The organism is Arthrobacter endolithicus (assembly GCF_026627425.1).
Taxonomy (GTDB): Bacteria; Actinomycetota; Actinomycetes; order Actinomycetales; family Micrococcaceae; genus Arthrobacter_M.
This window is the reverse complement of the sequence record NZ_JAPNLH010000005.1, coordinates 57,672-114,851: the sequence shown is the minus strand read 5'-3', so window position 1 is coordinate 114,851 and position 57,180 is coordinate 57,672. Positions and strand designations below refer to the sequence as shown.

General features: G+C 62.0%; 60 protein-coding genes and 1 pseudogene (2 of these 61 running past the window's edge). 53 read left to right on the top strand and 8 right to left on the bottom strand.

Translation table 11 applies throughout. The features are described from left to right. The 29 genes and pseudogenes from rpoB to map all read left to right on the top strand — a co-directional run. On the top strand, positions 1-1,302 hold the 3' portion of the coding sequence (gene rpoB / locus OS914_RS06140; protein ID WP_267545173.1) for a DNA-directed RNA polymerase subunit beta. 2,232 nt of this gene lie to the left of the window's left edge; only the last 1,302 of its 3,534 coding nucleotides appear in the window; its start codon lies off the left edge, out of view; the stop codon is at positions 1,300-1,302. Positions 1,303-1,402: 100 nt separating this feature from the next. Next, complete coding sequence (locus OS914_RS06135) at positions 1,403-5,305, top strand: DNA-directed RNA polymerase subunit beta' (RefSeq protein WP_267545172.1); 3,903 nt, start codon at positions 1,403-1,405, stop codon at positions 5,303-5,305. 347 nt (positions 5,306-5,652) lie between these two features. Next, on the top strand, positions 5,653-6,027 hold the full coding sequence (rpsL, locus tag OS914_RS06130; RefSeq protein ID WP_196396939.1) for a 30S ribosomal protein S12: 375 nt from the start codon (positions 5,653-5,655) through the stop codon (positions 6,025-6,027). A 1-nt stretch (position 6,028) separates the two neighbouring features. Further along, positions 6,029-6,499 carry a 30S ribosomal protein S7 gene (gene rpsG, locus OS914_RS06125; RefSeq protein ID WP_196396940.1) on the top strand — a complete coding sequence of 157 codons (471 nt, stop codon included), beginning with the start codon at positions 6,029-6,031 and terminating at the stop codon, positions 6,497-6,499. Positions 6,500-6,575: 76 nt separating this feature from the next. Further along, positions 6,576-8,678: an elongation factor G gene (fusA, locus tag OS914_RS06120; protein WP_267545171.1), complete on the top strand. Its 2,103-nt coding sequence runs from the start codon at positions 6,576-6,578 to the stop codon at positions 8,676-8,678. Between the two features lie 158 nt (positions 8,679-8,836). Further along, positions 8,837-10,027, top strand: a complete 1,191-nt coding sequence (tuf, locus tag OS914_RS06115) for an elongation factor Tu (protein WP_267545170.1) — start codon at positions 8,837-8,839, stop codon at positions 10,025-10,027. A gap of 482 nt (positions 10,028-10,509) precedes the next feature. Beyond that, on the top strand, positions 10,510-10,818 hold the full coding sequence (gene rpsJ, locus OS914_RS06110; protein ID WP_003803825.1) for a 30S ribosomal protein S10: 309 nt from the start codon (positions 10,510-10,512) through the stop codon (positions 10,816-10,818). Positions 10,819-10,834: 16 nt separating this feature from the next. Next, complete coding sequence (gene rplC, locus OS914_RS06105; RefSeq protein WP_196396942.1) at positions 10,835-11,485, top strand: 50S ribosomal protein L3; 651 nt, start codon at positions 10,835-10,837, stop codon at positions 11,483-11,485. Between the two features lie 5 nt (positions 11,486-11,490). After that, positions 11,491-12,087, top strand: a pseudogene (gene rplD, locus OS914_RS06100) (50S ribosomal protein L4); the annotation flags it as partial. 236 nt (positions 12,088-12,323) lie between these two features. Next, complete coding sequence (gene rplW, locus OS914_RS06095; protein WP_196396943.1) at positions 12,324-12,629, top strand: 50S ribosomal protein L23; 306 nt, start codon at positions 12,324-12,326, stop codon at positions 12,627-12,629. Between the two features lie 30 nt (positions 12,630-12,659). After that, on the top strand, positions 12,660-13,499 hold the full coding sequence (gene rplB, locus OS914_RS06090) for a 50S ribosomal protein L2 (RefSeq protein WP_196396944.1): 840 nt from the start codon (positions 12,660-12,662) through the stop codon (positions 13,497-13,499). Between the two features lie 12 nt (positions 13,500-13,511). Next, positions 13,512-13,793, top strand: coding sequence for a 30S ribosomal protein S19 (rpsS, locus tag OS914_RS06085; RefSeq protein ID WP_196396945.1), 282 nt, complete (start codon positions 13,512-13,514; stop codon positions 13,791-13,793). A 38-nt stretch (positions 13,794-13,831) separates the two neighbouring features. Further along, positions 13,832-14,197, top strand: a complete 366-nt coding sequence (gene rplV, locus OS914_RS06080) for a 50S ribosomal protein L22 (protein ID WP_196396946.1) — start codon at positions 13,832-13,834, stop codon at positions 14,195-14,197. Continuing rightward, positions 14,198-15,052: a 30S ribosomal protein S3 gene (gene rpsC / locus OS914_RS06075; protein ID WP_267545168.1), complete on the top strand. Its 855-nt coding sequence runs from the start codon at positions 14,198-14,200 to the stop codon at positions 15,050-15,052. It abuts the gene before it with no gap. Continuing rightward, positions 15,053-15,469 (top strand): 50S ribosomal protein L16, encoded by a 417-nt coding sequence (gene rplP, locus OS914_RS06070; protein ID WP_196396948.1) that lies wholly within the window; start codon positions 15,053-15,055, stop codon positions 15,467-15,469. 2 nt (positions 15,470-15,471) lie between these two features. Then, complete coding sequence (gene rpmC / locus OS914_RS06065; protein WP_267545167.1) at positions 15,472-15,819, top strand: 50S ribosomal protein L29; 348 nt, start codon at positions 15,472-15,474, stop codon at positions 15,817-15,819. Beyond that, a complete protein-coding gene (gene rpsQ / locus OS914_RS06060; protein ID WP_267545166.1) occupies positions 15,816-16,136 on the top strand; it encodes a 30S ribosomal protein S17 in 321 nt (106 codons plus the stop codon). The genes rpmC and rpsQ overlap by 4 nt, the downstream gene beginning before the upstream one ends. Before the next feature lie 245 nt (positions 16,137-16,381). Further along, positions 16,382-16,750, top strand: coding sequence for a 50S ribosomal protein L14 (gene rplN / locus OS914_RS06055; protein WP_196396951.1), 369 nt, complete (start codon positions 16,382-16,384; stop codon positions 16,748-16,750). Between the two features lie 3 nt (positions 16,751-16,753). Beyond that, positions 16,754-17,134: a 50S ribosomal protein L24 gene (gene rplX / locus OS914_RS06050; protein WP_267545165.1), complete on the top strand. Its 381-nt coding sequence runs from the start codon at positions 16,754-16,756 to the stop codon at positions 17,132-17,134. Then, positions 17,131-17,730 (top strand): 50S ribosomal protein L5, encoded by a 600-nt coding sequence (rplE, locus tag OS914_RS06045; RefSeq protein ID WP_267545164.1) that lies wholly within the window; start codon positions 17,131-17,133, stop codon positions 17,728-17,730. Before rplX ends, rplE begins: the two co-directional genes overlap by 4 nt. Before the next feature lie 108 nt (positions 17,731-17,838). After that, entirely contained in the window at positions 17,839-18,237 is a 399-nt protein-coding gene (rpsH, locus tag OS914_RS06040; RefSeq protein WP_196396953.1) for a 30S ribosomal protein S8, read from the top strand. An 18-nt stretch (positions 18,238-18,255) separates the two neighbouring features. Further along, the gene (rplF, locus tag OS914_RS06035) at positions 18,256-18,792 is read left to right on the top strand and encodes a 50S ribosomal protein L6 (protein ID WP_267545163.1); all 537 of its coding nucleotides are present in this window, start codon (positions 18,256-18,258) and stop codon (positions 18,790-18,792) included. A gap of 2 nt (positions 18,793-18,794) precedes the next feature. Continuing rightward, positions 18,795-19,166 (top strand): 50S ribosomal protein L18, encoded by a 372-nt coding sequence (gene rplR, locus OS914_RS06030; protein WP_267545162.1) that lies wholly within the window; start codon positions 18,795-18,797, stop codon positions 19,164-19,166. Beyond that, positions 19,163-19,918 (top strand): 30S ribosomal protein S5, encoded by a 756-nt coding sequence (gene rpsE, locus OS914_RS06025; RefSeq protein WP_420713875.1) that lies wholly within the window; start codon positions 19,163-19,165, stop codon positions 19,916-19,918. The genes rplR and rpsE overlap by 4 nt, the downstream gene beginning before the upstream one ends. Further along, positions 19,918-20,130: a 50S ribosomal protein L30 gene (gene rpmD, locus OS914_RS06020; RefSeq protein ID WP_267545160.1), complete on the top strand. Its 213-nt coding sequence runs from the start codon at positions 19,918-19,920 to the stop codon at positions 20,128-20,130. Before rpsE ends, rpmD begins: the two co-directional genes overlap by 1 nt. A gap of 2 nt (positions 20,131-20,132) precedes the next feature. Then, on the top strand, positions 20,133-20,615 hold the full coding sequence (gene rplO, locus OS914_RS06015; RefSeq protein WP_267545159.1) for a 50S ribosomal protein L15: 483 nt from the start codon (positions 20,133-20,135) through the stop codon (positions 20,613-20,615). A 196-nt stretch (positions 20,616-20,811) separates the two neighbouring features. Then, positions 20,812-22,137: a preprotein translocase subunit SecY gene (gene secY, locus OS914_RS06010; RefSeq protein WP_267545158.1), complete on the top strand. Its 1,326-nt coding sequence runs from the start codon at positions 20,812-20,814 to the stop codon at positions 22,135-22,137. Further along, the gene (locus OS914_RS06005; RefSeq protein ID WP_267545157.1) at positions 22,134-22,712 is read left to right on the top strand and encodes an adenylate kinase; all 579 of its coding nucleotides are present in this window, start codon (positions 22,134-22,136) and stop codon (positions 22,710-22,712) included. The genes secY and OS914_RS06005 overlap by 4 nt, the downstream gene beginning before the upstream one ends. An 84-nt stretch (positions 22,713-22,796) precedes the next feature. Further along, positions 22,797-23,639 carry a type I methionyl aminopeptidase gene (gene map, locus OS914_RS06000; protein WP_267545156.1) on the top strand — a complete coding sequence of 281 codons (843 nt, stop codon included), beginning with the start codon at positions 22,797-22,799 and terminating at the stop codon, positions 23,637-23,639. 67 nt (positions 23,640-23,706) lie between these two features. Here the strand turns inward: map and OS914_RS05995 are convergent, their stop codons facing one another. The 3 genes from OS914_RS05995 to OS914_RS05985 form a co-directional block, all read right to left on the bottom strand. Further along, positions 23,707-25,071 (bottom strand): ABC transporter substrate-binding protein, encoded by a 1,365-nt coding sequence (locus OS914_RS05995; protein ID WP_267545155.1) that lies wholly within the window; start codon positions 25,069-25,071, stop codon positions 23,707-23,709. 64 nt (positions 25,072-25,135) lie between these two features. Continuing rightward, positions 25,136-26,020, bottom strand: a complete 885-nt coding sequence (locus OS914_RS05990; RefSeq protein ID WP_267545154.1) for a carbohydrate ABC transporter permease — start codon at positions 26,018-26,020, stop codon at positions 25,136-25,138. Further along, entirely contained in the window at positions 26,017-27,135 is a 1,119-nt protein-coding gene (locus OS914_RS05985) for a carbohydrate ABC transporter permease (RefSeq protein ID WP_267545153.1), read from the bottom strand. The genes OS914_RS05990 and OS914_RS05985 overlap by 4 nt, the downstream gene beginning before the upstream one ends. 346 nt (positions 27,136-27,481) lie before the next feature. Here OS914_RS05985 and infA point away from each other — a divergent pair, with 346 nt between their 5' ends. The 10 genes from infA (at position 27,482) to glmM (ending at position 34,440) form a co-directional block, all read left to right on the top strand. Further along, positions 27,482-27,703, top strand: a complete 222-nt coding sequence (gene infA, locus OS914_RS05980; protein WP_009358723.1) for a translation initiation factor IF-1 — start codon at positions 27,482-27,484, stop codon at positions 27,701-27,703. 30 nt (positions 27,704-27,733) lie between these two features. Next, complete coding sequence (gene rpmJ / locus OS914_RS05975) at positions 27,734-27,847, top strand: 50S ribosomal protein L36 (protein WP_009358722.1); 114 nt, start codon at positions 27,734-27,736, stop codon at positions 27,845-27,847. A 176-nt stretch (positions 27,848-28,023) separates the two neighbouring features. Then, positions 28,024-28,401: a 30S ribosomal protein S13 gene (gene rpsM, locus OS914_RS05970; RefSeq protein ID WP_196396962.1), complete on the top strand. Its 378-nt coding sequence runs from the start codon at positions 28,024-28,026 to the stop codon at positions 28,399-28,401. A 51-nt stretch (positions 28,402-28,452) separates the two neighbouring features. Then, positions 28,453-28,854: a 30S ribosomal protein S11 gene (rpsK, locus tag OS914_RS05965; protein ID WP_018773682.1), complete on the top strand. Its 402-nt coding sequence runs from the start codon at positions 28,453-28,455 to the stop codon at positions 28,852-28,854. A gap of 152 nt (positions 28,855-29,006) precedes the next feature. Continuing rightward, positions 29,007-30,017, top strand: a complete 1,011-nt coding sequence (locus tag OS914_RS05960; protein ID WP_267545152.1) for a DNA-directed RNA polymerase subunit alpha — start codon at positions 29,007-29,009, stop codon at positions 30,015-30,017. Between the two features lie 98 nt (positions 30,018-30,115). Next, on the top strand, positions 30,116-30,700 hold the full coding sequence (rplQ, locus tag OS914_RS05955) for a 50S ribosomal protein L17 (RefSeq protein WP_267545151.1): 585 nt from the start codon (positions 30,116-30,118) through the stop codon (positions 30,698-30,700). 51 nt (positions 30,701-30,751) lie between these two features. Beyond that, a complete protein-coding gene (truA, locus tag OS914_RS05950) occupies positions 30,752-31,642 on the top strand; it encodes a tRNA pseudouridine(38-40) synthase TruA (protein ID WP_267545150.1) in 891 nt (296 codons plus the stop codon). A gap of 332 nt (positions 31,643-31,974) precedes the next feature. Next, entirely contained in the window at positions 31,975-32,418 is a 444-nt protein-coding gene (gene rplM / locus OS914_RS05945; protein WP_196396966.1) for a 50S ribosomal protein L13, read from the top strand. Positions 32,419-32,456: 38 nt separating this feature from the next. Continuing rightward, a complete protein-coding gene (rpsI, locus tag OS914_RS05940) occupies positions 32,457-32,972 on the top strand; it encodes a 30S ribosomal protein S9 (RefSeq protein ID WP_267545149.1) in 516 nt (171 codons plus the stop codon). 115 nt (positions 32,973-33,087) lie between these two features. After that, the gene (glmM, locus tag OS914_RS05935; RefSeq protein ID WP_267545148.1) at positions 33,088-34,440 is read left to right on the top strand and encodes a phosphoglucosamine mutase; all 1,353 of its coding nucleotides are present in this window, start codon (positions 33,088-33,090) and stop codon (positions 34,438-34,440) included. Positions 34,441-34,511: 71 nt separating this feature from the next. Here glmM and mscL read toward each other — a convergent pair whose 3' ends face one another. The 3 genes from mscL to coaA are packed head-to-tail and all read right to left on the bottom strand — an operon-like array spanning position 34,512 to position 36,831. Further along, positions 34,512-34,895, bottom strand: coding sequence for a large conductance mechanosensitive channel protein MscL (mscL, locus tag OS914_RS05930; RefSeq protein WP_267545147.1), 384 nt, complete (start codon positions 34,893-34,895; stop codon positions 34,512-34,514). A 25-nt stretch (positions 34,896-34,920) separates the two neighbouring features. After that, entirely contained in the window at positions 34,921-35,859 is a 939-nt protein-coding gene (locus OS914_RS05925) for a M15 family metallopeptidase (RefSeq protein ID WP_267545146.1), read from the bottom strand. A gap of 3 nt (positions 35,860-35,862) precedes the next feature. Then, a complete protein-coding gene (coaA, locus tag OS914_RS05920) occupies positions 35,863-36,831 on the bottom strand; it encodes a type I pantothenate kinase (RefSeq protein WP_267545145.1) in 969 nt (322 codons plus the stop codon). Positions 36,832-36,930: 99 nt separating this feature from the next. On the opposite strand from coaA, the gene glmS reads away from it, so the two are divergent. The 8 genes from glmS (at position 36,931) to OS914_RS05880 (ending at position 49,948) form a co-directional block, all read left to right on the top strand. Beyond that, entirely contained in the window at positions 36,931-38,835 is a 1,905-nt protein-coding gene (glmS, locus tag OS914_RS05915) for a glutamine--fructose-6-phosphate transaminase (isomerizing) (protein WP_267545144.1), read from the top strand. 67 nt (positions 38,836-38,902) lie between these two features. Then, positions 38,903-39,250: a holo-ACP synthase gene (locus OS914_RS05910; protein WP_267545143.1), complete on the top strand. Its 348-nt coding sequence runs from the start codon at positions 38,903-38,905 to the stop codon at positions 39,248-39,250. A gap of 1 nt (position 39,251) precedes the next feature. Beyond that, on the top strand, positions 39,252-40,907 hold the full coding sequence (locus OS914_RS05905; RefSeq protein WP_267545142.1) for a bifunctional ADP-dependent NAD(P)H-hydrate dehydratase/NAD(P)H-hydrate epimerase: 1,656 nt from the start codon (positions 39,252-39,254) through the stop codon (positions 40,905-40,907). A gap of 76 nt (positions 40,908-40,983) precedes the next feature. Then, complete coding sequence (gene glgX, locus OS914_RS05900; RefSeq protein ID WP_267545141.1) at positions 40,984-43,176, top strand: glycogen debranching protein GlgX; 2,193 nt, start codon at positions 40,984-40,986, stop codon at positions 43,174-43,176. A 168-nt stretch (positions 43,177-43,344) separates the two neighbouring features. Continuing rightward, the gene (gene treY, locus OS914_RS05895; protein ID WP_267545140.1) at positions 43,345-45,789 is read left to right on the top strand and encodes a malto-oligosyltrehalose synthase; all 2,445 of its coding nucleotides are present in this window, start codon (positions 43,345-43,347) and stop codon (positions 45,787-45,789) included. 20 nt (positions 45,790-45,809) lie between these two features. Beyond that, a complete protein-coding gene (gene treZ / locus OS914_RS05890; protein ID WP_267545139.1) occupies positions 45,810-47,606 on the top strand; it encodes a malto-oligosyltrehalose trehalohydrolase in 1,797 nt (598 codons plus the stop codon). Between the two features lie 7 nt (positions 47,607-47,613). Next, the gene (mgrA, locus tag OS914_RS05885; protein WP_267545138.1) at positions 47,614-48,651 is read left to right on the top strand and encodes an L-glyceraldehyde 3-phosphate reductase; all 1,038 of its coding nucleotides are present in this window, start codon (positions 47,614-47,616) and stop codon (positions 48,649-48,651) included. 211 nt (positions 48,652-48,862) lie between these two features. Further along, the gene (locus OS914_RS05880; protein WP_267545137.1) at positions 48,863-49,948 is read left to right on the top strand and encodes an inositol-3-phosphate synthase; all 1,086 of its coding nucleotides are present in this window, start codon (positions 48,863-48,865) and stop codon (positions 49,946-49,948) included. A 60-nt stretch (positions 49,949-50,008) separates the two neighbouring features. Here the strand turns inward: OS914_RS05880 and mshA are convergent, their stop codons facing one another. Next, the gene (gene mshA / locus OS914_RS05875; protein WP_420713880.1) at positions 50,009-51,238 is read right to left on the bottom strand and encodes a D-inositol-3-phosphate glycosyltransferase; all 1,230 of its coding nucleotides are present in this window, start codon (positions 51,236-51,238) and stop codon (positions 50,009-50,011) included. 158 nt (positions 51,239-51,396) lie between these two features. On the opposite strand from mshA, the gene alr reads away from it, so the two are divergent. The 5 genes from alr (at position 51,397) to OS914_RS05850 (ending at position 55,589) form a co-directional block, all read left to right on the top strand. Further along, positions 51,397-52,566 carry an alanine racemase gene (alr, locus tag OS914_RS05870; RefSeq protein ID WP_267545135.1) on the top strand — a complete coding sequence of 390 codons (1,170 nt, stop codon included), beginning with the start codon at positions 51,397-51,399 and terminating at the stop codon, positions 52,564-52,566. A 142-nt stretch (positions 52,567-52,708) separates the two neighbouring features. Next, the gene (gene tsaE, locus OS914_RS05865) at positions 52,709-53,266 is read left to right on the top strand and encodes a tRNA (adenosine(37)-N6)-threonylcarbamoyltransferase complex ATPase subunit type 1 TsaE (RefSeq protein ID WP_267545134.1); all 558 of its coding nucleotides are present in this window, start codon (positions 52,709-52,711) and stop codon (positions 53,264-53,266) included. Between the two features lie 9 nt (positions 53,267-53,275). Further along, positions 53,276-53,986 (top strand): tRNA (adenosine(37)-N6)-threonylcarbamoyltransferase complex dimerization subunit type 1 TsaB, encoded by a 711-nt coding sequence (tsaB, locus tag OS914_RS05860; protein ID WP_267545133.1) that lies wholly within the window; start codon positions 53,276-53,278, stop codon positions 53,984-53,986. A 20-nt stretch (positions 53,987-54,006) separates the two neighbouring features. Continuing rightward, positions 54,007-54,453, top strand: coding sequence for a ribosomal protein S18-alanine N-acetyltransferase (rimI, locus tag OS914_RS05855; RefSeq protein WP_267545270.1), 447 nt, complete (start codon positions 54,007-54,009; stop codon positions 54,451-54,453). Next, positions 54,450-55,589 (top strand): tRNA (adenosine(37)-N6)-threonylcarbamoyltransferase complex transferase subunit TsaD, encoded by a 1,140-nt coding sequence (locus tag OS914_RS05850; RefSeq protein WP_267545132.1) that lies wholly within the window; start codon positions 54,450-54,452, stop codon positions 55,587-55,589. Before rimI ends, OS914_RS05850 begins: the two co-directional genes overlap by 4 nt. 92 nt (positions 55,590-55,681) lie before the next feature. Here the strand turns inward: OS914_RS05850 and OS914_RS05845 are convergent, their stop codons facing one another. Then, positions 55,682-56,836, bottom strand: a complete 1,155-nt coding sequence (locus OS914_RS05845; protein WP_267545269.1) for a glutamate--cysteine ligase — start codon at positions 56,834-56,836, stop codon at positions 55,682-55,684. A gap of 159 nt (positions 56,837-56,995) precedes the next feature. Between OS914_RS05845 and OS914_RS05840 the strand changes: the two genes are divergently transcribed. Next, positions 56,996-57,180 carry the 5' end (the start) of a shikimate 5-dehydrogenase gene (locus OS914_RS05840; RefSeq protein ID WP_267545131.1) on the top strand. 640 nt of this gene lie beyond the right edge of the window, so 185 of the gene's 825 nt are visible here — the first part of the coding sequence; its start codon is at positions 56,996-56,998; its stop codon lies off the right edge, out of view.

The window sequence follows — 57,180 nt, the reverse complement described above, 5'->3', positions numbered from 1 at the left end:
CGCATCGTGGCCGAGGACGTTCTGTCTTCCATTCACATCGAAGAGCATGAAATCGATGCCCGCGACACCAAGCTTGGTGCCGAGGAAATCACCCGTGACATTCCGAACGTCTCCGAGGAGATCCTCGCCGGACTGGACGAACGCGGCATCATCCACATCGGTGCCGAGGTTGAGGCAGGCGACATCCTGGTCGGGAAGGTCACGCCCAAGGGTGAGACGGAGCTGACGCCGGAAGAGCGCCTGCTGCGCGCCATCTTCGGCGAGAAGAGCCGGGAAGTCCGCGACACGTCGCTGAAGGTTCCGCACGGCGAGTCCGGTACCGTCATTGGTGTCCGGATCTTCGACCGCGATTCCGACGACGAGCTGCCTCCGGGCGTTAATCAGCTGGTGCGCATTTACGTGGCCAACAAGCGTAAGATCACCGACGGTGACAAGCTGGCCGGCCGCCACGGTAACAAGGGCGTCATCTCCAAGATCCTGCCGATCGAGGACATGCCGTTCCTGGCCGATGGTACGCCGGTTGACATCGTGCTCAACCCGCTGGGTGTTCCGGGCCGGATGAACGTCGGCCAGGTGCTGGAAACACACCTCGGCTGGGTCGCGAAGACCGGTTGGAACATCGAGGGAGATCCGGAATGGGTCAAGAACCTGCCGAATCTGCCCCGGGTTTCCGGTCAGACGACGGTTGCCACCCCGGTGTTCGACGGCGCACGTGAAGAAGAGATCACCGGTCTGCTCGATTCGACCACGCTCACCCGTGACGGTGTGCGGCTGATCGATTCCTCCGGTAAGACCGTGCTCTTCGACGGCCGCTCGGGCGAGCAGTTCCCGGACCCGATTTCGGTGGGCTACATGTACATCCTCAAGCTTCACCACTTGGTGGACGACAAGATCCACGCCCGCTCCACCGGTCCGTACTCCATGATCACCCAGCAGCCCTTGGGCGGTAAGGCGCAGTTCGGCGGACAGCGCTTTGGTGAGATGGAAGTGTGGGCTCTGGAGGCCTATGGCGCGGCATACACGCTGCAGGAACTGCTGACGATTAAGTCCGATGATATTCACGGCCGCGTGAAGGTCTACGAGGCGATCGTTAAGGGTGAGAACATTCCGGAGCCGGGCATCCCCGAATCCTTCAAGGTTCTGATCAAGGAAATGCAGTCGCTGTGCCTGAACGTGGAAGTGCTTTCCACCGACGGCACCACGATTGAGATGCGTGACTCGGATGAAGAAGTCTTCCGGGCAGCGGAGGAACTGGGCATCGACCTTTCACGGGCCGAGCCGAACTCTGTCGAAGAGGTTTAGCGGATCGACGGCGGCACCCGTACCGTGCCGCCGTCGTCCTCCCTCTTTCCGTACCCGCCTAGACATTCAGACTTAGAGAATTAGAGAGAACAGGGACCATATGTCCAGCGAATCCTCCTTCGGCCTCATGCAGATCGGCCTGGCCACTGCGGATGACATCCGCGACTGGTCGCACGGCGAAGTCAAGAAGCCGGAGACCATCAACTACCGCACGCTCAAGCCCGAGAAAGACGGACTCTTCTGCGAGAAGATCTTCGGCCCATCCCGGGACTGGGAGTGCTACTGCGGCAAGTACAAGCGCGTGCGTTTCAAGGGCATCATCTGTGAGCGCTGCGGCGTCGAGGTAACCCGGGCCAAGGTCCGCCGCGAGCGGATGGGTCACATCGAGCTGGCCGCACCGGTCACGCATATTTGGTACTTCAAGGGTGTCCCGTCGCGTCTGGGGTACCTTCTGGACTTGGCACCGAAGGACCTCGAAAAGGTCATCTACTTCGCCGCCTACATGATTACCAGCGTTGACGAGGAAGCCCGCCACGCCGAGCTGCCGAACCTGCAGGTCGAGCATGACCTGGAGACCAAGCAGCTGGTCGACACCCGCGACTCGGACATCGCCACGGTGGCCCGGGACCTGGAGAACGAGCTTGCCCGTCTCGAGGGCGAGGGTGCCAAGGCTGCCGAGAAGAAGAAGGCCCGCGACTCAGCGGACCGCCAGATGGCCAATATCCGCAAGCGTGCGGACGCGGAGATCGAGCGGCTCACGCAGGTATGGGACCGCTTCAAGGGACTCAAGGTTGCCGATCTGGAAGGCGACGAGGGCCTGTACCGCGAACTGCGGGACCGCTACGGCATGTTCTTCGAAGGCTCCATGGGTGCCGAGGCAATCAAGAAGCGCCTGGAAAACTTCGACATGAACGCCGAGGGCGAACTGCTGCGCGACATCATTGCCAATGGCAAGGGCCAGCGCAAAACCCGTGCCTTGAAGCGGCTGAAGGTGGTTAACGCTTTCCTGACCACCAACAACTCTCCGTTGGGTATGGTGCTGGATGCTGTCCCGGTGATCCCGCCGGAACTGCGTCCCATGGTCCAGCTCGACGGTGGCCGTTTCGCCACCTCGGACCTGAACGACCTGTACCGCCGCGTGATCAACCGCAACAACCGGCTCAAGCGCCTGCTTGATCTGGGCGCACCGGAGATCATCGTCAACAACGAGAAGCGGATGCTTCAGGAAGCCGTCGACAGCCTCTTCGACAACGGCCGCCGCGGCCGTCCGGTCACCGGACCGGGTAACCGTCCGCTGAAGTCGCTCTCCGACATGCTCAAGGGCAAGCAGGGACGATTCCGCCAGAACCTTCTGGGTAAGCGTGTGGATTACTCCGGCCGTTCCGTGATTGTTGTTGGCCCGCAGCTGAAACTGCACCAGTGTGGTCTGCCCAAGCAGATGGCTCTGGAGCTCTTCAAGCCGTTCGTGATGAAGCGCCTGGTGGATCTGAACCACGCGCAGAACATCAAGAGCGCCAAGCGCATGGTTGAGCGTTTCCGCCCGCAGGTCTGGGATGTTCTCGAAGAGATCATCACCGAGCACCCGGTACTGCTGAACCGCGCACCAACCCTGCACCGTTTGGGCATCCAGGCGTTCGAGCCTCAGTTGGTTGAAGGCAAGGCAATCCAGCTTCACCCGCTGGTTTGTGGCGCTTTCAACGCTGACTTCGACGGCGACCAGATGGCTGTGCACCTGCCGCTGAGCCCCGAGGCCCAGGCCGAGGCGCGCATCCTGATGCTGTCCTCGAACAACATCCTCAAGCCCTCGGATGGCCGCCCGGTGACCCTCCCTTCGCAGGATATGATCATCGGTCTGTACCACCTGACCACCAAGCGCTCCGGCTCCGCCGGGGAAGGCAGGTCCTTCACGAGCGCAGCGGAGGCCATTATGGCCCACGATGCGGGCGTGCTGCACCTGAACTCCCAGGTCAAGATCCGGCTGGACAACTTTGTCCCGTACGCGGGCTGGGAAGCTCCGGAAGGCTGGGAGGCCGGTCAGCCGGCCATCGTCACCACCTCGCTGGGACAAGTCATCTTCAATGAGACCCTGCCTGAGGATTATCCCTGGGTGGAAAATGTTGCGGACAAGGGTGAACTGTCCACGATCGTGAACGATTTGGCCGAGCGGTACCCGAAGGTTGTTGTCGCGGCAACGCTGGATAACCTCAAGGATGCCGGTTTCTACTGGGCCACCCGCTCCGGTGTGACCGTGGCCATCTCCGACATTGAGGTGCCCAAGGAAAAGCCCGCCATCCTGGAAGGCTATGAAGCCAAGGCAGCCAAGGTCCAGTCCCAGTTCGAGAAGGGCCTGATCGCCGATGACGAGCGTCGCCAGGAACTGATCGACATCTGGAACCAGGCCACCAACGAGATCGCCGATGTGATGCGGAAGAACCTGTCTGCATCCAACACGATCAACCGGATGGTTTCCTCCGGCGCCCGTGGTAACTGGATGCAGGTCCGTCAGATTGCCGGTATCCGTGGTCTGGTGGCCAACCCCAAGGGTGAAATTATTCCGCGCCCGATCAAGTCCTCCTACCGTGAGGGCCTGTCGGTGCTGGAATACTTCATCGCCACCCACGGTGCCCGTAAGGGCCTGGCAGATACAGCTCTGCGTACCGCCAACTCGGGTTACCTGACCCGTCGATTGGTGGACGTTTCGCAGGACGTCATTGTCCGCGAGGACGACTGCGGCACCGAGCGGGGCCTGACCCTGCCAATCGCCGTAGCGGATGCGAACGGTGAATTGACGTTGCATGAGGAGGTCGAGAACAGCGTTTACGCCCGTACTCTCGCCACCGAGGTCGTCGATTCCAAGGGCAAGGTGCTCGCCGAGGCGGGAGCCGACGTCGGCGATGTGCTGATCGGCGAACTGTTCGCTGCCGGCATTACCGATGTGAAGGTCCGCTCCGTGCTGACCTGCGAGTCCAGCGTCGGTACCTGTGCACTGTGCTACGGACGCTCGCTCGCGACGGGTAAGACCGTGGACATCGGTGAGGCCGTCGGTATTATTGCCGCACAGTCCATTGGTGAGCCCGGCACGCAGCTGACCATGCGTACGTTCCACACCGGCGGCGCTGTTTCCGCCAACCGCGGTGAGGACATCACACAGGGTCTGCCGCGTATCCAGGAGCTCTTCGAGGCCCGGACCCCTAAGGGTGTTGCACCGATCGCGGAAGCGGCCGGCCGCATCACCATTGAGGAGACCGAGCGCCAGATGCGTCTGGTACTGACTCCGGACGACGGTTCCGAGGAGATTGCCTACCCGGTGCTGCGCCGGGCGCGTCTGCAGGTTGCCGACGGCGACCATGTAGAGGTGGGCGAGAAGCTGGTAGTGGGTGCGGTTGACCCGAAGCAGGTGCTGCGTATTCTCGGGCCGCGTGCGGCTCAGAAGCACCTGGTGGAGGAAGTCCAGCGCGTCTACCGCAGCCAGGGCGTGGGTATCCACGATAAGCATGTCGAGGTTATCGTCCGCCAGATGCTGCGCCGCGTCACGGTCATTGAGTCCGGGGAATCCAACCTTCTGCCCGGTGAACTGGCAGAGCGCGGACGGTTCGAATCCGAGAACCGCCGCGTGGTCTCCGAAGGCAAGCAGCCGGCGTCGGGACGTAACGAGCTGATGGGTATCACCAAGGCATCGCTGGCCACCGAATCCTGGCTGTCCGCAGCGTCCTTCCAGGAAACCACCCGCGTCCTGACGCAGGCGGCCATGGAAGGCAAGAGCGATCCGCTGTTGGGCCTGAAGGAGAACGTCATCATCGGTAAGCTGATCCCTGCCGGGACCGGCCTGCCGCGCTACACCAACGTCAAGGTGGAGCCGACCGAGGAAGCAAAGGCCAATCTGTTCACCGGCCCGAGCGCCTTCAGCGACTTCGACTACACCGGCGTTGGCTCGGACCTCTCGCCCGAGTTCCATGCCATCCCGTTGGATGACTATGATCTGGGCGCCGGTTTCAGCAACTAGCGTTACCCTTAAGAGGCAGTGAACGGCGAACGGCCCCGCACCAGTGGTGCGGGGCCGTTCCCGTCGCCATCGTCAGCCCGTCGCCGTCGTCAGCCCGTCGCCGTCGTCAGCACGTCGCCGTCGTTAGCCTTGGCGACGGCGTGTTAGACTGGATAACAATCGTTAGTGTGGCAGTGGATGAGTGTGTTCTAAGGCGTTGGCCTCCGAACACAGTTCCGGGTTGCAGGGTTCTTGTGCAACGGATGCCACATTTTTGCATGCCTAGGCGCAGTCAGAAGGCGCGGGGTGCGAGGACAAATTGACAGCAACACGAGAACCATCTCGAGGAAAAAACGGAGAACTGATAAGTGCCTACGATTCAGCAGTTGGTCCGCAAGGGCCGCTCCCCTAAAATCTCAAAGACCAAGGCTCCGGCCCTTAAGGGAAGCCCGATGCGCCGGGGCGTATGCACCCGCGTCTACACCACCACCCCAAAGAAGCCGAACTCGGCTCTGCGGAAGGTCGCCCGCGTGCGGCTCAACGGTGGCGTCGAAGTTACCGCGTACATTCCCGGCGTTGGTCACAACCTTCAGGAGCACTCCATTGTGCTCGTCCGCGGCGGTCGCGTTAAGGACCTTCCCGGTGTTCGATACAAGATTGTCCGCGGTGCACTTGATACCCAGGGCGTAAAGAACCGCAAGCAGGCCCGCAGCCGCTACGGTGCGAAGATGGAGAAGAAGTAATATGCCTCGTAAGGGTCCGGCCCCCAAGCGGCCGCTAGTCATTGATCCCGTTTACGGTTCGCCGTTGGTCACGCAGTTGATCAACAAGGTTCTCGTCGACGGCAAAAAGTCCACCGCGGAGCGCATCGTTTACGGTGCACTTGCCGGTGCGCAGGAGAAGTCCGGCGGAGACCCCGTGGCCGCTCTGAAGAAGGCGATGGAGAACATCAAGCCCAGCCTTGAGGTCAAGTCCCGCCGTGTTGGTGGAGCCACCTACCAGGTCCCCGTTGAGGTCAAGCCGGGCCGCGCAACCGCTCTGGCGCTGCGTTGGTTGGTTGGCTACTCCAAGGGCCGCCGCGAGAAGACCATGACCGAGCGTCTGCGTAACGAGATCCTGGATGCCTCCAACGGTCTTGGTGCGGCCGTGAAGCGCCGCGAAGACACTCATAAGATGGCCGAGTCCAACAAGGCCTTCGCCCACTACCGCTGGTAGAACCTTCCGGCCGACGACGGCGGCACTAGCCTGACGTCGTCGGCCGGAACAAGGCTTTCCGACAAAGGGAGACACCGTGGCACTCGACGTGCTTACAGACCTGAGCAAGGTCCGCAATATTGGCATCATGGCTCACATTGATGCAGGCAAGACCACCACCACCGAGCGCATCCTGTTCTACACGGGTGTGAACCACAAAATTGGCGAAACGCACGACGGTGCCTCGACCATGGACTGGATGGCACAGGAGCAGGAACGTGGCATCACCATCACGTCCGCCGCTACCACCTGCTTCTGGGACAACAACCAGATCAACATCATTGACACCCCCGGTCACGTCGACTTCACCGTAGAGGTTGAGCGCTCGCTGCGCGTCCTCGACGGCGCTGTCGCCGTGTTCGACGGCAAGGAAGGCGTGGAGCCGCAGTCCGAGACTGTCTGGCGCCAGGCCGACAAGTACGACGTTCCGCGGATCTGTTTCGTCAATAAGATGGACAAGCTCGGCGCGGACTTCTACTTCACGGTAGACACCATCATCAAGCGCTTGGGCGCCAAGCCGCTGGTTCTCCAGTTGCCGATCGGTGCCGAGAGTGACTTTGAAGGCGTGATCGACCTGATCGAGATGCGTGCGCTGACGTGGCGCGGCGAGACCGAGATGGGCGCGAAGTACGATATCGAGCCGATTCCGGCCGATCTGCAGGCCAAGGCCGAAGAGTACCGCGCAGCCATGCTTGAGACCGTTGCCGAGTCCGACGACGAGCTGATGGAGAAATACCTCAGCGGTGAAGAGCTCACCGTCGCGGAGATCAAAGCCGGCATCCGTACGCTGACCGTCAGCAGCCAGGTTTACCCCGTGCTGTGTGGTTCCGCGTTCAAGAACAAGGGCGTGCAGCCGATGCTGGACGCTGTTGTTTCCTACCTTCCCTCGCCGCTGGATGTTCCCGATATCCAGGGACACGACGTCCGCGATGAAGAGAAGGTCGTCACGCGTGAGGCCAATTCGCAGGCGCCGTTCTCGGCACTGGCGTTCAAGGTGGTCACGCACCCGTTCTTCGGGCGCCTTACCTACATCCGCGTGTATTCCGGGCATGCTTCGTCCGGAACGCAGGTGCTGAACTCCACGAAGAATAAGAAGGAGCGCATCGGCAAGCTGTTCCAGATGCACGCCAACAAGGAAAACCCGGTTGACGGGGTGACCACGGGGCATATCTACGCGGCCATTGGCCTCAAGGACACGACCACTGGTGACACCCTGTGCGATCTGGCCAATCCGATTGTGCTGGAGTCCATGAGCTTCCCGGAGCCCGTGATTTCCGTCGCTATCGAACCGAAGACCAAGGGCGACCAGGAGAAGCTTTCCACGGCTATCCAGAAGCTCTCTGAAGAGGATCCGACCTTCCAGGTCTCCCTCAATGAGGACACAGGCCAGACGATCATCGCCGGTATGGGTGAGCTTCACCTGGATATCCTGGTCGACCGGATGCGCCGCGAGTTCCACGTTGAAGCTAACGTGGGTAAGCCGCAGGTGGCCTACCGCGAAACCATCAAGCGCGCCGTCGTCAAGCACGACTACACCCACAAGAAGCAGACCGGTGGATCAGGTCAGTTTGCCAAGGTGCAGATCGCGATTGAGCCAATGGAGGTTCAAGAGGGCGTCCTGTATGCCTTCGAAAACAAAGTCAGCGGTGGCCGTATCCCGCGGGAATACATCCCCAGCGTGGATGCCGGAATCCAGGATGCGCTCAACGATGGTGTGCTGGCCGGTTACCCGGTCGTCGGCATTAGGGCAAAGCTGCTTGACGGCGCCTACCACGACGTTGACTCGTCCGAAATGGCGTTCAAGATCGCCGGCCGGATGGCTTTCAAGGAAGCCGCACGGATGGCGAACCCGGTTCTGCTCGAACCGCTGATGGAAGTTGAAGTCCGCACCCCTGAGGAATACATGGGTGAAGTAATCGGTGACCTCAACTCCCGTCGTGGCCAGATGCAGTCGATGGAGGATGCAAGCGGCGTGAAGGTTATTGTCGCCCATGTGCCGCTGTCCGGAATGTTCGGATACATCGGTGACCTTCGGTCCAAGACCCAGGGCCGCGCCGTGTACTCGATGAAGTTCGATAGCTACTCCGAGGTCCCGAAGGCAGTAGCCGACGAGATCATCCAGAAGAACCGCGGCGAGTAGCAACAGCACGTAGCAACAAAGCCCAGGGCATTGCAGTGGATGCCCTGGGAACCTGCAATTTCACCAAACCCAAAGCCCCCCAGTAGACTTGCTGAAGTTTCAGTAGCGAAAAGCGCCGCTGACGAGTAAGTCTTCTCAAAACGTTCTAGGAGGAACCTGTGGCAAAGGCAAAGTTCGAGCGGACTAAGCCGCACGTTAACATCGGCACCATCGGTCACGTTGACCATGGAAAGACGACGTTGACGGCTGCCATCTCCAAGGTACTGTACGACAAGTACCCCACGATCAACGAGCAGCGCGACTTCGCGTCGATTGATTCTGCTCCTGAGGAGAAGCAACGCGGCATTACCATCAACATTTCCCATGTTGAGTACCAGACCGAGAAGCGTCACTACGCACACGTAGACGCTCCCGGCCACGCTGACTACATCAAGAACATGATCACTGGTGCAGCCCAGATGGACGGCGCGATCCTCGTGGTTGCCGCTACCGACGGCCCGATGGCCCAGACCCGCGAGCACGTTCTGCTCGCCCGCCAGGTCGGCGTTCCCTACCTGCTGGTCGCGCTGAACAAGTCGGACATGGTCGACGATGAAGAGTTGTTGGACCTCGTTGAAATGGAAGTTCGTGAGCTGCTCACCGCGCAGAACTTCGATGGCGACAACGTCCCGGTGGTCCGCGTGTCGGGCCTGAAGGCCCTCGAAGGCGATCCGGTATGGGTCAAGTCCGTTGAGGACCTGATGGACGCTGTCGACAACAACGTCCCGGACCCGATCCGCGACAAGGACAAGCCGTTCCTGATGCCGGTTGAAGATGTCTTCACCATCACCGGCCGTGGAACCGTTGTGACGGGTCGCGCCGAGCGCGGTACCCTCAAGATCAACTCTGAGGTTGAGATTGTCGGTATCCGCCCGGTTCAGAAGACCACCGTTACCGGTATTGAGATGTTCCACAAGCAGCTCGACGAGGCATGGGCCGGCGAGAACTGTGGTCTGCTGCTGCGCGGTATCAAGCGCGAAGACGTAGAGCGTGGCCAGGTTATCGTAAAGCCGGGTTCCATCACCCCGCACACCGATTTCGAAGCCAACGTCTACATCCTGGCCAAGGATGAAGGCGGGCGTCACAACCCGTTCTACTCCAACTACCGCCCGCAGTTCTACTTCCGCACCACGGATGTTACCGGCGTCATCACCCTGCCTGAGGGCACGGAAATGGTTATGCCCGGCGACAACACCGAAATGACGGTCGCGCTGATCCAGCCGATCGCCATGGAAGAAGGCCTCGGCTTCGCTATCCGCGAAGGTGGCCGCACCGTCGGCTCAGGCCGTGTCACCAAGATCATCAAGTAGCCTCTGGCCGCTTAGCTGATATGAGCCAAGGCGCCTCTCCACTTCGGTGGCGGGGCGCCTTTGGCGTTTCCCGGCAGTAACCGGCCAGCAGTAGCCAGCTGGCAGTAACCAACCGGTGGATTCGCGTTTCGCCGGTGAATCCGGCATACTGGATAAGTTGTTCAAGCGCTTCTTCGTGTCCCGATCGAGATAATGCTCGGTGTCAGGGTCCAAGCTGAAGACCAAACATAACCCACCTCCATACGTTCTATGGGTGTGTACGCGGCAAATCTGCGACACGCCCGAGCGCGGGGGTCGGAGCTTCGGCCGATTGAGGAACCCGGACATGTCCGGATTCAGTCCGTTGGAAGCGTGGCGGTCACGCACCGCACCGCCGTAATCCCGGTCACACGGGATCTGCGGCAGAACGAGTAAGTCAACAGCGTTTAGTCAACAGTGCTGCTAATGCAGGGCGCTATGTCAGGAAAGAGAGTCACGACGCCATGGCGGGACAAAAAATCCGCATCCGGCTGAAGTCATATGACCATGAGGTCATTGACGTATCAGCACGGAAGATCGTTGAGACGGTCACGCGCGCAGGCGCAACGGTAGTCGGCCCGGTGCCGCTGCCGACGGAAAAGAACGTGTACTGCGTTATCCGTTCGCCTCACAAATACAAGGACAGCCGCGAGCACTTTGAAATGCGCACGCACAAGCGTCTGATCGACATTATCGACCCCACGCCGAAGGCTGTTGACTCGCTTATGCGTCTTGACCTGCCGGCCGACGTGAACATCGAAATCAAGCTGTAGAGGGGGCTGAGAAACTATGACCGCTACCCGCAACGTTAAGGGCATCCTGGGCACGAAGCTCGGCATGACCCAGGTTTGGGACGCTGACAACCGCCTCGTGCCGGTTACCGTCGTTCAGGCCGACTCGAACGTCATCACCCAGCTGCGCAATGCAGAAGTTGATGGCTACACCGCCGTCCAGATCGGCTACGGCCAGATCGACCCGCGCAAGGTGACAAAGCCGCTGGCTGGTCACTTTGACAAGGCCGGCGTCACACCCCGCCGCCACGTCGTCGAACTGCGCACCGCAGACGCCGCGGACTATTCCCTCGGCCAGGAGCTCTCAGTGGAGATCTTCGAGGCCGGCCAGAAGGTCGACGTCGTCGGCACTTCCAAGGGTAAGGGCTTCGCCGGCGTTATGAAACGCCACGGCTTCCACGGTGTCGGTGCCTCCCATGGTGCCCACAAGAACCACCGTAAGCCCGGCTCCATCGGTGGCGCGTCCACCCCCAGCCGCGTTTTCAAGGGCGTGCGCATGGCCGGTCGCATGGGCGCCGTCCGTCACACCACGCTGAACCTTACGGTTCACGGCGTAGACGCCGAGAAGTCGCTGCTGCTCATCAAGGGTGCCGTCCCCGGCGCCCGCGGCCAGGTCGTCCTCGTACGCACCGCCGTGAAGGGAGCATAACCACAATGGCTAAGACTATTTCCGTAGACCTGCCTGCAGAGATCTTCGACGTTCAGACGAACGTGCCGCTGCTGCACCAGGTCGTCGTGGCACAGCTTGCTGCTGCCCGTCAAGGTACGCACAAGACCAAGACCCGCGCCGAGGTATCCGGTGCCGGCCGCAAGCCGTTCAAGCAGAAGGGTACCGGCCGGGCCCGTCAGGGTTCCATCCGCGCCCCTCACATGACCGGTGGTGGCGTTGTCCACGGACCGACTCCGCGTGACTACTCCCAGCGCACACCCAAGAAGATGAAGGCCGCCGCACTGCGCGGTGCTTTGTCGGACCGGGCACGCAACGGCCGTATCCACGTAGTGGCTGATCTGGTGACCGGCACCAAGCCGTCCGCCAAGGAAGCGCTGACCGCGCTTCGTGCATTGAGCAGCCGGAAGAACCTGCTGGTTGCGATCGAGCGGTCCAACGATGTTGTAGCGCTCTCGGTGCGCAACCTGCCCGATCTGCACGTGCTGTACGTAGATCAGCTGAACACCTACGACGTGTTGGTTTCCGACGACGTCATCTTCACGAAGCCTGCCTACGACGCATTCGTCTCCGGCAACGCCGCTGCTGAGGCATTTGCCTCCAGTGCGCTGCTGGACTTCGACACGGTCGAGATCACAGCCGAATTTGCAGCTGACGCTGCGGGGGCTGAAGAAGCAGTTGTCGTTGAAGTTGCCGCTCCGACGGCCGCACCCAAGGCCAAGGCTGCTCCGAAGGCCAAGGCTGCTCCGAAGGCGAAAGCTGCTCCGAAGGCTTCGGCCAAGGCTGCTGCCGAGGCCCCAGTCACCGAGGAGGACGCCAAGTGAGCGCCGCCACCATCAAGGATCCGCGCGACGTCGTCATTGCACCCGTCGTATCGGAAAAGAGCTATGGCTTGATCGACGAAGGTAAGTACACCTTCCTGGTTGACCCTCGCTCGAACAAGACCGAGATCAAATTGGCCGTGGAGAAAATTTTCTCCGTCAAGGTCGAATCGATCAACACTCTCAATCGTGCCGGTAAGCGCAAGCGGACCAAGTTCGGGTGGGGTCAGCGCAAGGGTACCAAGCGTGCCATTGTGACCCTCAAAGAAGGCACAATCGACATCTTCGGCGGTCCGCTTTCATAAGCGGAGACCACTTTAACGAGGAAATAAAACATGGGAATCCGTAAATACAAGCCGACAACCCCGGGCCGTCGCGGCTCGAGCGTTGCCGACTTCACCGAAATCACGCGGTCGACGCCGGAGAAGTCTCTGGTCCGTCCGCTCCCCAAAAAGGGTGGCCGCAATAACACCGGTCGTATCACGACTCGTCATAAGGGCGGTGGCCACAAGCGCCAGTACCGTCTGATTGACTTCCGTCGTCACGACAAAGACGGTGTTAACGCCCGTGTTGCTGAGATCGAATATGATCCCAACCGCACCGCGCGCATTGCGTTGCTGCACTACCTTGATGGCACCAAGCGGTACATCATTGCTCCGAACAAGCTCAAGCAGGGTGACTTTGTTGAGGCCGGCGCCAGTGCCGACATCAAGCCGGGTAACAACCTGCCGCTGCGCAACATCCCGGTGGGTACCGTTATCCACGCTGTGGAGTTGCGTCCCGGAGGCGGCGCCAAGATGGCCCGCTCCGCCGGAGCGTCTGTCCAGCTCGTCGCCAAGGAGGGCCGCTTCGCTCAGCTGCGTCTGCCGTCCGGCGAAATCCGCAACGTCGACGTCCGCTGCCGCGCGACGATCGGCGAGGTCGGTAACGCTGAACAGTCCAACATCAACTGGGGTAAGGCCGGCCGTATGCGCTGGAAGGGTGTCCGCCCGACCGTGCGCGGCGTAGCCATGAACCCCGTTGATCACCCCCATGGTGGTGGTGAGGGTAAGACTTCCGGTGGACGTCACCCTGTTAACCCGAACGGTAAGCCCGAGGGCCGTACCCGCCGTCCGAACAAAGAGAGCGACAAACTCATTGTGCGTCGCCGTCGTACTGGCAAGAACAAGCGATAGGAGCCTGGACACATGCCACGCAGCCTGAAAAAAGGTCCCTTCGTTGACCAGCACCTCTTTGTCAAGGTCGCTAAGGAAAACGAAAAGGGAACCAAGAACGTAATCAAGACCTGGTCCCGCCGCTCGATGATCATCCCGGACATGCTGGGACACACGATTGCCGTGCATGACGGGCGCAAGCACATCCCCGTGTTTGTCACCGAGTCGATGGTCGGGCATAAGCTCGGCGAATTCGCTCTGACGCGGACATTCCGCGGCCATGTGAAGGACGACCGTAAGGGCAAGCGCCGCTAGGCGCCTGCACTTACGGCTAAGACGAGAGAAGGATAGCAATGGAAGCCAAGGCAATTGCGCGTCATATTCGCGTAACGCCTATGAAGGCCCGGCGCGTCGTCAACCTGATTCGTGGCAAGCAGGCGAATGAGGCAATGGCGATACTGAAGTTTGCCCCCCAGGCAGCTTCAGAACCGGTCTTCAAGGTACTCCAGTCCGCAATGGCTAACGCCCGCGTACTGGCTGACCGCGACAGCGTCGCGTTTGATGAAGGCGATTTGTACATCAGCGAAGCATTCGTTGATGAAGGCGCAACGATGAAGCGGTTCCGGCCGCGGGCCCAGGGCCGTGCGTTCCAGATCAAGAAGCGCACCAGTCACATCACTCTGGTCGTTGCAACTCCCGAGAAAGAGGAGGCTCGCTAAGTGGGACAGAAAGTAAACCCGCACGGGTTCCGACTCGGCATCACCACCGACCATGTTTCGCACTGGTTTGCTGACAGCAACAAGGCCGGCCAGCGGTACAAGGATTTTGTCCGCGAGGACATCAAAATCCGTGCACTTATGTCCACCGGCATGGAGCGCGCCGGCATCTCCAAGGTTGAGATCGAGCGCACCCGGGACCGCGTTCGTGTGGATATCCACACGGCCCGCCCGGGTATCGTGATCGGCCGCAGGGGAGCTGAGGCTGACCGCATCCGCGGCGAGCTGGAAAAGCTCACCAACAAGCAGGTGCAGCTGAACATCCTGGAAGTAAAGAACCCGGAAGCAGATGCACAGCTGGTTGCGCAGGGTATCGCCGAGCAGCTGACTTCACGTGTGGCGTTCCGCCGCGCGATGAAGAAGGCCATGCAGTCGGCCCAGCGCACCGGCAGCGTCAAGGGCATCCGTGTCGCTTGTGCTGGCCGTCTGGGCGGGGCTGAAATGTCCCGCACGGAGTTCTACCGCGAAGGTCGTGTGCCCCTGCACACCCTGCGTGCCAACATTGATTACGGCTTCTTTGAAGCCAAGACGGTGTTTGGCCGCATCGGTGTCAAGGTCTGGATCTACAAGGGTGACGTCACGAGCAAGGAACTGGCTGCCCAGGCAGCCGCGGCTCCTTCCCGTGGCCGTGCACCCCGCAGGGAAGACGATCGCGGACCTCGTGGCGGCGCTGGCGCCCCTCGTGGCGGCGACCGTCGTCGTAATGACCGTCCGCAGGCCGATGCAGCAGAAACTGCAGGTGCCGCAGCAGCAGCGCCCGCAGCGGCCGCACCGGCAGCAGAAGGAGGACAGGCTTAAATGCTTATCCCACGTCGAGTTAGGTTCCGCAAGCAGCACCACCCCGGCCGTTCCGGCCAGGCAACAGGCGGTACCACGGTCACTTTCGGTGACTGGGGAATCCAGGCGCTGACTCCGGCCTATGTAACGAACCGTCAGATCGAGTCCGCTCGTATCGCCATGACGCGTCACATCAAGCGAGGCGGAAAGGTCTGGATCAATATCTATCCTGACCGTCCGTTGACCAAGAAGCCGGCCGAAACCCGCATGGGTTCCGGTAAGGGTTCACCCGAGTGGTGGATCGCCAACGTCAAACCGGGCCGCGTTCTCTTCGAACTGTCCGGTGTCAATGAAGAGGTAGCTCGTGAGGCACTGCGCCTGGCAATCCACAAGCTGCCCTTGAAAGCACGCATTGTGCGTCGCGAAGGTGGTGAATAGAAATGGCAGTTGGGTCAAAGGAACTTGCACCTGAGCAGCTGGACGGGTTCGATAACGAACGTCTCGTTGAAGAACTCCGTAAAGCTAAGGAGGAGCTGTTCAACCTCCGTTTCCAGTCCGCCACCGGTCAGCTCGAAAACCACGGACGGCTGCGCGTTGTAAAGCGTGACATTGCCCGGGTATACACCGTATTGCGGGAGCGGGAGCTGGGCATTCGCCAGGCTGTCGTAGCCGCACCGGTTGCAGATGCCAAATCTGACAAGAGCACCGGTAAGGCCGACAAGAAGGCCGGCAAGGAAGCCAAGAAGGTTTCCGAAAAGGCTGACAAGTCTGAGGAGGACGCCAAGTGAGCACCGAGCACCAGGACGCAGCCGCGGCTGAAACTTCCACCAACGCGGACTCGGCCAAGGCCGCGACCCGGGGGGACCGGAAAAAGCTTCGCGGCTACGTTGTCTCCGATAAAATGGAGAAGACGATCGTCGTCGAGGTTGAAGATCGTGTAAAGCACGCTTTGTACGGTAAAGTTATCCGTCGCACCTCAAAGGTCAAAGTTCACGACGAACAGAACACCGCCGGCATCGGCGATATGGTTCTGATCAGTGAAACCCGGCCGCTGTCCGCTACCAAGCGGTGGCGACTGGTTGAGATCCTCGAAAAGGCTAAGTAGCGGGCATCGCCCTCTGACGCCGGCATTGCCCGACCTGATCCGCGCCGCTCGCGGCGCGGATCAGGGGCCCTCGGGCAATACCCTTATTGTGGGTGGTCACGCTGTAGTTTGTCGTGGCCGCTCCAGGCCACGTCCTCGCTTTTTGGGAGGCCGTGGGGATGGTTCTGGACACCAGGCCGTCCATGAGACAAATATCCGTTCCGCAAGGCTCGTTACGAGAACCGGCGCGACGACAGGAGCACTAAGTGATTCAGCAAGAGTCGCGACTTAAGATCGCTGACAACACGGGGGCCAAGGAAATCCTGACCATCCGTGTTCTCGGGGGATCTGGCCGTCGCTACGCAGGCATCGGCGACGTAATTGTCGCCACCGTCAAGGATGCAATTCCGGGCGGAAACGTAAAGAAGGGTGACGTCGTCAAGGCCGTCATCGTTCGCACCAAGAAGGAACGCCGTCGCTCGGATGGTTCCTACATTAAGTTTGACGAGAACGCTGCGGTGATCCTGAAGAATGACGGCGATCCCCGCGGTACACGCATCTTCGGCCCGGTGGGCCGTGAACTCCGCGACAAGAAGTTCATGAAGATCATCTCGCTTGCTCCGGAGGTGCTCTAATCCATGGGACTGAATAAAGTGAAGATCAAGATCAAAAAGGGTGATCTGGTGCAGGTCATCAGCGGCGCCAAGCAGGAGCGCGGCGGAGACCGCGGCAAGCAGGGCAAGGTTCTGCGGGTCTTTCCGGAGACCAACCGCGTGCTGGTAGAAGGCATCAACCGCGTCACGAAGCACACCAAGGCGGGGCAGTCGCAGGGCGGCACCAAGACCGGAGGGATCGAGACGGTCGAAGCGGCTATCCACATCTCCAACGTTGCTGTCGTGGATCCGTCCACCAAGAAGCCCACCCGTATTGGCTACCGCACCGAAAGCGTCGAGCGTGACGGGCGGACGCGCAATGTGCGCATCCGCGTCGCCAAGAGCTCCGGGAAGGACCTGTCATGAGTGCAGCCGTAACTGAAGCCGCATCCGAGAACGCTGCCGCAAAGGTTGCTCCTCGTCTGAAGGCCCGCTACGCAGCCGAGATCAAGAAGACTCTGATTGACGAGTTCAAATACGAGAACGTCAATCAGGTTCCCCGCTTGGTCAAGGTTGTTGTGAATATGGGTGTTGGAGATGCCGCCAAGGACTCCAAGCTGATCGACGGTGCCGTCCGTGATCTGACCCTGATCACCGGCCAGAAGCCCGTGGTTACCAAAGCCCGCAAGTCCATCGCGCAGTTCAAGCTGCGCGAAGGCATGCCAATCGGAACGCACGCAACCTTGCGCGGCGACCGGATGTGGGAATTCGTGGATCGTTTGGTGTCGCTGGCTCTGCCGCGTATCCGTGACTTCCGCGGCCTCAATGGCAAGCAGTTTGACGGTAACGGAAACTACACCTTCGGTCTGACCGAGCAGGTTATGTTCCATGAGATCGACCAGGATTCCATTGACCGCGTCCGCGGTATGGATATCACGGTAGTCACGACCGCCAAGACCGATGACGAGGGGCGCGCGCTGCTGAAGGCGCTTGGCTTCCCGTTCAAGACCGACGATAAATAATCTACGTAACAGGTCCGGTATTCCGGTAGCCAGTCGTGTCAGGACCACAGTCCTGATCCGTCCGGCTACCGGGCAAGGAAACCGTTTCGAGGGAGGGCAAGAGCCCACATGACAATGACAGATCCTGTCGCAGACATGCTCACGCGTCTGCGCAATGCAAATTCGGCATACCACGACTCCGTGACCATGCCATACAGCAAACTCAAGGGACACGTTGCTGACATTCTCAAGGCTGAGGGTTACATCGCAGCCTGGAAGGTCGAAGACGCTGAGGTCGGCAAGAAGCTGACTATTGACCTCAAATTCGGTCCGGAGCGCCAGCGTTCAATCGCCGGTATCCGTCGCATTTCCAAGCCCGGGCTTCGCGTTTACGCAAAGTCCACTACCCTGCCGCGCGTGCTCGGTGGCCTGGGTATCGCCATTCTGTCGACGTCGTCAGGTCTGCTGACCGACCGTCAGGCCGCCAAGAAAGGCGTAGGTGGGGAAGTCCTCGCCTACGTCTGGTAACAGGGAAGGGAAAGAATAATGTCACGTATTGGACGTCTCCCCATCTCCGTGCCTGCCGGCGTAGAGGTCAAAATCAACGGCAGTGTAGTTTCCGTTAAGGGTCCCAAAGGCGAGCTGGACCACACGGTGGCCAGCCCGATCGCGGTTGCTCTCGAAGATGGAACCGTTACTGTCAGCCGCCCCAACGATGAGCGCGCCTCGCGTTCGTTGCACGGACTCACCCGTACCCTGATCAACAATCTTATTGTTGGCGTTACCCAGGGGTACGAGAAGAAGCTGGAAATCGTTGGTACCGGTTACCGCGTCCAGGCAAAGGGCTCGGATCTCGAGTTCGCTTTGGGCTACAGCCACCCGGTCTCCGTCAAGGCTCCGGTCGGCATCACCCTGACGGTAGAGGGTCCCACCAAGATCTCTGTCTCGGGAAATAACAAGCAGCAGGTGGGCGAGGTTGCTGCCAACATCCGCAAGCTCCGGAAGCCGGACCCCTATAAGGGCAAGGGCATCCGTTACGCCGGCGAGATCATCCGCCGCAAGGTCGGAAAGGCTGGTAAGTAATCATGGGTATGTCCGTTAAAGGCAAGTCCAAGGCCGCAGCACGCGGCCGTCGCCACCTGCGGGTTCGCAAGCGCGTCACTGGAACCGCGGTTCGCCCGCGCCTGGTGGTTAACCGCTCAGCGCGCCACGTATTCGTTCAGATCGTCGATGACAGCCAGGGTATAACCGTGGCGTCGGCGTCGACTCTGGAAGCCGACCTGCGTGCGTTTGACGGTGACAAGACCGCCAAAGCCAAGCGCGTTGGCGAGCTCGTTGCCGAGCGTGCCAAGAAGGCCGGCATTGAATCCGTCGTTTTCGACCGCGGAGGTAACCGCTACCATGGCCGTGTCGCAGCAATTGCTGACGGCGCACGTGAAGGTGGGCTGGCACTGTGAGCGAAAACATCAACAAGGAGAACACTGTGTCTGAGACAAGTGCCGAAGGCACCACAACAGCCGCAGCAGCAACCACCGGAGCCGCAGGCACTGCCCCGGCGACGGCGGCATCCACCGATGGCGGCCGTGGCGCAAGCCGCGGCGGCGAGCGTGGCGGCCGTGAAGGCGGCCGCGGTGGCCGTGAAGGCGGCCGTGGCGGCCGTGAAGGCGGCCGTGGCCGTGAGGCCGAAAAGAACCAGTTTGTTGAGCGCGTGGTGAATATCAACCGTGTCGCCAAGGTGGTCAAGGGTGGTCGTCGCTTCAGCTTCACCGCTCTCGTGGTTGTCGGCGACGGCAACGGCATGGTCGGTGTCGGCTACGGCAAGGCCAAGGAAGTTCCCGCGGCAATTGCCAAGGGCGTGGAGGAAGCCAAGAAAACTTTCTTCCGCGTTCCGCGCATCGGTGGGACAATTCCCCACCAGGTCCAGGGCGAGGCTGCAGCAGGCGTTGTCCTGCTGCGTCCGGCTTCTCCGGGTACCGGTGTTATTGCCGGCGGACCTGTTCGTGCCATCCTGGAGTGCGTGGGTATCCACGATGTTCTCTCCAAATCCCTGGGATCATCGAACGCCATCAACATTGTTCACGCAACTGTTGCTGCGCTGAAGGCACTCGAAGAACCGGCTGCTGTTGCAGCTCGCCGTGGCCTGCCGCTGGATGAGGTTGTTCCGCCGGCTCTGCTGCGTGCCATGCAGAATCAGAAGGTGGGCGCGTGATGACAACACCGAAGAGGATCCAGCCTTCCGACGCGAAGCTGGAAATCACTCAGACCAAGTCCACCATTGGTGGCAAGCAGAACCAGAAGGACACGTTGCGTTCACTGGGCTTGAAGCACATCGGCGACTCCGTTGTCCGAACCGCTGACGCCGTGACCGTTGGCATGATCAACACGGTTCCGCACCTGGTGAAGGTTGAGGAGGCGAAGTAATTATGGCTACAGAGAAGAATCCTGAAAAGGCTGCCGGAAACGGGACAGCACTGAAGGTCCATCACCTGCGTCCCGCCCCCGGTGCCAAAACCGCCAAGACCCGAGTCGGTCGTGGTGAAGGTTCCAAGGGTAAGACTGCCGGCCGTGGTACCAAGGGTACAAAGGCGCGTTACCAGATCAAGGCCGGGTTTGCCGGCGGCCAGTTGCCGCTGCATATGCGGCTGCCGAAGCTTCGCGGCTTCAAGAACCCGTTCCGGGTCGAGTACCAGGTTGTCAACCTGGACCGGATCTCGGAGCTGTTCCCCGACGGTGGCACTATCACCGTGGCGGATCTGGTGGAGAAGGGTGCGGTTCGCAAGAACCAGCCCGTCAAGGTGCTCGGGACCGGTGACATTACCGTCAAGGTTGATATCACCGTCGATGCCTACTCTGCCAGCGCAAAAGAGAAGATCGCTGCAACCGGCGGAAGCACGACGGAACTCTAAAAGTACCGCAGTGCAACGCAGCGCAGACTAGACTCTTGGTGGGCGGGATAAGTTCCCGCCCCCCAAGAGTTTTCAGTATCACCGCTAGTTTTACGCGGCTCGTTGGTTCATCGACGGCATTGGCACCCATTAGAATCGGTTGTTGGGCCTGAAATAGCCGGACCCCGCCTCAACTTACTAAACTTCAGGAGGACGCTTGCTTACCGCATTTGGACGCGCCTTTCGCACGCCTGATCTGCGACGCAAGTTGTTGTTCACGCTGGGAATGATCGCTATCTTCCGCCTGGGTGCATTCGTCCCTTCGCCCGGCGTGAACTACCGCAATGTCCAGGCCTGCCTGAACAGTGCCGACACGAACCAAGGCATCTACCAGCTGGTGAATCTTTTCAGCGGCGGTGCCTTGCTGCAGGTATCCATTTTTGCTTTGGGCATTATGCCCTATATCACCGCCAGCATTATCGTCCAGCTGCTGCGGGTAGTGATTCCCCGCTTCCAGGAACTCCACCTGGAAGGAGCCCAAGGACAGAGCACGCTGACGCAGTACACGCGGTATCTGACCATAGCTTTGGGCTTGTTGAATGCCACTACTTTGGTGACCTTGGCGCGTTCGGGTCAGCTGCTGGGAAACTGTGGCGCTGCAGGTACTGCGAACGCGATCATCCCCGATGACAGCCTGATCACCACGCTCCTGCTGGTCATCACGCTCACCGCCGGAACCGGCCTCATCATGTGGATGGGCGAGCTCATCACCGAAAAGGGGGTGGGCAACGGCATGTCGCTGCTCATTTTCACCGCGATTGCCGCACGGTTCCCCACGTCGCTGGGCGCCATCATCAAGACCAAGGGTTGGGGCGTCTTTCTGATGGTCCTGCTGATCGGCCTCGTCGTCGTCGCCCTGGTTGTCTTCGTTGAACAGTCACAGCGGCGCGTTCCGGTGCAGTACGCCAAGCGCATGATCGGCCGGCGCACGATGGGCGGTACCAGCACCTACATCCCGATCAAGGTCAATATGGCTGGTGTTATCCCGGTTATCTTCGCCTCCTCGATGCTGTATCTGCCGTCTCTGATTGCACAGTTCGCCACTCCCAAGGACGGCAGCCAGCCGGCTGGCTGGGTCACCTGGGTCACGAGCAACCTTACAAAGGGGGACCACCCCCTGTATATGGTGATCTACTTCTTCCTGATTGTCTTCTTTACCTATTTCTATGTTGCGATCACCTTCAACCCCGAAGAAGTGTCCGACAACATGAAGAAATACGGCGGCTTCATTCCGGGGATTCGGGCGGGCAAGCCGACGCAGGATTATCTGCAGTACGTCATTTCCCGCATCACTTTGCCCGGAGCCGTCTATCTGGGTTTTGTGGCCTTGATTCCGCTCATTGCCCTGGTCCTGATCCAGGCTAACCAGGACTTCCCGTTCGGTGGCACCTCGCTGTTGATCATTGTCGGCGTCGGGCTGGAAACGGTCAAGCAGATCGATGCGCAGCTACAACAACGCCACTACGAAGGGTTATTGCGATGACGAGAATGCTGATTATCGGTCCTCCCGGATCCGGCAAAGGCACCCAGGCGGAACGGATTTCCGCCCGCCTTGGCGTGGTGGCCATTTCCACCGGGGATATTTTCCGTGCCAACGTCAAGGGCGAGACACCCTTGGGCCTGGAAGCAAAGCAGTACATGGACAACGGGGACTTTGTTCCGGACAGCGTGACGAACAAGATGGTGCGCGACCGTCTGTTGCAGGACGATGCGACTGAAGGCTTCCTGCTGGACGGTTATCCGCGTACGACGGCCCAGGTCGATGAGCTGGACGACATCCTGACCGAGACGGAGTCCAAGCTCGACGTCGTGCTGCAGCTGACGGCCGACGACGAGGAATTGGTCAAGCGTTTGCTGGGCCGGGCGCTGGACACCGGACGCAGCGATGACAACACCGCCGTGATCCGCCACCGGCTGGACCTCTATCACGAGCAGACGGAGGCCGTCGTCGCCCGTTACGCCAAGCGGGACATACTGACCCAGGTCGACGGCCTTGGGGCCATTGACGAGGTCACCAACCGCGTCCTGGATGCTATTGAGGTAGCCAGGACCGCGTAGGTTTTGCGCCATAAGGAACAGTGAAGGCTCCTCCCGCCACGGGGGAGCCTTTGCTGTTTGAATCATTCTGGAAGGAAAAAAGCCATGGCATTTGGCCAGCAGCGAATCGAATATAAAACCAATGCGCAGATGCGCAGCATGGCCGAGGCCGGAGTGGTCCTGAACAGAGCCCTGACGAAGGTACTGGCCGATGCCGCCGACGGGGTGACGACGAAGGAGCTGGATGAGGTGTTCGCCGCTGTGCTTAAGGAGGCCGGGGCCACCTCCAATTTCCTCGGTTACCATGGGTTCCCGGCCACGGTCTGCACATCCGTCAACGAAGAGGTGGTCCACGGTATCCCGTCCGGACGCATGCTCCGGGACGGGGACGTCTTGTCGATAGACGGTGGGGCGATCATCGACGGCTGGCATTCGGATTCGGCGCGGACCATGATAGTCGGCGGTCCGGCGGCGGCCGATCCTGCGGACCAACGCCTTTCGGACGTCACCGAAGAGTCAATGTGGCGGGGGATCGCAGCGGTGGCCACTGGTAAGTTCGTCGGCGACATCGGCGCGGCCATTGACGATTACGTCGGTACAGTCCCCGGGGCGAAGCTGGGGATCCTTGAGGACTATGTGGGCCACGGGATCGGCAGTGCGATGCATATGGCGCCCGATGTGCTGAACTACCGGACCAGCCACCGCGGCCCCCGGCTGCGGGCGGGACTATGCCTGGCTATTGAGCCAATGCTGGTGCGCGGTTCGCTGCAGACTGACGTTCTTCCGGACGACTGGACTGTCGTTACCTCTGACCGTGCCCGCGCCGCCCACTGGGAGCACTCCGTGGCGATCCACGACGATGGTATCTGGGTGCTCAGCGCGGACGACGGAGGCGCGTCCCGGCTCGCGCCGCTGGGCGTCACCCCCGTCCCCATCCCCGCTGCTTAGAACCGGCACTGAATAGGACATTTCTGCATCGGAACACCCATGCGGAGAACACCGCTGGGTCTGGGCGTCAGGACTTGAGCTTGGGCTTGACATCCTTGTTGTAGATTCCCTCCAGCGTTGCCGTCAGCGCGGTCATAGTCGCTTTGACATCGGCCTTTTCGTTCATGAATTTAGCGGCAGACTTCGCCATTTCCTGATCTGCCCCGGGCAGGAAAACCCGGGCATAATCCTGGCTCTTCGTGACCTTGAGCTGGTCAAGAGCCACCTGGATTTCCGGCGTCTTACTGATCACCGAGCTCATATCCGCCGTCGTCCGTACCGGCATGTAGCCCGTCGCCGCGGAGAACTGTGCTGTGTTGGCGGCATTTGTCATGAACGAAACAAACATGGCCGCCGCGAGCTGGCGCTCGGGCGATGTCTTTTTGGCAATCACCAAACCCGCGCCGCCGGTTGGGCATACCGGCGAGGCAGAAACCGGGCCGCCGGGCAGGAAACCAACGCCGATGTTCATGTTCTTGGCCTTGGCGGCCTTAATCGTCCCGACCAGGTCTCCGGTGGAGCTGACGGTGGAGCTGACCGCTCCGGCCGTCATATCTGAGACGGCATCCTTGGAGGAAACGCCTGCCCAGCCGTCCTTGACGATGGTGTCCTGAACCCACTGCAGGGCTTTAACCGTGGCGTCCGAGTCGGCAGTGATGTCCCATTCCTTGGACCAGCCGCCGCCGTAGCCCCAGAGTACGTTCTGCAGTGTCCATCCGGCGTAACCGGCCAGGGCCGGATACTGATAGACATTGGCGTACCCCGGCAGGGCGGCGTTGGCGGCCTTGATCTTCGGGGCCCATTGGGCAAATTCATCCCAGCTTTTCGGAGCCCGGTCGGGGACCCCGGCGGCCTTGAAATGGTCCTTGTTGTAGTAAAACAGCGGGGTGGAACGGGCATAGGGAACGGCCCAGTGCGAGTTGTTGTATTTATAGTCGTCATAAAGCGTGGTGTTGTAGTCGTTGGTCTTGTCATTGACGGCTTTGAGAATGTCATCTACCGGCACGATCGTCGACGACAGGGTGTACCGGAACCACCACACATCTGAAGCGACGACGACGTCGGGCACGCTATTGCCGGCCTGCGCGGTCTGGAACTTTTGCGCGACCTCTTCGTAGTTACTTCCTCCGGTGATCAGGTCCACCTTGATGTTCGGGTTCGCACTTTGAAAGGCGTCGATGAGCGTCTGTTCGATCGGCTGGGAAGTGCCGGGGTGGCTGGACATGAAGGAAATCTTGGCGGCGGGTTTGACCTTTGACCAGTCGGTTGCCGCTGTGGAACCCGCTCCCGAGCCTCCACTGGTGTTCGGACCGCTGCAGGCGGCCAGGGCAGTTGCGCCCAGGCCCAGTCCGGAAAGAGCCATGAAACGCCGTCGATCAAATTGTGCTGACATGCCGTGTTGCCTTTCGATTGATGCGAGAGGGTGAGAAGAGGCCGAAGGTACTAATCGCTCCCGGTCAGCCGGTGACGGAGCCTTGGGTAAGCCCGGCGACGATGTAGCGCTGCAGGGCTGCAAAAATAATCAGAATGGGCACGATTACGATTACTGCGCCCGCCATCAGGATGCCCCACGCCTGGCTGCCGCTGTCGCTGTTGGACAGCAGCGTCAACCCAACGGGCAGTGTCATCATGTTGGGGTTGTCGACGACGATCAGCGGCCAGATGTAGTCATTCCACTCGGTAACTATGGTCACCAAGGCAACGGTCGCAATGGTCGGTACCGAGATGGGGAACACGATCTGCCACAGACGGCGCCAGTGATTGGCGCCGTCGATCTCCGCGGACTCCAAAATCGAGACCGGCAACGTCATAAAGTGCTGGCGTAGCAGGAAGGTGCCGAAGGCGGTGCCAAGACCGGGGAGAATAATTCCCCAATAGGTATTCAGCCCGCCCAAGCCGGCGATCAGAATGTAGTTGGGCAGCACCGATACCTGGGGCGGCACCATCAACGCCACCAGAATCAGCAAAAAGATGGCCCTTTTGAACGGGAATCGGACAAACACCAGCGCATAGGCCGTCACGATGGCCAGAAAGCACTTGATGACGGAGGCAATGCTGGTGACGATGACGCTGTTGAGGAAGAACCGGGCAAAGGGAACGGAAGTTGCCGCGTCCACGTAGTTTTGCATTGTCGGATGCTGGGGCAGGATGGTCAGCTCTGTGGTGACGATCTCACCCGGAGCTTTCAGCGATGAGATGATCATCCAGGCCAGCGGCAGGAGGACCACGAGCGTGGCAGCGACCAATGGGACATAACCGCCCAGGATGGTCTGCCCTATGTTCTTCCAGGACAGCGGACGTTTCCGCTGTGGTGGGATTATCTGGGCCGTTGCCGTACTCATGCGTAATGGACCTTTCGCTCTACGAACCGCAGTTGCAGCCCGGTCAGCAGCAGCAGCAGAACAAACAAGACGACGGAAATGGCCGCGGAATAGCCGGCCCGGTTGTAGGTGCTGAAGGCCTGCAGATACGACTCGAAGATCAGCGTGTTGGTGCCGTTGCCTGTGCGGGTCATGATCCGGATGATGTCGAAAGCCTGCAGCGAACTGAGCAGGCTGGTGATCAGGATGAAAAACGTTGTGGGGGAGAGCAGCGGCAGCGTGATGGAGATAAAGCGGCGGAAACTTCCGGCGCCGTCCAGCGAAGCCGCTTCCATCAGGTCCTTGGGCATGGACTGCAGCCCGGCCAGGTAGATGACGGCACAGTAGCCTAGGTTCTTCCAGACATACACGATGATGACCATCAGCAGCGCCAGCTTGGGATCGTTGATCCACTGCGGGCTCGACGCACCGAAGCCACGCAGTATCCAGGACAGGACGCCGTAGACCGGATCGAAGATAAACAGCCAGACAAGGCCGACGCCGACCCCGGAGAGAACATACGGGGCAAAGATGGCGGAGCGGGCAAAGCCCTGTCCCTTGACCTTGGCATTGAGGGCGATGCCGACCAATAAGCCCAGGAGCATAGCGCCGCCGACGGTTGCGAGGGTGAAAACTGCGGTAATGCCCAGCACCGTGGAAGCATCCGAGGACGTGAAGAATTCTACGTAGTTTCCCCACCCGATCGCTGTTGCCTGGGCCGCGCCGAGGGTCCAGTCCAGGGTGGAGTAGTACATGTTGGCAAACAATGGCCGGTAGGTGAAGAAGGCAATCAGAACAATGTTCGGCAGTGCCAGAGCCAGGAAAACCAAGGCTTCGCGCCTGGCCCTGGGCGTCCAGTACTTGCCGCCGGTTCTGCTCCGGCCGCTGGATCGGGCTGTGCCGACCCTGGGGGGTTTTACCTGGCCCCGTCTCCCGTCGCCCGGCCCGCCCGGCCCGCCGTGAACGGTGCCGTCGTCGTCGCCCTTTTCCGCCGCTTCAGCGGCCGCGTGCGAACCGCCTGCATCCAGCCAGCTCATCGAGCCTCCCCTCCGACCGGTCGCCCCCGGTGCGTTGTAGTCCCGAGCTAACTTCAGCACACAAATAATCAATTCCGGCCGCTTTTGGCCCGATCGCGCGAACTGTTAGTGCCGGCGACACCTGCTGTTAAGCGGACGGTAATTGACGGTAACCCCTCATTTACAGGTTCCACAAGGGATGGCGCCGCAGGCGGCGGGGCGGAGCCGGATTTAACTTTTAGCCCCGTCATGACGTACAGTGGCTTGTTGGTTGTCTTAGCCCTTGCGCGCCTTCTCCCGTAACCGGGAGGGTGCATTCAGTGGCTGCCGGTACGGCCAAAACACCAAATCAGTAGTAAACCTAGCTCCCTGCCGGGATTTTTACCAGATCTGCCGGCAACGGGGGCCGAACCAGTTAGCGGAGGATATGGCCAAGAAAGACGGGGTCATTGAGATCGAGGGCGTTGTGACTGAGGCTCTGCCTAACGCGATGTTTCGCGTTGAGTTGACCAACAAGCACATCGTTCTTGCCCATATCTCAGGAAAAATGCGCCAGCACTACATTCGAATCCTTCCTGAGGACCGAGTAGTGGTGGAGCTGAGCCCTTACGACCTCACTCGTGGTCGTATTGTCTACCGCTACAAATAACCACAACTGCACAACACGCAAAGGAATGCCATGAAGGTCAAGCCGAGCGTCAAGCAGATCTGCGAAAAGTGCAAGGTGATTCGCCGTAACGGTCGAGTCATGGTGATCTGCGAGAACCCGCGCCACAAGCAGCGTCAGGGCTGATTCTTCCTTACCGGAAGATCCGTACCCCGCTCAGGTAAGTAAATATAAGGCAGCACAAGCCGACCCGTTGCGGAGTGATCCTAACGAGTCGGCGGACCCCCGGTCGGAGGCCGGGGCCACACGGAATGTGTGGGTGTACTGCTTACGACCTCCGGTTTACACAAGGAGCAGCCGATATGGCACGTCTCGCTGGCGTAGACCTTCCCCGCGAAAAGCGGTTGGAAGTAGCGCTTACATACATCTACGGCGTGGGCAAGACCCGTGCACACAAGACACTGGCTGACACCGGGATTTCTCCCGATGTCCGTGTCAAGGACCTGTCCGACGCTGAAATGGTTCAGCTTCGCGACTACATCGAGGGAAACTACAAGGTTGAAGGTGACCTTCGCCGCGAGGTGGCCGCAGATATCCGCCGCAAGGTGGAAATCGGCAGCTACCAGGGGATCCGCCATCGTCGCGGCATGCCCGTCCACGGTCAGCGTACGAAAACCAACGCTCGTACTCGCAAGGGCCCGAAGCGCACCGTGGCCGGCAAGAAGAAGGCCGCACGTTAACAACGCTGCGTTGACAACGTGCTTCACAAATAACTTTCTGTAGGAGAAAAAATGCCCCCGAAGACTCGCGGTGCGGTTCGCAAGCCGCGCAAGAAGGACAAAAAGAATATCGCGCTTGGTCAGGCGCACATCAAGAGCACGTTCAACAACACCATCGTTTCCATCACGGATCCCAATGGAGCCGTTATTTCCTGGGCTTCATCCGGCGAGGTTGGATTCAAGGGTTCACGCAAGTCCACCCCGTTCGCAGCGCAGATGGCCGCCGAGGCTGCTGCCAAGCGCGCTCAGGAGCACGGTATGCGGAAGGTAGACGTTTTCGTGAAGGGTCCGGGATCTGGACGCGAGACTGCAATCCGTTCCTTGCAGGCCGCAGGCCTTGAGGTGGGCTCCATTCAGGATGTCACCCCCAGCGCCCATAACGGCTGCCGTCCGCCCAAGCGCCGCCGCGTCTAAGCCGTGACGCCCGAGTTGGCCCGCCCCAGCCGCCCGATTGCATATCGGAGCGGCCCGGGACGGGCCAACTCTCCGGGCGTTAAGACGTAGACAGCTCTTTCCACCACCTGTGTTGCGTCATATAGCGGACGCTCGCTGAAAGGAAACCCCCAGTGCTCATTGCACAGCGCCCCACCCTCTCCGAAGAAGTAGTATCCGATAACCGCTCCCGTTTCGTCATTGAACCCTTGGAGCCCGGTTTTGGTTACACCCTTGGAAATTCTCTCCGCCGTACCCTGCTGTCCTCCATTCCCGGAGCCGCTGTCACCAGCATCCGGATCGATGGCGTGCTGCACGAATTCACTACCGTTCCCGGTGTTAAGGAAGATGTCACCGAGATCATCCTGAACATCAAGAACCTCTCGGTTTCCTCCGAACACGACGAGCCCGTCGTGGCCTACCTGCGCAAGCAGGGTCCCGGTGTCGTCACGGCTGCGGACATTGCTCCGCCGGCCGGAGTGGAATTCCACAACCCGGATCTGCACATTGCCACCTTGAACTCGAAGGGTAAGTTCGAGCTCGAGCTGACCATCGAGCGCGGCCGCGGCTATGTATCGGCAGCCCAGAACAAGTCCGGTGATTCGGAAATTGGCCGTATCCCGGTCGATTCCATCTACTCGCCGGTCCTGAAGGTGACGTTCCGCGTGGAAGCCACCCGCGTGGAGCAGCGCACCGACTTCGACCGCCTGGTCGTTGATGTGGAGACCAAGCAGGCGATCGCCCCCCGCGATGCCATTGCCTCGGCCGGCACGACGCTCGTTGAGCTGTTCGGCTTGGCCCGCGAACTCAATACCGCAGCAGAAGGTATCGAGATCGGGCCGTCCCCGACGGACGCGGCGCTGGCTGCCGATATGGCGTTGCCGATCGAGGATCTGGACCTCACGGTCCGTTCCTACAATTGCCTCAAGCGTGAGGGCATCCACGCCGTGGGTGAACTCGTTGCCCGCTCCGAGGCGGACCTGATGGACATTCGGAACTTCGGTGCCAAGTCCATCGACGAGGTCAAGGCAAAGCTTGTTGAGCTCGGTCTGTCCCTGAAGGATTCCCCTCCAGGGTTCGACCTTGCAGCACGTGCCGCAGCCCTCGATGAGAATGACGACGCGTTCAGCGACGACGAGCTCTAAAGACGAACACACTTTCGGCTGACCGGCCCCGACGCAGATTTCTGCTGGCAGAGTTCTGCTTCCGGGGGCGTTAGGCCAACACTTGAGGAGAAAACACCATGCCTACCCCCACTAAGGGTCCGCGCCTCGGAGGCAGCGCTGCACACCAGCGGCTGATGCTGGCCAATCTGGCCGCAGCCCTGTTTGAGCACAAGCGCATCACCACCACGGAGACCAAGGCCAAACGCCTGAAGCCCTATGCAGAGCGACTGGTTACTTTCGCCAAGCGTGGAGACCTGTCTTCGCGCCGCCGCGTCATGGGCCTGATCAGCGACAAGGGCATTGTCCACGAGCTGTTCACAGACATTGCCAAGGCCGTCGAGAACCGCGACGGTGGCTACACCCGCATCACCAAGATCGGTCCGCGCAAGGGTGACAATGCCCCGATGGCCGTCATTGAACTGGTGCTGGAGCCCGTCAGCGCCAAGCAGGCCGTCGTGTCCGAGGCAACGCGGTCCACTCAGGCCGCAGCCCCGGTCGTTGAGGCTGAGTCCGACACCGTTGCTGCCGACGCCGTCGAGACTGACGCCGTCGAGACTGACACCGTTGAGTCCGAAACCGTTGTTGCTGACGCCGCTGAGTCCGACACCGTTGAGGTGCCGGCCGAGGGCGAGTCCGCAGCCAAGGCCGCGGACGAAAAGTAAACGTTTCCTGCGATCCCGGCCGTGGCCGTTTTTGCGAAGTAGCGTAAAGCCATGACCGATCAAGAGCCCGCCGCACCCGTTCCAAGGGGCGGCGGGCTTTTGCGTGTCCGGCTGGAGGTTGGATACGACGGCGGACCGTTCAGCGGATGGGGGGTCCAGCCCGGGCTGCGCACCGTCCAAGGCACCGTGGAGGAGGCGCTGGGGATGTTGATCAGGCGCCCGATCAGGGTCGTCGTCGCCGGTCGGACCGATGCAGGGGTGCATGCCCGCGGTCAGGTAGCGCACTGCGACCTGACACCGCAGGAATGGGTCGGCGTACTGCGCGGCCAGGACCGGGAGCCCGCAGCCGCGCTGCTGCGGCGGCTGCGCGGTGCCCTGAGCAAGGTGCTCGGAGGACTGTCCGGGGCGGTAGAAGTTCATGCCGTGGCTCTGGCCCCTGTGGGCTTTGACGCGCGTTTTTCAGCCCTTTGGCGCAGGTATAGCTATCGGATCGCGGACACCGAACGGCAGTGGGACCCGCTGCTGCGCCACAACACACTGTGGTATCAAAAGGCACTGGACGTGCAGCGGATGAATACCTCGGCACGGGCGCTTTTGGGGATCCAGGACTTCAGGTCTTACTGCAAGCCCCGGGACGGTGCGACAACCCGTCGGGAGCTGCAGCGCTTTGAGTTCGTCCGCGGCTCGGATGGGATCATCACCGTAACCGTTCAAGCGGATGCTTTTTGCCACAATATGGTCCGGTCCCTGGTCGGAGCGGCCGTGCAGGTCGGTGAGGGTCTGGAGTCGCCGGAGTGGCTTCATGAACGACTACTGGCGAAGGCCCGTGATGCTAAGTCGAGGCTGGCGCCGCCGCACCCTTTGACTCTCGAAGAGGTACGGTATCCAGCGGCCGCCGATGTGCAGGCCCGGCAGGAACTCACCCGTGCACGTCGCGCCTGAGCGGCGAGTGCACTACCTCTGCGGCCTGCCCGGGCAGACAATCTGTGTAGGACAGTGGCGTGGTCATGAAGGGATTGCGGAATACCCCACGACGCTGACTTTGACCTGAGCGGGCAAGTCGCGCTATCGTTGATAGTCGTTGTGCGTGTCCTTTCTCGATACTGCACGCCTGCCCGAAGACCCTGTTGCATGGGTCGCTATTGGGCAGGTGGGAATCGGGACGCAAGGATTACTGGTTTTATAGAGCCCTCACCTCTGTTCCGGTCGCGCATAGATAGCAGGCGTAACCGACTCTTATCGCCACCCAAGAACAAGAAACGAAGGCAAAAACCGTGCGTACGTACACCCCGAAGCCCGGCGACATCAAGCGCCAGTGGCTTGTCATTGACGCCACCGACATTGTCCTGGGACGTCTTGCCAGCCAGACCGCCATTTTGCTGCGCGGCAAGCACAAGGCCACCTTTGCATCCCATATGGACATGGGCGATTTCGTCATCATCATTAACGCCGAGAAGGTTGCCCTCACCGGCGCAAAGCTCGAACAGAAGCGCGCTTACCGCCACTCCGGTTACCCGGGTGGCCTGTCCAGCGTCAACTACGCGGAACTGCTGGAGAAGAACCCGGTGCGCGCTGTCGAGAAGGCAATCCGCGGCATGCTTCCAAAAAATTCCCTGGCAGCACAGCAACTGGGCAAGCTCAAGGTCTACAAAGGCGCCGAGCACCCTCACGCTGCACAGCAGCCCACAACCTACGAAATCACTCAGGTCGCCCAGTAGTTCTGGCCCTCACCCAATATATTTATTCAAGGAGAATTGTGGCTCAGAATACTGAAGAGCTGAACACCGAGGCCGCTCCGGCTGAGGAAGCAGTACCGACCAGCTACACCTCGGAAAGTGCTCCGGCGTCGGACGCTGCGCCGAAGAAGGAACGCCCGGCCCTGACGGTTCCCGGCGCTGCCGTTGGCCGCCGCAAGCAGGCAATCGCCCGCGTGCGCGTTGTCCCCGGGACCGGCAAATGGATCGTCAACGGCCGTGAACTCGACGACTACTTCCCGAACAAGCTGCACCAGCAGGAAGTCAACGAGCCGTTCCGCATCCTTGACCTGGACGGCGCATACGACGTCATGGCCCGCATCCACGGCGGTGGCCCCTCCGGTCAGGCTGGCGCATTGCGCCTTGGCGTCGCCCGTTCCCTGAACGGGATTGACGAGGAAAACAACCGCGCGATCTTGAAGAAGGCCGGCTTCCTGACTCGTGACGCACGCGTCATCGAGCGCAAGAAGGCCGGTCTGAAGAAGGCCCGCAAGGCCGGACAGTACTCCAAGCGCTAAATACCGCGTTCCCCGAAAAGCCAGTCGCAGAGCGACTGGCTTTTCGTTTGCGCACTGCCCGATCGGGGCGCCCCCTGACGCAGCGCGGCCGGGCTATCGATTAGACTTGGCTGCGATGTCTAGATTATTTGGAACCGACGGTGTCCGAGGGCTGGCCAATGGTCTGCTCACAGCGGAACTGGCGCTATCGCTGGCTCAGGCCGCTGCGGTGGTCCTGGGCCATGAGCGTATGGCAGAGGGGCAGCGGCCCCGGGCAGTCGTAGCCCGGGACCCGCGGGCCAGTGGAGAATTCATCAGTGCTGCCGTCGAAGCGGGGCTGGCGAGTGCGGGTGTTGACGTCTTCGACGCGGGGGTTTTGCCGACGCCGGCTCTGGCATTCCTGATTGCCGATCTCGGGGCGGACTTCGGAGTGATGATCTCGGCATCACATAACCCGGCACCGGATAACGGGATAAAATTCTTCGCCCGGGGCGGCCAAAAGCTCGGTGACGAGCTCGAGGATGCCATCGAGTCCCAGCTGACCCGGGAAATATTCCGGCCCGTCGGCGTGGGTGTGGGTCGGATCCAGCGGTTCGCGGACGCGGAAGACCGCTATGTTGTGCACTTGCTGTCGACGTTGCCCAACCGTCTGGAGGGCCTGCGCGTGGTGCTGGACTGCGCCAATGGAGCGGCCAGCGGATGTTCTCCTGAGGTTTTCAAGAGCGCGGGCGCCGAGGTCTTCGTCATTGGCGCGGAACCGAACGGACTGAACATCAACGACGGCGTCGGCTCCACCCATCTTGAACAGTTGCAGGCGGCGGTCTTGGAGCATGGTGCCGATCTGGGGATAGCGCACGACGGTGACGCCGACAGGTGCCTTGCCGTTGACCACGAGGGCGCCATGGTGGATGGAGACCAGATTATGGCCATCCTCGCGGTCGCTATGAAGGGCGCCGGACGGCTCAAGGACAATGTCCTGGTGGCCACCGTGATGAGCAACCTGGGACTGAAGATTGCGCTCGGCGAAGCCGGGATCAGCGTGCGTGAAACGGCTGTCGGGGACCGTTACGTTTTGGAGGGCATGCGGGACGGCGGCTTCACCCTGGGCGGAGAGCAATCCGGGCATGTGATCTTCGCAGATTATGCGACCACTGGGGACGGTGTGCTCACGGGGCTCCAGCTCGCGGCTCAAGTGGCGCGGACAGGGCGCAGCCTCAAGGACTTGGCGACCATCATGACTAAGCTGCCGCAGTTGATGATCAATGTCAAAGGTGTGGACAAACAGCGGGCCCGCACCGATGAGGGTGTCACGGAAGCCGTGGCACAGGCGCAGCTTGAATTGGGCCAGTCCGGGCGGGTGTTGTTGCGTCCGTCAGGGACGGAGGCATTGGTCCGGGTGATGGTGGAAGCCGGCGATATGGTCACGGCCACGCGGATCTGCACCGAGCTGGCCGCCGTCGTCGAACTCCGGCTCGCATTGCAGCACTAAACGCCCCCAGCAGGCAGGAAGGGCAGGATCTCCGACGAGAGTTCCTGCCCTTTCTGCTCTACCACGCAGCCCTAGTTCGTGCGCGAGCGCAGTGAGTCGCGGATCTCCGTCAGCAGTTCTATCTGCGGATCGACGGCGGGTTCCTCATCCTTGATGCCAAGCTTGGCATTGCGGCGGGCGATGATGTGGTTCATCGGCACGACGACGACGAAATAAATGGCCGCTGCCACCAGAACAAAATTCACGATTGCCGTAAGCAGGACGCCGAACCGCACGTCCCCCCAGGCCAGGAAGTTATCGAATGTCACAACCCCGAAGATCTTTGCGATCAGAGGCATCAGGACGCTGTTGACGAGCGCGGTGACGACGGCACCAAAGGCGGCCCCAATGACTACGGCGACGGCAAGGTCTACGACGTTGCCCTTCATAATGAAATCTCTGAATCCCTTTAACATAATGTCAAGTTACCGCAAATGTTTATTAAAGATAGGCCGCAGCGGGTTCTATGCCGAGGAATTCTTCAAGACTGCCGAAACCTTTCGCCACGATATCGGCGGCCATCTCGACCCCTAAGTACCGCAAGTGCCAAGGTTCGGCATAAAAGCCGGTGACGCCGTCGTGCCCCAACTGGTACCGAACGGTGAAGCCGAATAAGTGGCAATTAGCGCCGGCCCATGCCGCTGCCGGGGCTGTGGCAAAGCATGGATTGAGGTTGCAGAGCCCGTTGGCGTCGCCGATGTCCAGGGCAAGGCCCGTCTGATGTTCCGAATACCCGGCCCTGGCGGATTTGGTGTCCGCGTCGGCACCGCCGGTCTGCGCGGCGTATCCGCCGTAGAGCGCCGCTTGCATGTCGTAGGAGCGGTAGCTGCTTAACAGCGTCATAGGCGCACCTGCCGCCGCGGCGGCCACGAACATGCGTGACGCGGCTGCTGCCACCTCAGCACGGAGCAGAGCGGCTTCTCCACCGCTGCCGGGCGGGAGAGCTGGCCGGACAAGGTCCGGTGGCTCGTAGGAGAGGGGATTCAGCGGGAGGTGCTTATTGACCACGACCCAGGGGCTGTTGGGATCGGAGAGCGAATACTTTGTCTTTAGTGCATGTACGGGGGAACCCCGTGATGGAACGGGACCGGACGCGGGAGGGGCCCACGGCTCTGCCTGCGATGCCGGCGGGGCGGGCGCAGCAGGGCCGGCGACGGCGCCACCATCGGTAGCGGCCGCAAGGGGAGCCCCGTCCGCTGGCGGACCGGCCGCCGTCGGCATTTCCCCGCCCGCCGCTGGTCCCGGCGACGATCCCGGAACGGGCCCGCCGGTTTTGGAGGGCATCGGCTTAGCAGGTGCAGTGCAGGCCGCGAAGACGGTCAGCGCAGCGCCGCCGACCAGGTACTTTGCCACCGTTCGGCGGCCGGGGAGCGAGGGCATGGCCTAGGTCTTCCGCAGCAGCATCCGGCGGATCGAATGATCAGCATCTTTGGTCAGTACCAATTGTGCGCGCCCGCGGGTCGGCAGGACGTTCTGCGTGAGATTGGGCTCATTGATCCGCTTCCAGATATCAACCGCAGTCGTTACGGCCTCGGCATCGGAGAGATCGGCATAACGGCGGAAATATGACGCCGGGTCCGCAAAGGCGGAGGACCGGAGGGATCTGAAGCGATCCACGTACCACTGCTCGATGTACGGGGTTTTGGCGTCCACAAAAATGGAGAAATCGAAGAAGTCGCTGACCGCGAGCCCTGATCGACCGTCCAGTCGTGGACGCGCCGGCGCCAGGACGTTGAGCCCCTCGACGATCAGCACATCGGGGCGGCGCACCACGACCTCCCTTCCCGGCACGATGTCGTACGTCAGATGGGAGTACCAGGGGGCACGCACTTCCTCGGCGCCGCTCTTGACCGCACTGACGAAGCGCAGCAGGGCCCGCTGGTCGTAAGACTCCGGAAAGCCCTTGCGCTGCATGAGTCCACGGCGTTCCAACTCGGCGTTCGGATGAAGGAACCCATCGGTGGTGACCAACTCCACGTCAGGAGTGTCCGGCCAGCGGCGGAGCATCTCGCGCAGTACGCGGGCAGTGGTGGATTTTCCGACGGCGACGGACCCGGCGACGCCGATGACAAAAGGGGTACGGCGGACTTTCTCACCCAGGAAGGTAGTTGTCGCGGCATGCAGTTTTCCCGCGGCGGCTACATACAAGTTGAGCAGACGGGAGAGCGGGAGGTAGACCTCACGGATCTCCTTCATATTCAACTGATCACCGAGCCCGCGCAGGCGCGTAATGTCCGCCTCATTGAGCGGCTGTTCAATCTCGTTGGAGAGCCGCGACCATGTTTGGCGGTCGAGTTCGACGAAGGGGGAGACGCCGTCGTTCCCGTTGGACTCGTTCCGTTGCAAAGTCACCTAAGAGATTCTGCCTTGTGTGGCGGCCAATGCGGAAATAGGATCCCGGCGTAGAAGATCCTACATCCCTTCTCCCGGAGTACGGTTAGGCTTGATGTCATGTGTGGAATTGTGGGATATGCAGGCCGATCCGATGTTACTGATGGCGCGCGGGCGCCGCGTAACGATGCTCTGAAAGTGATTCTGGAGGGACTGCGCAGACTGGAATACCGCGGGTATGATTCAGCCGGGATCGCCGTGATTGCTGACGGGCGGATCGAATCTCGGAAGAAGTCCGGGAAATTGGCGAATCTGCTGGCCGTTCTCGAGGCCAGCCCGCTCCCCGCAGCCGTGACGGGTATCGGACACACCCGCTGGGCCACCCATGGTGGTCCCACGGACCAGAACGCCCATCCACACCTCGCCGACGGCGGGAAGCTTGCGATGATCCATAACGGCATCATCGAAAACTTTGCCGAACTAAAAGCCGAGTTGCTGCGCAAAGGCCATCTCTTTATCTCGGAGACGGACACCGAGGTGGCAGCCGTTCTCCTGGCTGACACCTATCGGGACGTTCTCGCCGCCGGTGGCGCCGCCTCTGACGCGCTTTCAGTGGCCATGCAGCGGACCTGCCAGCAGCTGGAAGGAGCGTTCACACTCCTGGCCGTGCACGCGGATCAGCCGGGCTCCGTCGTCGCCGCACGGCGTAACTCTCCCCTCGTCGTCGGACTTGGCGACGGCGAGAACTTCCTCGGATCCGACGTATCCGGGTTCATTGACTACACCCGCCGGGCTGTTGAGCTGGGGCAGGACCAAATTGTCTCCATCACGTCCGAGACCGTCGATATCACCGATTTCTACGGCGCACCGGCGGTGGGCAAGGAATACCACGTTGACTGGGATGCCGCAGCCGCCGAGAAGGACGGCTACCCCTCCTTCATGGAAAAAGAGATCAATGACCAGCCCGATGCCGTGGCGCAGACGTTGCTGGGGCGATCGGACCAGCACGGACGGTTGACACTGGATGAAATCCGGATCGACCCGCAATTGCTCACGACGGTCAATAAGATCATTGTGCTGGCGTGCGGGACGTCGGCTTACGCCGGCCAGGTGGCGAAATATGCAATCGAGCACTGGTGCCGAATCCCCACCGAGGTGGAGCTCAGCCACGAATTCCGTTACCGCGACCCGATCGTGGATGACAAGACGTTGATCGTGTCTATCTCGCAGTCCGGCGAAACCATGGACACGCTGATGGCGGTCCGCTACGCCCGCGAGCAAGGCGCGATGACCGTGGCGATCTGCAACACCAACGGTTCCACTATTCCGCGCGAATCCGACGCCGTGCTGTACACCCATGCCGGTCCGGAGATCGCTGTGGCGTCCACGAAGGCATTCCTGGCCCAGATCACGGCGGCCTATTTGCTGGGGCTCTATTTAGCACAGCTGCGCGGCAACATGTTCCAAGGTGAAATCAAGGACATCCTTGCTGACCTGGCAAAGACTCCGGCCAAAATCCAGGAGATTCTTGACAACTCCGGGCAGATCAAAGAATTGGCCCGGTCCATGGCCGATACCAGGACGGTGCTGTTCCTGGGCCGGCATGTAGGCTTTCCGGTCGCCATGGAGGGTGCGCTCAAGCTCAAGGAACTGGCCTATATCCACGCCGAGGGATTTGCTGCCGGCGAGCTCAAACACGGTCCGATCGCCCTGATTGAAGAAGGGCTGCCCGTCGTGGTGGTGGTTCCGTCTCCGCGGGGCCGGGATTCGCTGCACGCCAAGGTGGTGTCCAATATCCAGGAGATCCGGGCCCGCGGAGCCAAGACAATTGTGATCGCCGAAGCCGGGGATGAAGCGGTCAGGGCCTATGCCGAGCATGTCTTCTACATTCCTCAGATTCCCCCGCTGCTGGCGCCGCTGCTGGCCACGGTCCCGCTGCAGCTGTTCGCCTGCGAGCTGGCCACGGCGAAGGGCTTTGATGTGGACCAGCCGCGCAACCTGGCCAAATCCGTCACCGTCGAGTAGTCCCAGGCTGCGCTATCCTGCCGCCTGACTGGCAGCTGGCATCAGCGGGACCACTAGGCTGGGGAGCATGATCATTGGGATAGGCGTAGACGTTGTGGATGTGGAGCGGTTCGGCCGCCAATTGGAGCGGACACCGGGACTGCGCGAGCGGTTGTTTGTGCCGGCGGAACGCACCCTCAACACTCGCTCGCTGGCCGCTCGATTTGCGGCTAAGGAAGCGGTGGCCAAGGTCCTTGGCGCCCCGGCCGGGATGAATTGGCAGGACTGCTGGATCGGGCTCGATGAACAGGGCCCTACCGTTCAGGTCAAGGACACGGTGGCGGCAGTCGCTGCGGCGAAGGGCGTCAAACGCTGGCACCTTTCAATGAGCCACGACGCCGGTATTTCCACCGCCATGGTCATCGCCGAGGGCTAGCATGCAGCGCGCCTTCAGCGGAACGGGGATCCGCGCGGCGGAAGAACCTCTGCTGCGTACCGGGCAGGGGCCGGTTTTGATGCAACGGGCCGCGCACGGTTTAGCTAACGCAGTGGCACGGTTGCTGGCCGAGCGCCGGGGCCGGGTTTATGGTGCCCGAATTGTCCTGCTGGCCGGACCCGGAAACAACGGCGGTGATGCACTGTACGCCGCATCCTTCTTGCTGCACCGCGGAGCGCGGGCGACGGCGGTCCTGAGTTCGGCGGGAGCCCATGAGCAGGCGCTGGAGGCGTTCCGGCGGGCAGGCGGGCGAACGCACACATTGCCGGGGCCGGAAGAGGACACCGTAAATGGCCCCACCGATGACAACGGGAGCCGGGCTCCTGCGGCTATCGCCGCGCAGGTTTGGCTTGCCGAGGCGGCTGCGGCTGATGTGCTCATCGACGCGATCCTGGGCACCGGCGCCCGGGGTAGTCTCCGGGCTCCGTGGGCCAATGCCGTGCGCGCGCTGCAACAGAACGCGGCAGCTGAGAAACCGGGCGCCTTTGGAAAGCCCAACGGACCGCTGATCGTGGCCTGTGACCTGCCCAGCGGCGTTGACGCCAACACCGGTGAGTTGCATGAGCCGGTACTCACCGCCGGGCTCACTGTTACCTTCGGCGCCGCCAAAACGGGCCTGCTCGCGCCACCCGGGGAGGGTGCCTCCGGTCGGCTGCAGGTGATCGACATTGGGCTGGGGCACGGCCTTGAGGACCCGGTTTTGCGCAGGCTTGAGTCGGGGGATTTAGCGCTGCTATTGCCGTCCCCTGGCAGGGATGAGCAGAAATATACGCGTGGAGTACTGGGCGTGGTGGCGGGCTCCGGCCAGTACCCCGGGGCGGCTCAACTTAGCTGTGCCGGTGCCCTTGCCTGCGGGACGGGGATGGTCCGGTACCTAGGCCCGGAGTCCGTAGCGGCGTTGATTCATTTATCGAGTCCGGAGGTGGTCTGCAGCCAGGGATCCGTGGAAGGGAACCACGTGCAGGCATGGCTCGTCGGCCCGGGCATTGGCGAGGCCGGCGAGAGCGATGTGAAGGAGCAATTGCAGCGCTGCAGGGACGCGTATGCCTCGGGACTGCCCGTAGTTGCGGATGCGGGCGCTCTGGCGGTACTTCCTGCCCAGCTATCAGAAGGCACGGCCCCTCACGTCATTCTGACGCCGCACGCTGGCGAACTGGCACAGCTGTTCCAGCGTCTGGGCCGGGATGTCAGCCGGCCGCAGATCGAAGCCCAGGGGATGCACTTTGCGGTGGAAGCCGCGAAGCTCACGGGTGCAACCGTTCTGCTCAAGGGTGCCACCACGCTGGTGGCATCGCCTAGCGGATCCGTCTTCAGCCAGAGTGAGGGAACACCGTGGCTGGCCACTGCCGGCAGCGGCGACACCTTGGCGGGAATCATCGGCGCCTTGCTGGCTGCACTGGCCGCGCAAACGTCGGGCTTCAGCGCCCTCGGCATCCCGGCTGAGGACCGGTGGGCTGCCATCGCCGCCGCGGGCGCCAGCCTGCACGGTCGCGCCGGCGTTTTGGCATCTGCAGGGGGCCCGCTGCATGCCGCGGCGCTGGCCGCGGCGGTGCCCGAGGTGTGGCGCAAACTGTACGCACCAGGACCGGTAACCTAAGCGGTGGAATAGGGTAAGTCTGCTTACTCTATGAGAGAGTCAAGAAAACATGTTTGACCAACGTTTAGGAGTACAGATGGAAGTTTGGCCGGGAAACGCCTACCCGCTGGGAGCCACCTTTGATGGCAACGGCACCAATTTTGCACTGTTCAGCGACATGGCCGACTCCGTCCAACTGTGCCTCTTTGACGACGACGGCACGCAGACCTGCGTCGACGTCACCGAGGTGGACGGTTACGTCTGGCACTGCTATCTGCCGCAGATCCAGCCTGGGCAGAAATACGGCTACCGGGTTACGGGCCCGTATAACCCTGAGCTGGGCCAGCGCTGCAACCCGAACAAATTGCTGCTGGATCCTTACGCTAAGGCCGTTTCAGGGACAATTGACTGGGAGCCGGCGCTCTTTTCCTACAATTTAGGGGATCCGGATTCGCGCAATGACGAGGATTCCGCTCCGCACATGATGCTCGGGGTCGTAATAAATCCCTTCTTCGACTGGGATGGCGACCGCTCGCCGCGTACTCCTTATCACCGTTCGGTTATTTACGAAGCACACGTCAAGGGCCTGACGCAGCTGCATCCGGAAATTCCCGAGGAACAGCGCGGTACCTATGCCGGCGTCGCCCATCCTGTGGTGATTGAACACCTGCAGAAGCTTGGCATTACGGCCATCGAGCTGATGCCGGTCCACCAGTTTGTGCAGGACAGCACGCTGCTGGACCAGGGACTGAAAAACTACTGGGGCTACAACACCATCGGCTTTTTCGCACCACACAATGAGTACAGCTCCACCGGTGATCTGGGCCAGCAGGTGCAGGATTTTAAGGCCATGGTGCGGGCTCTCCATCTGGCCGGCATCGAGGTCATCCTCGACGTGGTCTATAACCACACAGCGGAAGGTAACCACCTGGGCCCCACGCTGTCCTTCCGCGGCATCGACAACGCTGCCTACTACCGTCTGATGGACAACGACGAAAAGCACTACATGGACTACACCGGCACGGGCAATTCGCTCAATGTGCGCAACCCGCACGCCCTGCAGTTGCTGATGGACTCGCTGCGGTACTGGGTCACGGAAATGCATGTGGACGGCTTCCGGTTCGATCTGGCATCCACGCTGGCCCGGGAATTCTACGACGTTGATAAACTGTCGACCTTTTTCGAGCTCATCCAGCAGGATCCCGTGGTCTCGCAGGTCAAGCTCATTGCCGAGCCATGGGACATCGGTCCAGGCGGCTACCAAGTGGGCAATTTCCCGCCGCAGTGGACGGAGTGGAACGGCAAGTATCGCGACACGGTCCGCGATTTCTGGCGTGGCGAGCCAGCCACGCTGGGCGAATTTGCTTCGAGGCTTACTGGTTCTGCCGATCTGTACGAAAATGACGGACGCAGGCCGGTGGCATCGATTAACTTCGTGACCGCCCACGACGGCTTCACCATCGCAGACCTTGTCTCCTATAACGAAAAGCACAACGAGGCCAATGGCGAGGACAATAACGACGGCGAATCCCACAACCGCTCGTGGAACTGCGGGGTGGAGGGTCCCACCGAGGATCCGGAGGTACTTGCACTGCGCGCCCGCCAGCAGCGGAACCTCATTGCCACGCTGCTGCTCTCGCAGGGTGTCCCGATGCTGCTGCACGGTGACGAACTGGGGCGGACCCAGCAGGGAAATAACAACACTTACTGCCAGGATTCCGAGCTGAGCTGGATTCACTGGGATTCGATGGATTCTCCGCTGGTGGAGTTCACCGCAGCCGTCAACCGGCTCCGTGCCGACCATCCCACCTTCCGGCGCAGCCGCTTCTTTGATGGCCGCCCGGTCCTTCGGGGTGAAGGCGAGGCGCTTCCGGACATCGTCTGGCTGAACGCTGATGGCAGGGAAATGAAGCCGGAAGACTGGGACACCGGGCTGGACCGTACCGTGGGAGTTTTCTACAACGGCGACGCCATCATCGGCATTGACACCCGTGGGCGGCAGATCACTGATGTGAATTTCCTGCTGTACTTCAACGCCAACGTCGACCCGGTGGACCTGACCCTGCCGGTCGGAGATTATGCGCAGAAGTGGGAGGTGGTCATTGACACGGCCGGCGAGCATGCCGAAGACGCCGTGACGCTCGATGGCGGCCAACAACTGACGATTTCCGCCAAGACGATGATGGTTCTACGGGCTTACTCCGCTCCCGAGGAGGAGCCGGACCACTCGGTGGCCGCTTCGCTGGCAGACCGGGTTAACACCGCGGCTGAAGTAGCGGCTGCGGGCTGATCTACCCGGCCGGTGCAGGTCACGCCAGACCCAGACACCGGCCGGCGCAGGTCCGCCCGATCCAGACAATATGCAGCGCAGGTCCACGGGGCCCAGGCAATGCAGCGCAGGTCCACGGGGCCCAGGCAATGCAGCGCAGGTCCACCTTGAGAATGGAGAGAACCGCAGATGCGGAAACCGGCTTCCACGTACAGGCTTCAGATCAGTTCCGGGTTCACGCTCTGGGACGCAGCAGCCCAGGTGGACTACCTGGCAATGCTCGGAGTGGACTGGCTCTATCTTTCGCCGCTGCTCAAGGCGGAGGAAGGATCGGATCACGGGTACGACGTCGTCGACCCCGCCATACTGGACCCTGCGCGCGGCGGGGAAGCAGCCCTAGCAGCCCTGGCGGACAAGGCACATGCAGCAGGAATGGGCATTCTGCTCGATATTGTGCCGAACCATATGGGCGTGGCCAGCCCGCAAGCGAACCCGTGGTGGTGGTCGTTGCTCAAAGAGGGACGTGAATCCCGCTATGCAGAGGCCTTCGATGTCGATTGGGCGGCAGGCGGGGACCGGATCCTGCTGCCCGTGCTGGGCTCGGCATCGGATCTGGATGCCATCGAGGTGCACGGTGACGAGCTGCACTATTACGAGCACCGCTTTCCGCTGGCGGTCGGCAGCCGGACCGCGCCGGACGACGACAGTAACTCGGACAATGGCGGAGAGTCGGGCGACAAGAGCAACTCTGCAGGCGACGGCAATCGTGTGCTGAGCGGGGAGCAGGCGTTGGCCGTGTACCAGAGGCAGCACTATGAGCTGGTGGACTGGCGGCGCGCCGATCACGATTTGAACTACCGCCGGTTCTTCGCCGTCAACACACTGGCGGGTATTCGCGTCGAGGTTCCGTGGGTTTTCGATGAATCGCATGCGCAGATTCTGCGCTGCATCCAGCAGGGTTGGGTGGACGGCCTGCGGGTGGACCATCCCGACGGGCTGGCCGACCCCGGCGGTTACCTCTCGCGGCTGAAAGAGGCAACCGGCGGGGCGTATCTGCTGATCGAGAAGATCCTGGAACCCGGCGAGACCCTGCCGGAGTCCCTTGCCTGCGAGGGAACCACCGGATACGACTCTTTGGCGCAGCTGGACAGACTATTTGTGGATCCTGCTGGAGAGGGGCCGCTGAGCGCGCTGGATGCCCGGCTGCGGGGGAGCGACTGCGACTATGCGGAGCTGATCCACGGGACCAAGCGCGCTGTGACAGACGGTATATTAAACTCGGAAATCCGCCGGCTGGCCCGGCTGGTCCCGGATGCTGCGCTGACCGCAGATGCGGCGCACGCTGCGGAAACTGCCGAAACCGCGTCGCCCGCGGAAATTGCGGATGCGCTCGCGGAATTAATCAGCAACTTCCATGTCTACCGGACCTATCTGCCGCACGGGAAGGAAGACCTTGAAGCCGCGGCCGTCCGGAGCCGGCAGCGCCGACCGGACCTCGCCCGGGCCCTGGACATCGTGCTGCCGCAGCTTCGGGGCACGGGGGAGCTGGCCGTTCGGTTCCAGCAGACGTCCGGAATGGTGATGGCCAAAGGCGTTGAGGACTGCGCGTTCTACCGGTACACCCGGCTGACCTCGCTCACCGAAGTTGGCGCCGACCCGTCCGTGTGGTCCGTCAGCCCGGATGAATTCCACAATTTCATGGCAGCGCGGCAGCAGGCGGAACCGGCCACCATGAACAGCCTCAGCACCCATGATACGAAACGCGGGGAGGACGCGCGGGCACGCATTTCGGTTCTCTCCGAGGTCCCGTCCCAATGGGAAGAGCTTCTGGCGCGGTTGCGCGGGCTTGTCCCGCTGCCGGATGGCCCGCTGGAGAACCTGCTCTGGCAGGCGGTGATCGGTGCCTGGCCGATCAGCCGGGACCGGCTGCATACCTATGCGCAGAAGGCTGCGCGGGAGGCCGGAAATTCCACCACCTGGACGGACCCTGACGAGGCCTTCGAGCGAAAGCTGGCGGGGCTGGTTGACGCTGTGTATGACAACGAGGAGGTCTCGACGCTGGTTAGCGGTTTCGTGGCCCGAATCCGGCCGTACTTCCATGTCAACGTCCTCGGCGCAAAACTTCTCCAGCTGATGATTCCGGGCGTCCCGGATGTTTACCAGGGCAGTGAACTCGAAGAGCTTTCGCTGACCGACCCCGATAACCGCCGCCTGGTCGATTTTGCCCAACGACGGCGGCGCCTGGCAGCGCTCGATCTGCCGGCAGCGCCCGATCAGCAAACCGCAGGGATGGATACCGCGTCCGCCAAGCTGCTGGTGACCTCGCGGGTGCTGCGGTTGCGTCGGGACAGGCCGGAACTGTTCTCCGGCTACAGCCCGGTGCCCGCGCATGGTCCGGCCGCCGCGCATCTGCTGGCCTTTGATACCGGGGGTGCGATCGCCGTCGCCACCCGATTGCCGCGCAGACTGGACGACGACGGCGGCTGGCGGGGAACCGTCGTCGGCCTGCCGTATCCGTGCACCGATCTGCTGACCGGGCGCCACTACCCCGCGGCTGCGGTGCCCGTGCCGGAGCTGCTGCGGGACTTCCCCGTCGCCGTCTTGATTCGCACTCTTGATTCGCACCGACACTAAAGTAACTAAGGAAAGCCACCATGACTCACCGGGACCTTGCCGATATGCGTTTTGATTTATGGGCACCCGACGCCGACTCCGTGACATTGCTGGCGAACGGGCAGCGGCTGGCGATGAGCCGCGGTAGGGGGGGCTGGTGGGCCGTCGACGACGCGCCGCGCGGAGCTGACGTGGACTACGGCTACCTGCTCAACGGCGAGACCACCGCGCTGCCGGATCCGCGGTCGCAGCGCCAGCCGCACGGCGTGCACGGGCAGTCCAGGACCTTCGATGCCGGAAGTTATCAATGGGGTGACGGCGCCTGGACCGGCCGCCAGCTGGCCGGCGGGGTGATCTACGAGCTGCACGTCGGCACCTTCACCCCGGAGGGAACGCTGGAGGCCGCGATCGGCAAGCTGGATTACCTGACGGAGCTGGGGGTGGACTTCGTTGAGCTGCTGCCGGTCAATGCGTTCAATGGCACGCACAACTGGGGCTATGATGGCGTCCTCTGGTATGCGGTGCAGGAGGAATACGGCGGCCCGGAGGCGTATCAGCGATTCGTCGATGCCTGCCACCGGCGCGGCCTGGGCGTGATCCAGGATGTGGTGTACAACCATTTAGGCCCAAGCGGAAACTATCTGCCGCGGTTCGGACCATATCTGACGCAGGGTGCGGCGAATACCTGGGGCGACTCGGTGAACTTGGACGGCCCTGGTTCCGACGAGGTGCGCGGGTACATCCTGGACAACATGATGATGTGGTTCCGCGATTATCATGTGGATGGCCTGCGTCTGGATGCCGTGCACGCGCTGCGGGACACCGGGGCGGTGCACATCCTGGAGGAAATGACGGCCCGGACCGATGCAGTCGCCGTGGCCCTGGGCCGGCCGCTGACGCTGATTGCCGAATCAGACCTCAATGATCCGCGCCTGATTTATCCGCGTGCGGCCCACGGATACGGGCTGACCGGACAGTGGAGCGATGATTTCCACCACGCGGTCCATGTCAATGTCACCGGGGAAACAGCGGGCTATTACGAGGACTTTGCCTCCGTTTCCGCGCTGGCCAAGGTCCTCACCGGCGGCTTCTTCCACGACGGCAGCTACTCAAGTTTCCGTGGACGCCGCCACGGCCGGCCGCTGGACCCGCACGGCGCGGCCCTCTGGCAGCTGGTCGTGTGCATCCAGAACCACGACCAGATCGGCAACCGTGCCATCGGGGACCGGCTTGGCGCCGTCGTCGGCTTTGATCTGCTTGCTGTAGCAGCTGTGTTGAACCTCTGTTCCCCGTTCACCCCGATGCTTTTTATGGGCGAGGAATACGGCGCCGGCACGCCCTGGCAGTTCTTCACCTCGCATCCCGAGCCGGAATTGGGCAAGGCGACGGCGGAGGGCCGGATCCGGGAGTTCGAGCGGATGGGATGGGACCCTGCCTTGGTGCCCGATCCGCAGGATCCGCAGACCTTCATCCGCTCCAAGCTCGACTGGAGCCAGGCCCAGGGGCAGGGACCGGACGGCGGCGCCCACGCCCGATTGCTGGGGCAGTACCGCACGCTGATCTCGCTGCGCCAGAGCCTGCCGGCCCTGACCGAACCGGATTTTGGCTCCGTCCGGGTAGAATTCAGCGAGCCGGAGCGCTGGCTGGTGATGCACCGCGGCACCGGCCGGGATGCCGTGAGCGTTGCGGTAAACCTCGCAGAAGTGCCGCGGACCGTCCCCATTACGGCCGGTGCCGCCGTATTGTTCAGTACCGGCGAAGGTGTGGTGTCCGATGGCGCCGCCAAGGTATCGCTGCCGGCCCGCAGCGCGGCGGTCCTTGGCTCGTTGGTGGCATGATGAAGAGATGACCTTTTCTGCTGCCGAAGACCGTTATGATTCGATGCCATACCGCCGAGTGGGCAAAAGCGGGCTGCAATTGCCCGCGGTTTCGCTGGGATTGTGGCACAACTTCGGGGACGACAAACCGTTTGAAGTCCAGCGGGCCATCCTGCGCCGTGCCTTTGATCTGGGCGTGACGCACTTCGACCTGGCGAACAACTACGGACCGCCCGCCGGTTCTGCCGAGACCAACTTTGGCCGGCACCTGGCGGAAGGGTTCCGCGCCTACCGCGACGAGCTGGTCATCTCGACCAAGGCCGGCTACGACATGTGGCCCGGGCCGTATGGGGAGTGGGGCTCAAGGAAGTACCTGCTGTCCAGCCTGGATGCCTCGTTGGCTCGGATGGGGCTGGATTATGTCGACATTTTCTACAGCCACCGTCCGGATCCGCAGACGCCGATGGAGGAAACGATGGGCGCGCTGGACACTGCCGTGCGCTCCGGCCGGGCCCTCTACGCGGGCATCTCCTCCTACACTCCTGAACAGACACTGGAAGCGGCCCGGATCCTGAAGGATTTAGGCACCCCGCTGCTGATCCATCAGCCCTCCTACTCGATGTTGAACCGCTGGACCGAAGACGGGTCGCCGAACCTGTATGAGGCACTGGGCCAGGTGGGGGCCGGTTCCATAGCCTTCTCGCCGCTGGCCCAGGGCATGCTCACGGACCGCTACCTGGACGGGATTCCGGCCGACTCCCGGGCCGCGAAGGAGCGTTTTTTGTCGGAAAAGTCCCTGACCGAGGAGAAGATGGCGCGTGTGCGCGGGCTGAACAAGATTGCAGCCGGACGCGGACAGTCACTGGCCCAGCTGGCGATCGCCTGGGTTCTCCGCGATCAGCCGAAGGGCTCACCTGTAACGTCGGCGCTCGTTGGAGCCTCAAGTGTCCAGCAGCTGGACAACAACCTGGCCGCAGTGCAGAACCTGCAGTTCAGCACGGCTGAGTTAACTGCGATTGATGAGTTCGCCGTCGACTCCCATATCAATCTGTGGGCCCAGCGCTAAGCAGGCCTTCCCCGACGGGCACCCGCAATCGGGCTACCGTCGGGGACCGGGAACAACCTCGGCCGATTCCGGGTTGCAATATAATGATCAGGCGCCTGTCGGCGCCGTCCCCGCCCGTGCCCCGTCTTCAGCTGCGGCCGTAGCGGGTCCTGTCTGTTGCACAACTAAAGTCGACTTGTGAAAATGAATTGCAAAATTAATAAGGAGTTCCGTGTCTTCTCATCCAATTCGGGTAGCCATTGTCGGAGTGGGAAACTGCGCCTCATCGCTGGTGCAGGGCGTGCAGTATTATCAGCACGCGGACCCCGCCGCCGCGGTGCCCGGTCTGATGCATGTGGAGTTCGGCCCGTACCACGTCAATGACGTGCACTTTGTGGCCGCCTTCGATGTCGATTCCAAGAAGGTGGGACTGGACCTTTCCGACGCCATCGGAGCGAGCGAAAACAACACCATCAAGCTCGCCGATGTGCCCAACCTGGGCGTGCCGGTGCGGCGCGGCCCGACCCTGGACGGACTCGGGAAGTACTACCGCGAGACGATCGTCGAATCCGACGAGGAAGCCGTTGACGTCGTCGCTGTGTTGCGCGAGGTGCAGGCCGACGTGCTGGTCTGCTACCTGCCCGTCGGTTCAGATGCCGCGGCCAAGCACTACGCACAATGCGCCATTGACGCCGGCGTCGCGTTTGTCAACGCCCTGCCTGTCTTCATCGCCGGGACGAAGGAATGGGCAGACAAGTTCACTGCAGCCGGAGTGCCCATCATCGGCGACGACATTAAGAGCCAGATCGGCGCCACCATCACCCACCGCGTGATGGCAAAACTGTTCGAGGACCGCGGTGTGGTGCTGGACCGGACCTACCAGCTCAACGTAGGCGGCAACATGGACTTTAAGAACATGCTGGAGCGTGAGCGGCTGGAATCGAAGAAGATTTCCAAAACGCAGGCTGTGACGTCCAACACCTCTGCCGTACTGGCAGCCGATGACGTCCACATCGGTCCGAGCGACTACGTTGCCTGGCTCGATGACCGCAAATGGGCGTTTGTCCGGCTGGAAGGCCGGAACTTTGGTGACGCGCCCGTATCGCTGGAATACAAGCTGGAGGTCTGGGATTCACCCAACTCGGCCGGAGTGATCATCGACGCCATCCGCGCTGCGAAGATTGCCCTGGACCGGGGCATTGGCGGACCGATCCTTTCCGCATCGAGCTACTTCATGAAGTCCCCGCCGGAGCAGTTCGCGGATGACATCGCGCACGAAAAGGTCGAAGCCTTCATCCGGGGCGACCTGGAGCGCTAAAACCCGTTTCTTTAGTGCGCATTGCGGGGCCGGACCGGATCCGGCCCCGCAATGTCCGGCTTAGACTCCAATTCGTAAGGCGGCGGCGAGGGCGCGGTCATAGCTGGCGATCGTCAGCTCCGCGGTGTGCTGCCAGCCGAAGGATTCCGCAAACACTGAGGCGGCCCGGCCCAGGTCCTCACGGGTGTGCGGGAAATCGTAGAGAGATTCCAGTGCAGCGGCCCAGTTCTCCGGATCGCGTCCCGGAACCAGTAGTCCGGTGCGGCCGTCGCTGACAGCGCGCGGCAGGCCGCCGACGTCGGTCGCGACCACGGGGGTGCCGCAGGCTTGTGCCTCCAGCGCCACCAAACCAAACGACTCGCTGGAAGAGGGCATGGCAACCACGTCCGCGGAGCGGTACCACTGGGCCAGTTCCTCCGCCGCGACGACCGGATGGAGCGTGACGACGCCGGTCAGCCCCTGTGAGTTGACCAGCTTGCCAAGATCGTAGCGGTCAGATCCGCTGTGCGAGCCGACCACCGTGACCTGCAGGTTAATGTCCGGGCGGGTCCGGTGCAGCACGCCGGCCGCTTTGATTAGTACGTGCGGCCCCTTGAGCCGCTGCAGTCTACCGGCAAAAAGTACATGGAAGACGTCCGGGGCAATCCCGCGCTGTTGCCGGGAGCGGTCACGGAACGCCGGCTTGAAGACCTTGAGGTCCACCCCGGGAGCTACTACATCGATGCGGCTTTGGCAGCCGTCGTAGTGGCGTTCGAGCTCGGCCGCCTCCGCGGTGGTATTGGCGATCAGCCGGTTCGCCTGCCGGACAATCTGCTGCTCACCCTCCGCGCGCCGGCTCGGCTCGGCGCTTTGGCCGTCAGGGAGGTGATGGTTTTTCACCCTGGCCATCGTGTGCATGGTGTGGACCAGCGGCAGCTTCCATTCCCGGGCCAGCGCCAGCCCCGTCATACCGGACACCCAGTAATGCGAGTGCAGCAGGTCGAAGTACCCGGCCTCAAAGCCGTTCCCCGTTGGGCCGGCGGCCGTAATGGCGGCCGTAAGATCCGCGATGAGCTGAGGTAGTTCCTCTTTGGCAACGGGGCCCACTGGGCCGGCCCGCACATGCCGCACCAGGACGCCGGCAGCCATCTGCGTCGTTGCTGGCTCCGTGCTGGCGGTGCTGCGGGTGAAGATTTCAACCTCGACGCCGGCTGCAGCCAACTCCAGCGCGAGCTGGCGTACATAGACGTTCATCCCGCCCGCGTCCCCGCTCCCGGGTTGTTCCAGCGGTGAGGTGTGCAGCGAAAGCATTGCGACGCGCCGGGTGTTATGCAACTGCTCTCCTTCGTCCCACGGCGCCGCCACGACGGCCGTGCCATTCAAATTCTCCCATTACCCAGGTGCAATGTTCCACGCGGACTTCCACTCCCGTAAAAGTCCGGCCGGGCGAGAAGGCCTAAAATGGGTAGGTGACTTTATCCGAGCAGCATGTTCTTCCTGAACGCCGGGCCGAGATCGATCTCGACGCCATCCGGCACAATGTCCGCCAACTCTCCGCCGTCATCTCACCGGCCAGGTTGATGGCCGTGGTCAAAGCCAATGCCTACGGCCATGGCATGATTCCGGTGGCGAAGGCCGCTGTGGAAGCGGGCGCGCACTGGTTGGGTGTGGCGCATATTTCCGAGGCTCTCGCGTTGCGGCGGGCCGGAATCGGCGTCCCGGTCCTGGCGTGGCTGCATACGCCCTCCAGCGATTTTTCCGGCGCATTGGAGGCGGGAATCGACATCGGCTGCTCGGGCTGGGAACTGGAGTATATTGTTGCCGCGGCACGTGAACGTCAGCGGCCGGCCCGGGTCCATTTGAAGATAGACACCGGCCTGGGCCGGAACGGGAGCACCGCGGCGCTTTGGGATGCCGTGGTCTCGGAAGCGATGGACTACCAGGACCAGGGACTGTTGCGTGTAGTCGGCGTCTTCAGTCATTTTGCCGTTGCCGATGAACCCGAGCGTCCGGAAAACGATGAGCAGCTGCAGCGGTTCCGTGAAGCCGTAGCCGTGGCCGAGGACGCCGGCGCCGACCTCGAGGTCAGGCACGTGGCCAATACCCCGGCGATTCTTTCCCGTCCGGATGCGCACTTCGATCTGGCCCGGGCCGGGCTGGGTATCTACGGGCTCTCCCCGTTTGAAAACCAGACCTCGGCCCAGCTTGGGCTGCGGCCGGCAATGACGCTCAAGGCACTGGTGGCCTCCCGTAAGGACGTGCCGGCCGGCCAGGGCGTCTCCTACGGACTGAACTACGTCACAGAAGGTCCCAGCACGCTGGCCCTGATTCCGCTGGGCTACGGCGATGGTGTTCCCCGCATTGCCACCGGTGGCCCGGTGCGGATCAACGGCACGACCTACCCGGTGGTCGGCCGGATCGCGATGGACCAGATGGTGGTGGATCTGGGGGCCGAGGCGGCGGTTGTGGGTGGACCACCGGTGTTGGGTGCGGAGGCGGAACTGTTCGGAACGGGCGACGACGGTGGCCCCACCGCGGAGCAGTGGGCTGCCGCTGCGGGCACGATTAACTATGAAATCGTGACCCGGGTTGGTCCGCGCGTACCGCGGGTCTACCTCAACGAAGGGCCCGCAGAGTGAACCCGAGGGTGCGCATCAGTGTGCGCAGAGTTGGAGCTTTTGGGTGCGCAGGGCGCGTCCGTGCTTTCCCGGAGTTCCCAGCTGCGCGCCACTTGGTCCAGCGGATATTGGTTTTAGTCCGCCTTTCGGGCGTGCCCGTGCCATGACCGCAGGATGGGAGTTCCAGACCGCTGCCGCGGAAGAAACGCAGGTTATCGCCGAGCGGCTGGGCGGCATGTTGCAGGCCGGGGATCTGCTCATCCTCAGTGGTGGGCTTGGCGCCGGAAAGACAACTTTCACCCAGGGGCTGGGCCGGGGATTGGGAGTGCGCAGCGGCATTATCTCGCCAACGTTCGTGCTGGTGCGGATCCACCCGAACCTGCCCGATGGTCCCCGGCCGGGGGGACCCGATCTGGTCCACGTCGACGCCTACCGGCTGGGATCAAGTGGTGAAGTGGACGACATAGACCTGGAGAACACTCTCGATTCGGCTGTCACGGTGGTGGAGTGGGGCGCCGGGTTGGCGGAGCATCTGGCGGAAAGCCGCCTGGAGGTAGAGCTGGTACGTGCGGTGGGGGCGGCTCACGCAGGGTTGGAAGACGGCGCCGAAGCCCGGCTGCTGCGCGTCACCGCGGTTGGCCCACGCTGGGGCGGCGTGGATCTGTCCGGCCTTCCGTGCGCCGCAGATCCGGCCAGCTCCGACACGGAACCGATGGACTAGGTTGGATTAGTGCTGATTCTTTCCATCGATACTTCCGCCATCGCCAGCGCCGCCCTGATACGAACGGTGCCGGCCAGCTACGGCGCGAAGGCAAGTGCCGCCGTCGTCGGAAGCTTTGCGACTGAGGACACCCGCAGTCACGCCGAGGTGCTGGTGCCGGGCATCGAATCCCTGTTTGGTGACGCAGCGGTCGAGGGACCGGCGCTCGACGCCATCGTTGTCGGTGTGGGGCCCGGTCCCTTCACCGGGCTGCGCTCCGGTATCGCCGCGGCCCGGATGCTTAGTTTCGTCTGGGAGGTTCCGTTGCACGGCGTGATGAGCCTTGACGCGCTGGCGTGGGACGTCTGCGGCGCAGCCTCCCGGGACCGGAATCTGATGGGTGGGGAATTCCTTATTGCCACGGACGCCAGGCGCAAGGAAGTGTACTGGGCGCGGTATTCCCCGGGCGCCACGCTGCTGGAGGGCCCGCACGTTGGACCCGCCGCGGAACTGCCTGCTCTGCCAGTGTTCGGCGCCGGCGCCGGCCTGTACCGGGACGAGCTGCTGGCCCGCGGCTGCACCGTGCCGGATGCCTTTGCCGATGCCCAGCCGACCGCCGCGGCGCTGGGACTGCGTGCCGCCGCACTGCTGGTCTGTGGTGACAGGCTGCTGCCAAGCGCCCCGCTGTATCTGCGCGAATCAGATGCCAAGGTCCCTGGGCCGCGGAAGCGCGCGCTGTGACCGGCGCCCAGCTGCGGCCGATGACGCCGGCGGACATTGACACCGTCGCGGAGCTGGAGACCGCCCTTTTCCCGGTGGACTACTGGCCGCGGCAAATGTTTGTGGATGAGCTCTCCCAGCCGCAGACCCGCAGCTATCTGGTGGCCGAGCAGGACGACCGGATTGTCGGCTATGCGGGGCTGATGTGTGTGCTGCCCCTCGCGGATGTGCAGACCATCGCCGTGCTCCCGGAGTGCGAGGGGCAGGGGATCGGCACCGCGCTGCTGCGGGCCCTGCTGGCGGAGGCTGCCACCCGTGCTGCTGACGACGTCCTGCTGGAGGTGCGCGCCGATAATCCGCGGGCACAGCAACTGTACCTGCGCTTCGGCTTCGAACAGATCCACGTGCGCGCACGCTACTACCGCGATGGGACGGACGCCCTGATTATGCGGCTAAGGCTCACGTCAACCGAGGAGGTAACAGCATGAACCGGACAGAACCCCTGATTCTGGGCATCGAATCCTCCTGCGACGAAACAGGCGTCGGAATCGTCCGTGGAACGCAGCTGCTGGCCAACGTGGTGTCCTCCTCGATGGAAGAACACATCCGCTTTGGCGGGGTGATTCCGGAAATCGCCTCCCGTGCGCACTTGGACGCCATGGTCCCCACGCTGCGGGCAGCGCTCGACGCGGCGGGCGTCAGCCTGGCGGAGATCGACGCGATCGCCGTGACCAGCGGCCCCGGACTGGCCGGCGCCCTGATGGTCGGTGTGTGTGCGGCGAAGGCGCTCGCCGTTGCTGCCGGTAAGCCGCTCTACGCCATTAATCACCTGGTCGCCCATGTAGGGGCGGCGCTGCTGGACGAATCGCTCGGTGCGGTTTCAGTGGGGGAGGACGACGGCGGTGGGCCGCAGGAAGTGGGCGACGGCGGCGGGCTGGGCCGGTTGGCGAACATCGGCGCCCTGCTGGTCTCGGGTGGCCACACGGAGATCCTGCGCGTAGGCAGCATCGCCGAGGACGTTGAAATGCTCGGATCCACCATCGATGATGCCGCGGGGGAGGCCTTCGACAAGGTGGCGCGGCTGCTGGGGCTGAACTATCCCGGCGGCCCAGCGATCGACGCCCTGGCCAAGACCGGGAACCCCCGTGCGATCAAATTTCCCCGCGGGCTCACGGTACCGAAGTACATGGGGACGCCGGCTGAACCGGGACCCCACCGCTACGACTTCTCGTTCTCCGGCCTCAAGACCGCCGTGGCCCGCTGCGTTGAGCTCTTCGAAGCCCAAGGGCAGCAGCCGCCCGTCGCGGATATCGCCGCCAGCTTCCAGGAGGCGGTGCTGGACGTCATTACCGCCAAAGCGGTGCTGGCCTGCCGGGAAAACGGCATTACCACCCTGCTCCTGGGCGGCGGAGTGGCAGCCAATTCCAGATTGCGTGAACTTGCCGATCAGCGAACCCGCGCCGTCGGAATCCGCCTGCTGGTGCCGCGGCTCTCACTGTGCACCGACAACGGCGCCATGGTGGCCGCCCTCGGTGCGCAGCTGGTAATGCGCGGTATCCTGCCCAGCGGTATCGCCTTCGCCCCGGATTCGTCGATGCCGGTGAGCAGCATCAGCCTCAGGTGAGTGGGTACTTCTGCCCCATAAACCACCCGGTTTAGGGGCAGAAGTACCCACTCACCTGAGGCACGGGCCGGGTGTCGGGGCGTGCGGCGGTCTCAGCTGTCGGCGGGGCCGGTTCGCATCCGCTGGATCAGATCGTCCACGACGGCGTGCAGGTCGCCGTCGTGAGCTTTGGCAACCGCCCGCTGCCGTTGGTATCCGGCGCCCCGGCGGATGATTTTTTCCACGTCGGCCAGCTCATCGGCACAATGCAGGCGACGGGCCACCGGCTCCAGCTTGTTCAGCAGTTCCAGCGTGTCCTCGGTGACCAGGCGTTCGTTGCCGGCGGCGTCCAGGATGATGATGGCGTCCAGGCCATAGCGGGCAGCCCGCCATTTATTTTCCTGCACATGCCACGGCGGCATCGTCGGGATGCTGCCGCCGTCGTCGAGAGTGCGGGAAAAGTCATCCACCAGGCACTGCGTGAGCGCGGCAATGGCGCCCACCTCCTCAAGGGTGGAAAGGCCGTCACAAACGCGCATTTCAATGGTGCCAAGTCCCGGCACCGGGCGGATGTCCCAGCGGATTTCGTTGATCGCATCGATCACGCCGGTGGTGAACATGTCCTGCACATAGGCCTCGTACTCGGACCAGCTGGAAAACTGGAACGGCAGCCCGGCCGTGGGCAGCTGCTGGAACATCAGCGCGCGCTGGGAGGCGTAACCGGTATCCTCACCGTTCCAGAAGGGCGAGGACGCGGAGAGCGCCTGGAAGTGCGGAATATAATTCACCAGGCCGTCGAGCACCGGCATGGCCTTCTTGACGCTGTCCAGCCCCACGTGGACGTGTACCCCGTAAATGACCATCTGGCTGCCCCACCACTGGGTGCGGTCGATCAGCTTGGCATAGCGTTCCTTGTCGGTGACGGCCTGCCGGCTGGTCTGGCTGAACGGGTGTGAGCCGGAACAGAGCAGCTCAACGCCCATCGGGTCGGTCGCCTCGCGCAGGGTTTTCAGAGTCCGGGCCAGATCGGCTTTGGCCTCGGCAACACTCTGGCAGACACCGGTAACGAGCTCGACGGTGTTCAGCAGCAGCTCTTGTTTAATGTGCGGATGTTCCTCGTCCGCCTGCAGCTCGGGGTGGGCTCGGCCGACGGCGGCCAGCACCTTGTCGGCGACCGGAACCAGCTCGCCGGTTCCGGAATCCACCAGCGCCAGTTCCCACTCCACGCCCAAGGTGGACTGTGCCGATGAGGCGAAATCGATCTTCAAACGCGTTCCTGACATCGGTGAATTGGTGGACTCCATTCTAATCGAACCGTGATCCGGGAAATGACGCCCACCCCGACGCTCAATGCCATCGGTCGCGCCCCTCATTCTTTCCCAACACACGCCATTTCCCCGCCCGTCGGCAGAGGGGAGAATAGGAGCATGCCCATTCTCAATAAAGACATGACCCTGTGCATATCCCTGGCAGCGCGGCCCAGTAACATCGGGACCCGGTTCCACAACTATCTCTATGACCAGCTGGGCCTGAATTTCGTGTACAAGGCCTTCGCCCCGACGGATATTGCGGCTGCGGTGGCCGGAATCAGGGGCTTACCGATCCGCGGTGC

Excerpts from the sequence above, each read along its gene's own strand:
- OS914_RS06135 (WP_267545172.1), top strand. The coding sequence starts at position 1,403 with ATGTCCAGCGAATCCTCCTTCGGCCTCATGCAGATCGGCCTGGCCACT.
- rpsG (WP_196396940.1), top strand. The coding sequence starts at position 6,029 with ATGCCTCGTAAGGGTCCGGCCCCCAAGCGGCCGCTAGTCATTGATCCC.
- rpsJ (WP_003803825.1), top strand. The coding sequence starts at position 10,510 with ATGGCGGGACAAAAAATCCGCATCCGGCTGAAGTCATATGACCATGAG.
- rplC (WP_196396942.1), top strand. The coding sequence starts at position 10,835 with ATGACCGCTACCCGCAACGTTAAGGGCATCCTGGGCACGAAGCTCGGC.
- rplB (WP_196396944.1), top strand. The coding sequence starts at position 12,660 with ATGGGAATCCGTAAATACAAGCCGACAACCCCGGGCCGTCGCGGCTCG.
- rpsS (WP_196396945.1), top strand. The coding sequence starts at position 13,512 with ATGCCACGCAGCCTGAAAAAAGGTCCCTTCGTTGACCAGCACCTCTTT.
- rplV (WP_196396946.1), top strand. The coding sequence starts at position 13,832 with ATGGAAGCCAAGGCAATTGCGCGTCATATTCGCGTAACGCCTATGAAG.
- rplP (WP_196396948.1), top strand. The coding sequence starts at position 15,053 with ATGCTTATCCCACGTCGAGTTAGGTTCCGCAAGCAGCACCACCCCGGC.
- rpmC (WP_267545167.1), top strand. The coding sequence starts at position 15,472 with ATGGCAGTTGGGTCAAAGGAACTTGCACCTGAGCAGCTGGACGGGTTC.
- rplX (WP_267545165.1), top strand. The coding sequence starts at position 16,754 with ATGGGACTGAATAAAGTGAAGATCAAGATCAAAAAGGGTGATCTGGTG.
- rplE (WP_267545164.1), top strand. The coding sequence starts at position 17,131 with ATGAGTGCAGCCGTAACTGAAGCCGCATCCGAGAACGCTGCCGCAAAG.
- rpsH (WP_196396953.1), top strand. The coding sequence starts at position 17,839 with ATGACAATGACAGATCCTGTCGCAGACATGCTCACGCGTCTGCGCAAT.
- rplF (WP_267545163.1), top strand. The coding sequence starts at position 18,256 with ATGTCACGTATTGGACGTCTCCCCATCTCCGTGCCTGCCGGCGTAGAG.
- rplR (WP_267545162.1), top strand. The coding sequence starts at position 18,795 with ATGGGTATGTCCGTTAAAGGCAAGTCCAAGGCCGCAGCACGCGGCCGT.
- rpmD (WP_267545160.1), top strand. The coding sequence starts at position 19,918 with ATGACAACACCGAAGAGGATCCAGCCTTCCGACGCGAAGCTGGAAATC.
- rplO (WP_267545159.1), top strand. The coding sequence starts at position 20,133 with ATGGCTACAGAGAAGAATCCTGAAAAGGCTGCCGGAAACGGGACAGCA.
- OS914_RS06005 (WP_267545157.1), top strand. The coding sequence starts at position 22,134 with ATGACGAGAATGCTGATTATCGGTCCTCCCGGATCCGGCAAAGGCACC.
- map (WP_267545156.1), top strand. The coding sequence starts at position 22,797 with ATGGCATTTGGCCAGCAGCGAATCGAATATAAAACCAATGCGCAGATG.
- OS914_RS05995 (WP_267545155.1), bottom strand. The coding sequence starts at position 25,071 with ATGTCAGCACAATTTGATCGACGGCGTTTCATGGCTCTTTCCGGACTG.
- OS914_RS05990 (WP_267545154.1), bottom strand. The coding sequence starts at position 26,020 with ATGAGTACGGCAACGGCCCAGATAATCCCACCACAGCGGAAACGTCCG.
- infA (WP_009358723.1), top strand. The coding sequence starts at position 27,482 with ATGGCCAAGAAAGACGGGGTCATTGAGATCGAGGGCGTTGTGACTGAG.
- rpmJ (WP_009358722.1), top strand. The coding sequence starts at position 27,734 with ATGAAGGTCAAGCCGAGCGTCAAGCAGATCTGCGAAAAGTGCAAGGTG.
- rpsM (WP_196396962.1), top strand. The coding sequence starts at position 28,024 with ATGGCACGTCTCGCTGGCGTAGACCTTCCCCGCGAAAAGCGGTTGGAA.
- rpsK (WP_018773682.1), top strand. The coding sequence starts at position 28,453 with ATGCCCCCGAAGACTCGCGGTGCGGTTCGCAAGCCGCGCAAGAAGGAC.
- rplQ (WP_267545151.1), top strand. The coding sequence starts at position 30,116 with ATGCCTACCCCCACTAAGGGTCCGCGCCTCGGAGGCAGCGCTGCACAC.
- truA (WP_267545150.1), top strand. The coding sequence starts at position 30,752 with ATGACCGATCAAGAGCCCGCCGCACCCGTTCCAAGGGGCGGCGGGCTT.
- glmM (WP_267545148.1), top strand. The coding sequence starts at position 33,088 with ATGTCTAGATTATTTGGAACCGACGGTGTCCGAGGGCTGGCCAATGGT.
- mscL (WP_267545147.1), bottom strand. The coding sequence starts at position 34,895 with ATGTTAAAGGGATTCAGAGATTTCATTATGAAGGGCAACGTCGTAGAC.
- OS914_RS05925 (WP_267545146.1), bottom strand. The coding sequence starts at position 35,859 with ATGCCCTCGCTCCCCGGCCGCCGAACGGTGGCAAAGTACCTGGTCGGC.
- glmS (WP_267545144.1), top strand. The coding sequence starts at position 36,931 with ATGTGTGGAATTGTGGGATATGCAGGCCGATCCGATGTTACTGATGGC.
- OS914_RS05910 (WP_267545143.1), top strand. The coding sequence starts at position 38,903 with ATGATCATTGGGATAGGCGTAGACGTTGTGGATGTGGAGCGGTTCGGC.
- OS914_RS05905 (WP_267545142.1), top strand. The coding sequence starts at position 39,252 with ATGCAGCGCGCCTTCAGCGGAACGGGGATCCGCGCGGCGGAAGAACCT.
- glgX (WP_267545141.1), top strand. The coding sequence starts at position 40,984 with ATGGAAGTTTGGCCGGGAAACGCCTACCCGCTGGGAGCCACCTTTGAT.
- treY (WP_267545140.1), top strand. The coding sequence starts at position 43,345 with ATGCGGAAACCGGCTTCCACGTACAGGCTTCAGATCAGTTCCGGGTTC.
- treZ (WP_267545139.1), top strand. The coding sequence starts at position 45,810 with ATGACTCACCGGGACCTTGCCGATATGCGTTTTGATTTATGGGCACCC.
- mgrA (WP_267545138.1), top strand. The coding sequence starts at position 47,614 with ATGACCTTTTCTGCTGCCGAAGACCGTTATGATTCGATGCCATACCGC.
- mshA (WP_420713880.1), bottom strand. The coding sequence starts at position 51,238 with ATGCTTTCGCTGCACACCTCACCGCTGGAACAACCCGGGAGCGGGGAC.
- tsaE (WP_267545134.1), top strand. The coding sequence starts at position 52,709 with ATGACCGCAGGATGGGAGTTCCAGACCGCTGCCGCGGAAGAAACGCAG.
- rimI (WP_267545270.1), top strand. The coding sequence starts at position 54,007 with ATGACGCCGGCGGACATTGACACCGTCGCGGAGCTGGAGACCGCCCTT.
- OS914_RS05850 (WP_267545132.1), top strand. The coding sequence starts at position 54,450 with ATGAACCGGACAGAACCCCTGATTCTGGGCATCGAATCCTCCTGCGAC.